Below are 57,671 nucleotides of genomic sequence, written 5' to 3' on the forward strand. Positions count from 1 at the left end.
ATGCCTGTTGGTGGTCTGGTTCCTATCGTCCTCATGCAATTCGGTGAAGTGGTATTTGGTGGTGTCGGTAGTGGCCTGTATGGCATGCTGATTTTCGCAATACTGGCGGTGTTTATTGCCGGTCTGATGATAGGTCGCACTCCAGAATACCTGGGCAAGAAAATCCAGGCGTATGAAATGAAGATGACTTCCATCGCCATCCTGGTGACACCGGTACTGGTATTGGCGGGTACTGCCATTGCCGTCATGGCAGAAGCGGGCAAGGCAGGTATCCTGAACCCGGGGGCGCATGGTTTTTCTGAAGTGCTGTATGCCTTCACCTCGGCTGCCAATAATAACGGCAGTGCTTTTGCCGGCATCAGCGTCAATACACCGTTTTATAACATCTTGCTGGCGATAGCGATGTGGTTTGGCCGTTTTGCCATGATCGTTCCCATCCTGGCGATTGCCGGTTCACTGGCAGGCAAGAAACGCCTGGAAGCGAATGCCGGCACCATGCCCACGCATGGACCGATGTTCATTGCCTTGCTGGTTGGTACAGTCGTCCTGATCAGCGTACTCAACTATGTACCTGCGCTTGCGCTGGGACCAGTTGTAGAACATTTGCAGCTCATTACGAAATAAAGCGGGTGCCTGAATCAGAGCGGCGGCTAACTCCGCATTTTTAGCCGCGCTCTTCAGGCTGATTCGCAGTTTAAGGGGATTTTCATGTCTAGTACCAGTGTACAAAAAACGGTGGACAGTCTTGCTGGCAACAAGCCGCGCCTGTCCTTGTTCGATTCCAGTCTTATATTGCCAGCTGTCATCGACTCATTCAAAAAACTGAGTCCGCGCACGCAATTGCGCAGCCCGGTCATGTTTGTGGTGTATGTCGGCAGCATCATCACCAGCATGTTGTATGTGCAATCCCTGATGGGACAGGGCGAAGCCAGCCCTGGCTTTATTCTCGCCATCTCTGTCTGGTTGTGGTTCACCGTCCTGTTTGCGAATTTTGCCGAAGCTCTGGCAGAAGGCCGCAGCAAGGCACAGGCTGCTTCATTGCGCGCGTTGAAACAAACCGTGATGGCCAAAAAACTGTCAGTCCCAAAACACGGCACGGCCTGGTTGCCAGCTTCTGCCAACGATTTGCGTAAAGGCGACGTGGTGCTGGTCGAGGCCAATGATGTCATCCCTATCGATGGCGAAGTCATCGAAGGCGTGGCCACCGTGGATGAAAGCGCGATTACCGGCGAATCAGCACCAGTGATACGTGAATCCGGCGGTGATTTTTCTGCCGTGACCGGTGGTACCCGCGTACTGTCTGACTGGCTGGTTGTGAAAGTCACCTCGAATCCGGGTGAAGCCTTCATCGACCGCATGATCGCCATGGTGGAAGGTGCAAAACGTCAAAAGACCCCGAATGAAGTTGCCCTGACCATCTTGCTGGTGGCCCTGACCATCATCTTCCTGGCTGTCACCGTGACCTTGCTGCCATTCTCCCTGTTCAGCGTGGATGCTGCCAAGGCTGCCGGCATTGCCTCGTCACCTATTTCCATCACGGTGCTGATCGCTTTGCTGGTTTGCCTGATACCTACAACTATTGGCGGTCTGCTGTCTGCCATTGGTGTTGCCGGTATGAGCCGCATGATGCAGGCAAATGTCATCGCGACTTCTGGCCGTGCGGTGGAAGCTGCGGGTGACGTTGATGTACTGATGCTGGATAAAACCGGTACCATCACCCTGGGTAACCGTCAGGCTTCCGACTTTTTCCCCGCGCCTGGCGTCACTCTGCCGCAACTGGCCGATTCTGCTCAACTGGCATCGCTGGCTGATGAAACACCGGAAGGCCGCAGTATCGTCATTTTTGCCAAGCAGCGCTACAACTTGCGCGAACGCGAAATGGCATCACTGAATGCCACATTTGTGCAGTTCACAGCCCAAACACGCATGAGTGGTGTTGATATTGCCGAACGTGTAATACGCAAGGGTGCGGCGGACTCGGTCAAAAAATATGTGGAATCCATGGGACGCCCATTTCCTGCCGATGTGACACGTGTGGTGGATGATATATCCCGTCGTGGCAGTACACCACTGGTGGTGGTGGATGACGGCAAAGTCATGGGTACGATAGAACTGAAAGATATTGTCAAGGGCGGCATCAAGGAAAGATTTGCCGAACTGCGCCGCATGGGCATCAAAACCATCATGATTACCGGCGACAACAAACTGACTGCTGCAGCGATTGCTGCTGAAGCTGGTGTGGATGACTTTTTGGCAGAAGCTACACCTGAAGACAAGCTTAAACTGATACGCAGTTACCAGTCAGAAGGCCGGCTGGTTGCCATGACCGGTGACGGTACCAATGATGCCCCGGCTTTGGCCCAGGCTGACGTCGCTGTCGCCATGAGTTCCGGCACCCAGGCGGCAAAAGAGGCCGGCAATATGGTGGACCTGGATTCCAATCCCACCAAATTGCTGGAAATTGTGGAAATCGGTAAGCAGATGCTGATGACACGCGGTTCCCTGACCACCTTCTCTATTGCCAACGACATCGCCAAATATTTTGCGATTATCCCGGCTGCTTTTGTCGCCACTTATCCACAGTTGAAGGCGCTGGACATCATGCATCTGACCAGCCCGTCGTCAGCCATCATGTCGGCGGTGATATTCAACGCCCTGATCATCGTGTTTCTGATCCCGCTGGCCTTGAAAGGCGTCAAGTACCGCGCCATCGGTGCGTCGCTGTTATTGCGCCGTAATCTGCTTATTTATGGTTTAGGCGGCATCTTGTTGCCTTTCATCGGTATCAAGCTGATTGACGTCATTCTGGCTTTGTTGCATTTGGCCTGATCTGCGCTCACCATTACACTGAAAAAAGGAAATCATCATGACTAGCAGCATCAGTTCTAACAGCGTCAGTTCAACCCTGCGTCCGGCCCTTACCCTGTTTGCCGGCCTGACCCTGATCGTCGGTGTTATTTATCCGTATGCGATGACCGGCATCGGCAAAGTTGCCTTTAATGACCAGGTAGAAGGCAGCCTGATTGTGCGTGACGGCAAGACCGTAGGTTCTTCCCTGATAGGCCAGGCCTTTTCTTCTCCCCGCTATTTCTGGGGCAGGCCATCAGCAACCAGCCCTATGCCTAATAATCCCCTCGCTTCCGGCGGTTCCAATTTTGGCCCTACCAATCCGGCACAAACCGATGCTGTCAAAGGCCGCATTGATGCACTGAAAGCGGCTGACCCCGGTAACACGGCAAAAATTCCTGTGGACCTGGTGACGGCTTCTGCCAGTGGGCTGGACCCTGACATCAGCCTGGCAGCAGCGTATTATCAGGCTGCGAGGATAGCGCGTGAGCGCAAACTGGATTTGAAGCAGGTCAATGCCCTGATTGAGCAATTCGGCAAACAGCCAGTATTCGGTTTGTTTGGTGAAGCCAGAGTGAATGTGCTGGAATTGAACCTGGCATTGGATAAGAAGGGATAATCCAGTTTTTCAAGAGCTTTCTATTTGAATAATTAGCGATTTTATGGCCAATTACAACGATCAGCGTCCTGACCCCGATGTTCTGCTTGCCCATGTACAGGAGCAGGAAAGGCGAGCCACCCGTGGCCGCCTGAGGATATATTTCGGTGCGTCAGCAGGTGTGGGTAAAACCTATGCCATGCTGACTGCTGCCCGCAAGCTGATCGCAGAAGGCCAGGAAGTACTGGTTGGTGTGATTGAAACCCATGGTCGCGACGAAACTGCGGCCCTGCTGGATGGATTAGATGTCTTGCCACCGCGTGCCATTGCTTATCGTGACAAGACACTCACCGAATTTGATATTGACACGGCGCTGCAGCGTCACCCGGCTCTGATACTGATGGATGAACTGGCGCATTCGAATGCTGCCGGTTCACGCCATCCGAAACGTTGGCAAGACGTGGATGAATTGCTGGCGGCCGGCATCGACGTGTTTACCACAGTGAATGTCCAGCATCTGGAAAGCCTGAATGATGTGGTCGGCGGTATTACTGGCATACGCGTGGCCGAGACTTTGCCCGACAAGGTATTTGACGAAGCCGACGAAGTGGTGTTGGTGGATATTCCTGCCGATGAATTGCTGGCCAGGTTGAAGTCAGGCCGGGTGTACAAGATGCAGCAGGCTGAACGTGCTGCACAAAATTTTTTCCGTAAAGGTAACCTGATTGCCTTGCGTGAACTGGCCTTGCGCCGCACTGCTGATCGTATAGAAGATGATGTGCAGGCGTATCGCGTAGAAAAATCCATAGGCGCCATCTGGAAGACCGATGCCGCCCTGCTGGCCTGCGTCGGGCCACATGCAGAATCTGGTCATCTGATACGCAGTGCCGCTCGCCTGGCCAGTCAGATGAATGCCGAATGGCATGCCGTATATGTGGAAACCCCACACTTGCAGCGACTGCCGTCTGCGCAACGCGAACGTATTCTTAAAAACCTGAAGCTGGCACAAGACCTGGGTGCCAGTACGGCAGTGTTGACAGGTAAGGACATTGCCCAGGTCATTGTTGACTATGCACATAGCCATAATTTTTCACGCATTATCCTGGGGCGAAAACAGCAACACACCTGGCGTTTCCAGTGGCACGGAACTTCCCAATTGCAACGCATCGCCGCCTACGCGCCCGACCTGGATTTGATAGAAGTTGGTCAGGCCGCGAATACAGTCGCCGATTCTGTCGGCAACAAGGAAGTCACCTCATCCCGATCCGGTGAATTTGTCAGTCCTCGTGTGCCGCGACGTTACTGGCGTTATGTGTTTGCCGCCCTGGCGAGTGTGTTGACCGGCCTCATTGCTACGCCCCTGATTGACATGTTCAACCTGGTCAATATCGCGATGTTGTTCCTGTTGACAGTGGTGCTGGTGTCAGTACGCTTTGGACGTGGTCCGTCGGTCGTGGCAACCATTATCGGTATTGGCGTGTTTGATTTCTTTTTTGTGCCACCGCGCTTTTCTTTCGCCGTCAGTGATCTGCAATACCTGATGACTTTTGCCGTGATGCTGGTGGTTGGCCTGATCACCGGGCACCTGACTGCGGATTTACGTTATCAGGCCCGCGTGGCGTCGCACCGTGAATCTCGCGCCCGCGCACTGTATGAATTTGCACGTGATCTGTCCGGCGTGCTGCTGGCAGAGCAAATTTCTGAAACCACACAAGCCATCATACAAAGGGCATTTAGGGCTCAGGCAACTTTGTTGCTGCCGGACGATAGTGGCCGCTTGCAAGCACCGGCCACGCCAGTGCTTGGTCTGGATATTGGTATTGCACAATGGGCCTTTGACAAGGTGGAAGCGGCGGGCATAGGCACAGACACCCTGCCAGCCAGCAATTTCTTTTACCTGCCGCTGGTGGCTCCCATGCGCACACGCGGCTTGCTGGCTATACAACCGGAAAGTCGGCGCTGGATCATGATCCCCGAGCAAAGACAGCAACTGGATACTTTCGCTGCGCTGGCAGCCATTGCGCTGGAACGCGTGCACTATATCGAAGTGGCCCAAAATGCGCTGATTCATATGGAGTCTGAACGCCTGCGTAATTCCCTGCTGGCAGCGTTGTCGCATGATTTGCGCACGCCATTGACTTCACTGGTTGGGATATCGGAATCGCTGGCGATGTCGAAACCGGCGCTGGCGGACACACAATTGAAAATGGCCCAGGCCCTGCGTGATGAAACCCTGCGCATGAGTGCCCTGGTCACCAATCTGCTGGATATGGCGAGAATAGAGAGCGGCGAAGTCAGATTGAATTTGCAGTGGCAACCATTTGAAGAAGTGGTCGGCAGTGCCTTGCGCATCTGCACCTTTCAGTTGCAGAAACATAGTGTTGAAACGCGGCTGCCCCGTGATCTGCCATTGATCAATTTTGACGCAGTATTGATAGAGCGGGTCCTGTGCAATTTGCTGGAAAATGCCACCAAATATACACCGCCAGCTTCGCGCATTACCATCGCTGCCCAGGTCTGCGATGACATGCTGGAAGTCAAGGTGTATGACAATGGTCCGGGCTTGCCGGTTGGCCGTGAAGAAGCCGTATTTGAAAAATTTACCCGGGGCGAACGTGAATCTGCCCTGCCAGGTGTTGGCCTGGGCCTGGCGATTTGCCGCGCCATTGTCAGTGCCCATGGTGGCAACATGGGGGCCAGTCACTCACCCGACGGTGGTGCCTGCATCGTGTTCAGTTTGCCTCTGGGTAATCCGCCAGCCATGCCCGAGTTGGAAGAAGAACAGAAACTGATCGCAGCATCATGACACCATCCCTTGCAAGCACCCCCACCGCCTTGCTGGTGGAAGATGAACCGCAAATCCGCCGTTTTGTCCGCAGCGCCCTGGAAGAGGAAGAATGGCAGGTCTTTGAATCCGCCACCTTGCAGCGTGGACTGGTAGATGCCGGTACGCGCCAGCCTGATTTGATCGTGCTTGATCTGGGTTTGCCAGATGGTGACGGCCTCAACTTTATCCGCGACGTGCGCAAGTGGTCCAGCGTACCAATTATCGTATTGTCTGCCCGCGTCAGTGAACAGGACAAGATCAAGGCTCTCGATGCCGGTGCTGACGATTACCTGAGCAAACCTTTCGGTGTCGGTGAACTGCTGGCACGTGTACGTGCCACATTCAGGCGGCAACGTCAGCCAGGTATCAGCCTCGACGGTGTGCTGCAGTTTGGTGATGTCAAGGTCGACATGAAAGCACGTCTGGTCACCAAGGCCGGGCAAATGGTGAAACTGACACCGACAGAATTCCGGCTGTTGATGGTGTTGGTTACCAATGTTGGACGGGTCGTTACCAACCCACAATTGCTGCGCGAAGTGTGGGGCCCCAGCCATGCCGAGAATGGACATTATCTGCGCATTTATATGGGCCACTTGCGCCATAAACTGGAAGACGACCCAGCGCAACCGCGCTATTTGTTGACGGAGACCGCCATAGGCTATCGGCTCTTTCTGCCAAATTAAAAGCTGACAAGAAATCTGCAGTGACCGGCAATGTTGTTTGCTCGCTGGTGGGATTCTTGCGCGCTGAATTTTGTAAGACATGGATTTTAATGTGCCTGATGTCATCGAGATGCCCACAAGTGGCAGAAGTGACACCAGCACCAACCAGGACGAACCGTCCTTAGAACGTGTTTACGATCTTACTGCGCGATCGTGATCGGGGCTCATGCGCTGCTCAAAATGCTCATGTACTAAAGTACATTCCGCTTTTTGCGCTGCACGTAGTTACCCTGACCCCACTGACGTTCGCTCGCTACAGATCGTCAATACGTTCTTAACAATGAGAGGAAGTAATATGAAGAAATTGATCATGGCAGCCGCCATCAGCAGCGCATTTTTCACCGGTATCGTCGCTGCAGAAGACGCCAAGCCTGACAATGAAGTCAGTTTCAATGCCGCCGTCACATCCGATTATCGTTATCGCGGCATTTCCCAGACCCGCTTGCAACCCGCCTTGCAAGGCGGTGCTGACTACACCCACAATCCCAGCGGTTTTTATGCAGGCACCTGGGCATCCAGCATCAAATGGACCAAAGATGCAGGCGGTGGAGGCGATGTAGAAATCGACCTTTACGCCGGCAAACGCGGCGAAATCAGTAAGGATGTCGCGTATGATGTCGGCGTATTGAGCTATGTCTATCCATCAAACGGCCTGGCAGTCAATGCCAACACCACAGAAATTTATGGACAGTTATCCTATGGCCCTGCCTATGCCAAATATTCGCATTCTGTCACCAATCTGTTCGGTTTTGCCGACAGCAAAAATAGTGGCTATCTGGATCTGGGCGCGAATATTGATATCGGCAACATCAGCAGCGGCCTGACCCTGAATTTGCATGCCGGTCGTCAAGAGGTGAAAAACAATGGTGCCTCCAGTTACACCGACTGGAAACTGGGCCTTACCAAGGATTTTGGTATCGTTACAGGTGCCGTGGCCGTTATCGGTACGAATGCCGGTGAGGTTGCTTATGCATCGCCAGCCAATGGCAAGTTCCTGGGCAAGACAGCACTGGTTGTGACAGTCAGTAAAACTTTCTGATATTTCTGATATGTTGTAACCCTGAAGCCCGGATCACCATGATCCGGGCTTCAGGCTATTCAAGCGGATATTGCAGCGGGAAGAAATATGCTTTTATAGATGCTATCCAGTGTCAGATCGAGAGATGTACTGGCCAACAAGAAACGGACATTGTTCAATTGCCGCGCCAGCTTGTTGAGCAGATCTTGCCCCAGCTTGCTGTCGACATCATCAAGTATGACCAGTATGGGTAACTGAAGTTTGGTTTCACATGCGATGCGTATGCATTGCATCATTCGCGTCTGTCTGTCGCGATTCCACAGTGCAGTCTGGATGTGAAAAACCAGCATCTCGCTTGCACGTAAAAGGTCGGCAGCATCAGCTGATTGTGACTGCTGCAATTCCGTGATGATATCGTAATGGGCGTAGCTGGCGGTCGTGATTTCAGCCGTTAAAGCGTCTGTGTGAAAGCTTCGGATGGCGGCGGCGATTTTCATTTCTCTTGCCTGCCACATCCTGTTTTCAAGATTTCTTTTGTATTGGTTGGGCTGCCTGTCCCGCATGCACTGTGTCAGTAATAAGACGTTCCTGCCTGCGCGGGCGCGACGTTGTGCGATGGCCGTGGCGAGGCCGGGTAGCAAGCTGGCATCATTGGTAGAGATCAGACTTAACAGCATGTTTTATTCCTAATACACCAGCAGGCGGCCACAGCCTGTGACCGCATTTGCCGGAGTGGCCTGAGCTTGCGGTTTGAGTACTATCAGCAAGGCCATAAAGAAAGGAAACATGGACTGGCGAAACAGGTTTCAATGTGTCGCAAACACGGCACCAAATAATTCCTGCATACCCGCAACAGCCAGGTGATCCGCTGGCAGATATTCGCTGATCGACAAGCCATCACGATAGGCTAGTTGTAACGCATAGCCGGAATGAATCACTTTGGAGAATAATTGAGCAGATCTGAATTTTTGTGAAAAATTGCGTACAAGGGCAATTTTTTCAGACGAAGGTTGCATTTGGACCGAAGTCATGACCACCAGAATGCGTAAGCCGGGATTGTAAGCACATGCTTTTTCCACGCGGATCAACAGTTCTTCTTCATGCAACTGATCCAGCTGATCCAGGTCAACTGCAATCACAGCTACATGGGCAGCCAGCAAGGCCGAGCGGCTGCCCATGCAATCGCGGGATGCACTGTCGATGACGATGTCCTGGTAATGGCAGCGTAAGTTCTCCAGTTCAGGTTGCAAGCCCTTGCCGCTGATCTTTCTGGCAGCAATGGGAACAGGATGTCCATTGCTGCGCCTTTCACAACTCCATTTCAACGAGGATAGCTGGGGATCATTGTCCAGCAGAATGACCTTGTGACCAGCAAGTGTTCTCAGGGTTGCAAGGTTATCTGCGAGTATTGATTTGGCCGCGCCACCGGCGCCGTTGGCAATGGTGATAATCATGGTATTTGATGGAAAAATGAAGGTCGAAAAATGCGTATCAGCTCAAAATTCAGCTCAGTAATTTAAGCACTGCCTGGCCGCGATTGTCCTTGACTGCCGGCTGGCGTGGGCAATGCGCGGATACCTGTGCCAGATTGTCAAGTACATCTGCCAGCCTGGTTTTTCCTGCCAGCGACATAGGCGTCATCGGCAGTCGCAGTTCTTCATGTATATAACCTTGTAAGGCCAGTGCCGCCTTGACCGGTGCCGGATTGGATTCTGAAAACAGCAGGCGTATCAAGGGTAGCAATTGTTCGAACAACAGTTTTGCTTCTGCATAACGGGCTGCACGCATGAGTTCATACAAGGCAACAAACAAATCTGGCCGCACATGGGCGGCGGCAGAAATGGCACCGTGCCCACCCAGCCCCAGGGCATCAAACAGCAGGGTATCATCTCCGCACAACACCTTCAGGCTGGTGCAGTTGATCAAACCGGATAATTGCGTGGCAAGCCCAGCTGACTCTTTGATAGCGATGATATTGCTGTGTTTTTGCAAGGTGATGCAGGTACCCAGGTCAATATTTACGCCAGTGCGGGCGGGGATGTTGTACAAGACCAGTGCTTTTTCAGTGGCTGTGGCGAGGGCATCAAAATGCAGGCGTATCCCTTCTTGAGACGGACGTACATAAGCTGGTGCGCTGACCAGAAATCCGGTCAGGCGCGGGTCGTCATGACGGCTGACTTTTTCAACCAGCGTGCGTGTATCGCTGCCACCTATACCCATCAACACCGGGCAGGTATTTTTTGCCACTTCCAGTATGGCGGCCAGCATGTGTGTCTGCTCTTGCTCGCTCAGGCAGGCTGCTTCGCCGGTGGTGCCGCAGACTACCAAGCCATGTACGCCAGCCAATATCAGTTGCTGGGCAAGTTGCTGTGCTGCTTCATAATCGGGTCTGCCTTGCCGGAATGGCGTGACGAGCGGAACCCAGATACCTTCAAATAGGGACATGATGGTTGGAAATTGATAGTTGGAAAATGATAGTTGGAGAGACGATTGATCAAATGGCCCGAACTAGTCTCAGGCAGGCAGCAAAGGTGTAATCTTGCCGAATTCTGCCTTGGGCAAGGCGCGCACGATATGGCTGATGATGGTGTCTACTGATGACTTTCTCAGACACAGCCAGACCTTCATTTTGCTGGCATGATCGACAGGTTTCACTCGCATGAAAAGCACCAGGTCACCACAATTTCTGAGTATCAGATGACGTAGTTCCGTGATAGCAGCGGCATCCACCGTAATACGCATGATGAAATCGTCCTGTTTCAATGCCGGGGTCTTGCGATAACTGATGATGGTCGGCACAAGTTTGCTGCTTTGCCCGCGCTCATCTGCATCTTCGAACAGAAATTTTTCCCGCTTTGATGTTTGCAAGGCATCGGTAAAATCTTCGTCAAGATAATTATAGCGTGTTGACGATGACACCCTGGTATGCTGATTCATGGATAATCTCTGGCTGTTTGACACAGTTCAAGATTAGCAGTTGAGGTATAAAGTTTCTCTAAAAAAACGGGGCTTGCATCGTAAACGTCGCGTAAATTTTTCTGTTCATAATAATGAAAATGAAAAACCCCCGTAGCTGCATGGCAGCACGGGGGCTATGTACGTGGTGCAGTTCTGTTTAATAGAGCCAGAGCTTGTCTGCATCCATTTGCAGGTAGTATTCGCCTTGATCCAGTTTGAACGGTGAATAGGCACGCAAGCCATCTTCGGCGTGGCCGAACAGGCATTCCCAGCGGTCACCCAGGTACATGCAGGTGGTCAGCGGCAATTTGATAGCATTTTCTGTCTGACTGTCAGCAATTTTGACTTTTTCCAGACGAATGATGGCGGTTACTTCTTCCCCCAGATTTTTACCGCGTACGGTAGCTTTCAACTGGGTTCCTTTGGTCTGTATGGTGGCCGTGTCGCCGTCGCGCTGTACGACCTTACCTTTCAATTTGTTATTGCTGCCCATGAATTCGGCAGTGAACAGGGTGTTTGGTGTTTCATACATGCTTTGCGGCGTGCCTTGCTGTTCAATCACACCGTTATTCAGCAATAGAATGCGGTCTGAAATTGCCATCGCTTCACCCTGATCATGTGTCACCATCAACGCCGACAGGTTCAGTGTGACGATCAGTTCACGCAGGAAGGCACGCGCCTCTTCACGCAGTTTGGCATCCAGATTTGACAGTGGTTCATCCAGCAGGATGACCGGCGGGTTGTACACCAACGCCCGGGCGATGGCGACACGTTGTTGCTGGCCGCCGGACAACTGGTGCGGGAAGCGCTCGCCCAGATGGCCCAGGCCCAACTGACCCAGCACATCCTTGACTTTGGCGGCGATATCGGTGGTATTCAATTTGCGCAATTTCAGGCCATAGGCCACATTGTCAAAAACGGTTTTGTGTGGCCATAGCGCATACGACTGGAACACCAGCCCCAGGTTGCGTTGTTCGGCAGGTACTTCCAGCCCTTTGGCACCGTCAAAGATGGCTCGTTCAGCAAGGGTGATGGTACCGGTCTTGGGCGATTCCAGGCCTGCCACAGCACGCAGCAAGGTGGTTTTGCCGCTGCCCGAAGGACCCAGCAGGGCGACCACTTCGCCACGCTGCAAATTCATGGATACCCCTTTCAGGATAGGGTTGGCGGTTGCGCCGGAACCATATTCCAGGGTTAAATTTTGTACGCTCAGTTCAGACATAATGTTCTCTCGTTTTTATAGTGTGTCGTGTTGACGGGTAGCAGAGGGTGAACAACTTAGTGGCTCAGCTTGACGCCAAAGCGCAATGCCAGACCCAGACCGATAGCGACCAGGGTGATATTGATGAAGGACAAAGCCGCCACCAGATCAACCGAACCACCAGCCCACAATGACACGATCAGTGCACCGATCACTTCTGTACCCGGCGACAGCAGATATACGCCGGTTGAATATTCACGTTCAAAAATCAGGAATATCATCAGCCAGGCACCCAGCAAACCGTATTTGACCAGCGGCAGTGTGACATCACGTGTCACCTGGCTGCGGCTGGCACCAACGGCACGGGCTGCTTCTTCCAGTTCTGGTCCGACTTGCAACAGGGCGGTGGAAATCAGGCGCAGGCCATACGCCATCCACACCACGGAATAAGCAATCCAGACCGAGAAGATGGTGGAACGCAAGGCTCGCAATTGTGGAATGACATTCTCGATCAGCCAGATGCAGAAGGCATTGTCAAAATTTTTCAGGCCACCTTCCAGCCAGCTTGGTACAAACAGGAATACCCAGAGGAAGGACAAACCAGCCAGCAAACCAGGAATGGCACGTGGTACCAGCACACTATAGTCCAGCAGGCGGGTAATGCCATCCGGCTTGCGGTGCATGGCCAGGGCAATACCGGCATAACAGATCACGGCCAGTGCACCCCCGATGATACCGATCAGCACGGTATTGAAAATGCCGCGCATCAGTGAAGGCTGTTCCAGGATGTCGCGGAAATGCTGGAGCGTGACCACATCGGCCAGTTTCACGCCCTCACCCCAATACGAAACAAAGGCACGCAAGATGATGCCGGACAGCGGCAAGACGATGGTAAAGATCAGCCATGCTGCCAGTACGGCAAAGGCCAGCCATTTCCATTTACCCAGCGGCAGTGGTTTCTGGCGTGAACCCTTACCCTTGATCGATACATATTTATTGGCCGATTTCAATAGCCAGCGCTGCACCATCACCAGTGGCATGGTGACCGCCACCAGACAGACAGCCGCCGCTGCCATCAGATGATAGGACGGCGTGCCGAGTTTATTGGTCAGCTTGTACAGATAAGTTGCCAATACCAGATGACCTTCCGGATCACCCAGTACCAGTACCAGACCGAAGACTTCAAACCCCAGGAAAAACACCAGCACGGCAGCAAAGGCGAGCGCTGGCATGATCATAGGCAGGGATACATGCAGCGCCACCTGGAAAGGTGAGGCACCAGCTACCCGGGCTGCTTCTTCCACATCCGAACCCAGGCTTTTCAGCGCAGCAGATGAATACAGATAAACGTGCGGCACGTGGGTCAGGCCGGCAATCAGGACGATGCTGAAGAAGGAATAGATATTCCAAGGTTCAACACCGGTCAGTTGTTTCACCCACAAAGTATAGAAACCAACCGGACCCATCGACACTACATAGCCGAAGCCCATCACCATGGGGGAGACAAAAATTGGGACCAGTAGCATGGGTTCTATCCAGCTACGTCCTGGCAAGTCAGTACGTATCATCAGGAAGGCCAGCAAGCCACCCAGCGGGACGGCAATGACAGCCAGGCCAGACGCCAGGATCAGGCCATTCCAGAACGCCTGGCGAAAGTCAGGGTCATCAAAAATGAAACGATAAGAATCCAGGCCCAGTTCTTTTACCGGAGAAAAGAAAGGTGCATTCAAAAAACTCTGGAACAGTATTAATGACAGTGGCGTAAAAATCGCCAGCAGTGTCAGTGTCACAACCAGGCCGCGCGGCCAGTTCAGTTGTGACCATCTGCCACGCGGAGGTAGACTCAGGGTGCTCATGCTTGGCCCAATATCAAGGGTTGAGATTCAGTCGAAATACTAAATAGATTGGGTGGAAAAAAAGGTCCACCTGAAGAGATGATTGGCACAGTGCAACTTAAAGTATGCACTGTGCCCCAGGCTTATTTTTTGCCTGCAGTTTCTTTCCACTGCTTGAGGAAAGCGAGGCGTTTGGCTTGATCCAGGTATTGCAGCAACATCGGGTTGACAGGCAAAGGCTTGAGGCCGATACCGATGAGTTTTGCCAGGTCAGAGTAAGTGGTTTCACCCTTGACATCAGCGCGTATGGCATACAGCCTGGCTTCATTCGCAATCATGGTCTGACCGCGTTTGGACAGCGTGTAATCCAGCCACAGTTTGGCCGCATTTGGATGTTTGGCCGCTTTGCTGATGAACATCACGCGTGACAGCACCAGCGTGTAATCTTTCGGGATCTGTACACCGATGGATGGATCTTTGGCTGCACGTACCAGCGCATAAGAACCAAGGATGTTATAACCCAGCAGGTTCTCGCCGGAAGAAATGCGTTCCAGCATGGTGCCAGTGGAAGACTGTACGCGTACAGCGGCATTACCGAAGGCCTTGGCCAGTTCCCAGAATTCCTTGTTTTCGCGGCTGTCCTGCGTAATGAACATGAAACCTACGCCAGATTTTTCGATGTCATAGGTGGTGACCTTGTTCTTGAATTTATCCAGTTTGCTATTGATGATCTTGGCAAATTCAGCGTGGGTCTTTGGTACTTCGTCAGCACTGACCAGGCGCTTGTTGTAGACAAAAACCGCAGGCTCAAAAGTGGTGCCGTAAGCAGCATTGTTCCAGATTGCCCATTTTGGTATGCCGCTGATTTCTGGTGATGCATACACCATGCCGTAACCGTCAGATACCAGCTTGGTTTGCAAATCCATGGCGGACGACCACATCAGGTCTGCGCTGTTGCCGCCAGCTGCCATTTCAGAAATATAGCGGTTATAGACTTCGGTGGAATTCATGTCATTGTATTCGACCTGTACATCCGGATACATGTTGCGGAAATCTTTGATCAGCGATTCTACGGCCTTGGTATCAGTGGTGCTATAGATGACCAGCTTCCCCTCTTTCTTTGCACCGTCAACGACCTTGCTGTAGTCGGCTGGGTAGCCAGCCGGGACCTGGGCTTGCGCGTTCGCCATCATGATGCCGCCAACAGCGATTGCAGCCATGCTCTTGACGAAATAATTTATTGCTTTCATTTGTCTTCTCCTGTTATTTGTTTGGGTTAGATACTGCCAGATCATTTGTCGTTATGTTGCAAGCATTGTTTTATCGCACCATGCCAAATTCTTTTGCCTGCAGACGGTAATTGTTGACCGCCTTGTTGATGTATTCGGTGAGTTCTTTGCCGGTCATGGCGAAAGGAAACAGGCCGTGGGTTTTTCTTTGTTCATCAAAGGCCGGGGTTTGCATGGCTTGCTGGAAATAGCTGACCCATTTTTGATAGTCCTTGTCGCTGACCTGTGGGCCCATGTAGACACCACGGATAATTGGCCAGGTTACGTCAAAGCCCTGTTCACGTGCAGTTGGCACATTCGCCAGCGCGCCGGGCAGACGGGCATCGGACAATATTGCGAGCACGCGTATTTTGTCATCGCGGGCATGCAGGCTGGCTTCAGAAGCGTCACCGGATACGGCCTGTACATGATCAGCCAGCAGTGCGGTAAATGACTCGCCGCCGCCTTCAAACGCGACCAGGCGCATGGTTTTTGAATCAATACCTACCTGTTTTCCGATTTGTGCCATCTTCAGCCAATCCTGGCTGCCGACTGTGCCACCGGCACCGATGGAAATTTGCGAAGGCTTGCTCTTGATGGCATCCATCAGTTCGCGCAGGTTTTTGTAAGGGGAATCCTTGCGTACGGCGATCATGCCGTAATCAGTACCGATGGCGGCCACCCAGCGCACATTGCTGGCATCAGATTTGCCAAACTTGCCTTCCGCCAGATTCAGCAGCGAGCCGCCAGAATAGGCAATCAGGGTATTTGCTTCGGCTTTTCTTTGCGAAATGATGGTGGTCCAGGCGATGGCACCTACGCCGCCAGGCAGATAATTTATCTGCATCGCCTGGCTGCTAGTGACTGCTTGAGCCAGCTTGCAAGTCAGGTCCATCCCGCCACCGGGTTTTGCCGGGACTATGCATGTGGCCATTTCTGGTTTATCTGTAACCGCGACCGGCTTTGCCGCGACCACAGGCAGGCAGGCAAGCAGACTGCTTAGCAAGAATGTCAAATGTGTACACCGGAGTTGCATGATAAGACCATATGGATGGGTTACATGGATCATACCGAATTGAATCTTTCAGTACGCTTTCACAAATTTCAGAACTCATTTCATCAACAGGACGGAAATGAGTTCTTCGCTTAACGTAATATAACGCCATTTTTACCGACAATAATCAACTCTACAAAATGTGAGCCATCATGGTCTTTGGGATCGTAACTGACATGTACACCTCCCAGATCCACATTGCGCATGCTTTCCAGCGTCTGCAGCAATTTCTTTGAGTCTGGATTACGACCTGCGCGACGCAAGGCTTCGGCCGTTAATTTGGCGGCGACATAACCTTCCAATACAGCATAGGACAAAGGCGGGGGATTTTTACTGGTTTTCAGTGCTTTTTGCAGTTCCTTGACCACTGGTATGCTTATATCACGCGGGTAGGGCATGACTTGCATAACGCCGATACCACGCCCTTCTGACCCCAGGGACTTAAAGAAATCATCAGAATTAACATTTGACAGCATCAGAAATTGCGGTTTTTGCCCCAATTTCTGCATTTGTTTGATGAAGTCGGCGCAAGCAGCCGGGGTGCAAGCCATTAATACCGCTTGCGGTGCAGCCGCAGCAATTGTTGCAACCGCAGTATCAACTTTCATTTCTTTTCTGTCATATTTGGCAATTACAGTGGCGCGCATGTTTTGCTTGCCCAAGTTGCTGACAAAGTCGTTCAAGCCATCTTTACCGAAACTGTCATCCTGGTGCAAGATCGCTACCTTGTTGATTTTCAGGTCGGTCAGCGAGGCTACCATCTTGGATGCCTCATCCTGGTAGCTGGCGCGTAGATTGAACACCTGCGCTTGCAAAGGATGATGCAGGCTTTGTGCACCGGAAAAAGGGGCAATCAAAGGTATTGCATATTTTTGCAGGAGTGGGAATATCGCTTCTATGGTGGGGGTGCTGCGGTATCCGAACAAGGCAATGGCATGGTCTTCATTGATGAGTCTGAGGGTATTTGCTTTGGTCAGTACCGGGTCGCGTTTGTCGTCGTAGCTGATGAATTCTATGGTTTTGCCGTCGATGCCGCCCTGACGGTTCAACGTGTCGAAATATAGCTGTGCACCCTCGCGGTTTTCTTTGCCGGTGGCCTGACCGGATAATTCTACCGATTGACCTATGACGATTTTGCCTTCTGCTCTGGCAAGGCCTGGACAAATAAAACAGACGAACAGAAAGAAACTGAGGCGTATAGGCTTCATGATGGGGAGTCTCCATAATTTTTTTTGTAAGGGAGCATAGAGCCGGATAGCTTTCAGTTTGCCTACAGTATTTGTGCTTATGGAGTTTTTTGCGTTGGAATGCGTGTTCGCCGATCTTTGACTCAGAACGCAAAAGTGATTTCATCAGAACTGATTTACGTCAAGCTGTGATTTTTTCAAATTCCATGAAGTGAGAAATTCTAAAGTACCCAGTGAATATCCTTAGGATCGAAATGTCGTTACAGCTTGAATACGCTGACAGCCTGCACCAGTGTCTGCGATTGTTCCTGTAAGCCTTCCGCCGCTGCAGCGGCTTGTTCTACCAATGCGGCGTTTTGCTGGGTCATTTCATCCATCTGGGTGATCGCATGGTCGATTTGTTCTATACCTGTGCTTTGTTCGACTGTGGCGGTAACTATTTCTGACATGATCTCGGTGATGCGTTTAACGCTGGCAACGATGTCAGTCATGGCTTTACCGGCATGGCCAGCCAGTTCATTACCGGCATTTACTTGCTCTACACTGCTACTGATCAGGGTCTTGATTTCCCTGGCTGCGGTGGCACTGCGCTGTGCCAGGTTTCTGACTTCGGTGGCGACGACGGCGAAGCCACGGCCTTGTTCGCCAGCACGGGCGGCTTCCACTGCGGCATTCAGGGCCAGGATATTGGTTTGGAAGGCAATCCCGTCAATCACGCCGATAATGTCAGAAATTTTGCGGGAACTGTTATTGATGGCTTCCATGGTATGAATAACCCGGTTGACAATATCACCCCCATCGGTTGCGACCTTGCTGGCATCAATGACGAGTTGATTGGCCTGTCTGGCACTGTCGGAATTTTGTTTGACTGTGCCTGTCATCTGTTCCATGGACGAGGCAGTTTCTTCCAGGCTGGAAGCCTGGGTTTCGGTGCGGGCCGACAAATCTACATTGCCCCTGGCAATATCATGCGTACCATTATTGATATTCACTACACTGTCCCTGACGTTGCCGACTATACCTGTCAGACTGACGCGCATGTCTTCCAGAGCCTGTAACAGGCGTCCAGTTTCATTGTGACCATGGGGAGTGGCGGGAAAACGCAGGTCGCCACCAGCAATATGCTGGGCAACCGTGATGGCTTGTTCCAAGGGGATACTGACCGAGTGAGCTATTGCTCTGGCAAACAAACCAGCCATGCAGATCAGCGTCAACATGGCAATGATCACGGTCCACCTGAGTTGATAGAGATTACTGACGCGTCGTTCCAGCATATTGTGCAATTCCTTGCTTGCATCGGCATTTAACTGGAATTGGCTATCTATAGCCCGGGTAGTCACCTGCACATAGTCCACCGATGAAAACTCCATGGCCTCGGCCTTGGCAATTTTTTCACCGGCGAGCGTCATTGCCCCTGTGGCTTGTGCCATGGCTTCCTTCATGACGGCACCGAGCCTTTTCTCGATATCCGGATTGCTTAGCATTGCCTTATTAAAAGAATTATTCATTTGCTGAGTGCGGTCATTGGAACGGGCTATGAGATCAGACACGATCATCTTGTCTTCCAGCGTGGCTTCTTTTTTAGCCAGCAAACCAGCACCCTTGGCGCGCATGCGCCCTAGTTCTTCAGTCAGATAGGGCTGAACGTAGTACATCGCCTGTATCAACTGATAACTGTCTATGTTGGGGTCGAGGCTGAGGCCATAATAGTCGCCTATAAGGTCATTCACCAGAAGTAGTTTGGGTATCAGGGCGCTGTGGGCCTGGTAACTGGCAGGCACAGTGATACTGGCTTTGGAAACTTGCTCACGTAAGGTATTCCAGTCTTGCCCGGCCTTGTTCCATGCATCGATGATGGCTTTGTTGTTGGTATCTTTGACAATAGCGGCCATGACAGAATAAGAAGCATCGGCTTCTTTTTGTTTTGCTTCGCGTTTCTCCTTTTCACTGGACACACCACCCAGCACCAGTGCCGACAAAGCTCTGTGTTGTTGTGTCAATTGTATAGTCTGGAGAATCTGAGCCATGGCTGGCAAGCCCTGTTTTTCAGTCAGCGCAGCGTCAAGACTTTTGGATGACTCCAGATAATACAGAGCGGTTGGAATGGCGGTCAGAATCAGGGCTATTACACTCAATAGTACAAATTTTTGCCAAAGCAGTAACTTTGTTAGTATTGATGTCATTCCAGCCTCCTGTTATTGAATTCTCAAAATTTTTAGAACTCATTTCATTTATTTGAGAGAGATGGCTTTTGAGGAAAATCCCCCGGGAACTGGTGATTTGCGTGTATTCCTGTGTTACACCACATGCAAAGGCTAACGCCTTCGCATGCTGATTTGATCGCTAACAGACCCTGATCAGATAGAAGTTTATAAACTTATCTTAGCTTAGGCATGCCAGGATTGCGATGCGTTTGTTGAAAACCGTGCAGTTTTCTTGTCAGAAATAGTTACAGAAATAGTGACGCCTTGGAATCAGGCTGGTAGCCTAGCGGGAATCAGGAGTGAATAGGCACTGTATGCGCATACTTTTAGTTGAAGATCACATCGAGTTATCCCACTGGCTGGCCAAGGCCTTGCGTGATGCTCATCTGACGGTGGAAACAGCCATGAACGGGGCTGATGCCGATGCCCTGCTGCACACTCAGGAATATGCGCTGGTGATACTTGACCTCAGTCTGCCGAAATTGGATGGGCTGGAAGTATTGAAGCGCATGCGTGCCCGTGGCAGCAATACGCCAGTATTGATTCTGACCGCCCGTGGTGGCTTGAATGACCGTGTGCAGGGTTTGAATTCCGGTGCCGACGATTACTTGCCCAAACCGTTTGAACTGGCTGAACTGGAAGCGCGTGTTAAAGCCTTGTTGCGTCGTTCGCAAGGTAATGAAGCCGTGACCCTGACTTGTGGCTCTCTGAGTTTTGATACCGTGACACGGCAATTTCATTATGACAGCCAGCCGCTGTCGCTGACACCGCGCGAATATGCGGTGCTGGAAGCGTTGATCAGCCGTCCGGGTCAGGCCGTCTCCAAAGACAAGCTGTTTGATGAAGTGTTTGCCCTCGATGACGAGGCGAACCTGGATGCCATAGAAATCTATATCCATCGCCTGCGTAAAAAACTCGATGGCGTCAGTGCCGGTAAAGTGGTGATCGTGACCCTGCGTGGCATAGGCTATTTACTGGAAGCGCACTGATGTCCACGTCAGAACGCCTGGGCAGTCTGCGAGGCCAGTTTTTACGCTGGTTATTAATTCCACTGGTATTGCTGGTCGCCCTGAATGCCTTTTCCGTGTATCGCAATGCACTGGATGCAGCCGATCTGGCGTATGACCGCTCCTTACTGTCTTCGGCCAGGGCGCTGGCAGAAAGAGTGGAGATCGTCAATGGCAAGGTGGTGGCCAACGTACCCTATGTGGCGCTTGACAGTTTTGAAACCGATACCCTGGGGCGTTTGTATTACAAGGTCACGGGCGTCAATGGTGAATTTGTGTCCGGCTATGAAGACCTGCCAGATCTGCCCAAGAATGTGCCGCGCTCAGAAATCTACCCGGCACTGGTGCATTTTTTTCATGCCGATTATCAGGATCAGCCGGTGCGTATCGCAGCCTTGCACCAGCCAGTGTACGATGACCAGATGCGGGGTATCGCCTTGATTGAAGTTGGCGAAACCCTGGACGCCCGCCATGGCCTGTCACGCAAGATATTGATCGACACCCTGCTGCGCCAGGCTGCTCTGGTACTGGCGGTAGCGCTGATGGTGTGGGTTGCCTTGCGTTTTGTGCTGGCCCCTATCATGCAGTTGCGTGCTGATGTTGAAGCGCGTGAGCCCACCGATTTGTCGGATTTTGATCCCAGCGTGGTCCACAAGGAAATCCGTCCCTTGGTGAATGCCATGAATGGTTACATGGCGCGCCTGCAAACACTGATCAATGGGCAGAAGCGGTTTATTGCGGATGCCTCACACCAGTTGCGTACCCCGCTCACAGTCCTGAAAACCCAGGCCGAACTGGCCTTGCGCGAAAACGATCCGGCTGCCATGCGCCAGATCGTGCAAAGCATCGCCCAGACCACGGACGCCACAGTGCATCTGGCAAACCGGCTGTTGACGCTGGCACGCACTGGCCACGGGACAGCTGCTGCCGAAATGGAAGATTTGTCACTCAACCAGTTGGCACGCCAGGTTTGCCTCGAACTGGCCATGCCCGCTGTACGCAAGCAGATCGACTTGGCGCTGGAAGCAGATGATGAAGTCCCTTTCAAGGGGCAAGCCCTGCTGCTGCATGAGATGCTCAGCAACTTGCTCGACAACGCCATCCGTTACACGCCAGAACAGGGACGCATTGTCCTCCGCGTGTCTGCGCAGGATGGACAGGCTATCGTTGAAATTGAAGACAGCGGGCCGGGCATACCCGTATCTGAGCGTGAGAAAGTATTTGAACCCTTTTACCGTGCCGCCACCAGCAGTGTGTTGAACCCGGGAGGTACCGGTCTGGGTTTATGCATTGTGTATGATATTGTCACTCTGCATGGAGGCAACATCGTCCTGGGGGATGCGCACAAAAGCGATAATATGGATTATCAGGTTCATACAGATGAAATTTCTGTTGCTGGCGATGATAAAACTACCCCTGCTGGTCTGCGTGTGCATATCCGTTTTCCGCGTCAAACCTGAATGGTGTTACGATACTCAGTAGAGTATGCAAATCACTGTCATTTCGGGTATCAACTATAGCGAAGGAGCATGATCGTGGCAGATACGCCCCCACTGAAAATAGTTCAGGGTACGGCCTTGAATGATCAGCAAAAGAAAGATTTGTTGCATCGTCTGGCACGTGTTGAAGGCCAGTTGCGGGGCGTGCAAAAACTGATTGCCAAGGCAGCAGTGCCAGAGGATTGCGAAGCGGTGGCCCAGCAAATGTCGGCTGCACGCAAGGCGCTGGACCGTTCATTTGTGACCTTCCTCACCAGTGCCGTGGTCACGCATGCAGAAAAAGCCGAAACCACCGAAGAGGCCATCGCCAGTACCCGTCGCCTGGCTTCACTGCTGGAAAAATTTGCCTGAAGGGTATTGCCTTTGACGAGTGAAGCAAGGCATAGGTGGATGTCGAAATCATCAAGCGGTTTTCAACGATATTACCGCTCTGAGCCCAAGTATTGAGTGCAGCTTTCCTTGTATGGCGAGCTGATGCAGAAACAGAATCTGTTTAAACTTACTGCCAGAACATACGGCACAGTCCATTACAGCTGGGTAACAGACAGCCTGTCAGATCCTATGCGGCCAGATGGCGTGCCTGTCGTTGCGGTAAGGCGCTTGCAACTTCTTTTTTAAGCTGTTTAGCTGGTGTCGATACATCGGTTTTGTTGCCGCCCTGCTTGTGCATGGCCTGCCCTGCATAGTCACTGGAAACAGCTGCCTGCACGACTTCCGCATCGATGCCGCGTACCTCTTGCAACCATTTGCTGACCAGCGCCGCCAGACGGTCGAGCGCGATGCGATGGGTGGCGTCGGTGTTGGCATACAGCCAGTCTGACAGGGCCATGAAATGTTCAAATGGGGCGTCTGCCAGTATTTGTGGCAGGGTATGGGAAAACCGGCCCGAATTGGCGATCATGTCCCAGTAGCGGGCAAAGCGCACCAGTCTTTGCATGTCGGCAAAGGGAATGTTTTTATTCGCCAGGATGGTGTACGGCGGCTGCGGATCAAAGGCCAGTTCAAAAGCTTCGGTGTGGCGGATGATAGGTGTGCCACGCAAACGTTTCAGGATACCGAATTGTATTTCGTGTGGTTCCAGGGCCACCAGCCGGTTAAAGCCCTGGGCAAAGCTTTCCATGCTTTCGCCAGGCAGACCGGCAATCAGGTCCACATGCAAATGTGCATGCGAATGCTGGCACAACCAGCGTATGTTTTCGGCGGCTTTTTCATTATTCTGCTTGCGGCTGATCAGGGCTTGCACTTCAGGGTTGAAACTTTGTATGCCTATCTCGAATTGCAGACTACCTTCGGGGAATTTCTGTATGCCTTCCTTCAATGCATCCGGTAAATGGTCAGGTACCACTTCAAAGTGGGCAAATACCGGGTCATGCGGTGCTGCTTCCAGTTTGTCGAGGAAGAATTGCATGATCTTCAGGCTGGTCTTGATATTCAGGTTGAAGGTGCGGTCAACAAATTTGAACAGGCGTGCGCCGCGCTGATACAGACCTTCCATTTCTTGCAGAAATTGGTCTATATCAAACGGCCAGGCGGTTTTGTCCAGCGCTGACAGACAGAATTCACATTTGAAGGGGCAACCGCGTGATGCTTCGACGTACAGGGTGCGATGGCGAATATCCTGATCACTGTACAGACTGTAAGGCAGTTGTATGTCGGCCATGGGTGGTTGCAGGCCGGCATGCACTTTCATCAGCGGCTTGGGGCCAGCCAGGATTTGCTGACACAGTGAAGGGAAGCTGACATCACCCCATCCGGTGATGACATAATCTGCCAGCCTGACGATTTCCTGTTCAGTGGTTTCATACGACACTTCAGGTCCGCCCAGCACGATCACTACATCTGGGGCGACGCGTTTCAGGACGGCGACGATCTGGGTGGTCTCGACCACGTTCCAGATATACACACCAAAACCGACGATGAATTTTTGACCGGGCTGGCGATGCGCCAGGATTTTTTCGACGACATCCGTGCTGCGTGCACCGATCACAAATTCCTGGATCTGTGTGGCGGGCTGCAAGTCCCCCATGTTGGCGAGCAGATAGCGCAAGCCCAGTGACGCGTGGGCGTAGCGGGCATTCAGGGTGGTGAGCAGGATGGTCATGGTACAGAAGGCGCAGCAACTAAAAGCGCTATTGTACGCTGTAGTACAGCCCGTGCCTCAGGTCACCTCAGCAGCTAGCCTGTGGAGGCAGCATGTGTGGTTAGCCTGACGGGCTATCGATGCAGATATCTGCGATCAGGTTTAAAACAAATAGAACATGTACCGCCGAAGACCGTTTAAGTTCAGCAGAGATCAGTCTGTCAGGGCCGCTGTCAGCATGACGATGGTAGCGATTAATTGGGCAAAGACAATGATGGTTAACATATATATTTCCTTTTTTTGTGAATACAGTGTCATCATAAAAGATCAATACTTGCTAATCCAATCACATGTTTGGATGTCTGTTATATGCTATGTGAATGTCATGTGGATTTCATATTTCTGAATGTGATGATCAATGCTTGGTTCAGTCTTGTCCTGATACAAATGATGGCCGGCTGGGTCACACCCGGTTAAAGCACTTTCTGCATGCGAACCGGTTCCTGATGTCGTCGCCGTTATTTGTCCTTTGCTGTTCAGATACGGGCGAGTTTCCCCTGATTTTTTGCGTGTTGAAAAATACTCTGGAATGCCTTTTATGCACTTCAATCTCCGATTTCTGCATTTCGTCGCATGGGCCTCGCAGATTGACAAGGCAAGCTCTACAGTACACACATCAACCAACCACTGAAGAGGAAAATGAAATGAAAAACACCATCACCAACACAATGAAAAGCGGCTTGATTTTATCTACAGCACTGGTCGCAGGCGTACTGGCAATTGGCTCCGCATTCAGTCAGGGACAAGTACAAGACAGTACTGCCATGCAAAGCGTTACCGTCGTTGCAAAACGCATGAGTGAAGCACAGAAAATCGCTTTTGACACAGCGCAAGACACTACCCAGATCGTACTGATCAGCGCCAAAAAACTGACGGTAGAACAGAAGATGGCAATGGACAGGGAAGACCAGTTTGAACGTTCACAACTGGCTGAAAAAACGCCAACTCATCACCATGTTCACGGTTGAAACGCATGCGTTTCCCAAACGTGAAAGATGTGCTGCATGATGCAGATGAGCTGAACCGGACCTGCGCTGTTTTTCGCTGTTTTTTAATGTAGTGGCCCGTTTTTAAAACAAAGTTCTTTGCCTTTTGTTGACTGAGATTTTTGTTTTGGAAATGGGTTTGCGAAACTCTGCGGCCCTGTCAGGCAGTTCCATCTCGCTGCTGCAATTTTAGCGCGGCAAAACAGCTTTTTATCTTGCCGGCGGATGCCCATTGCAATTCTTTGTCTGGCTGGTTGATGAGACCATTATCAAACAGCAAGCGAATTTTGCTGAGTTCGTTCGCTTGCCTTACCACCAGACCCAGATCTTGTGCCGGATTGTCGGGATTGGTCTGGGCGTGCAGGGCGCTCATGACGGCATCCGGGAAATTCCATTGCTGCGCAATGCGGAAAGATAATAACTGTGCCATATACAAAAAACGCAGTCTGAATTCTGTGGAGAGCGGTATGCGTTGTTGATGCATGCTTTGATCCATGGTGCGGAAGGCGGTGATCAAACCTACATTTTGCAATAGCCCGGCGAGATAGGCATTAAAGGTATCCAGCCCTCTGTCCTGTGCCAGCAGACGGCAGGCGAGGGCGCAGTACTCCGATTGTTGCCAGATGGCAGGTGCTACGTGTTTGGTCAAATGACCAGACTGCAGTTGTATCAAGGGGCGAAAGGCCGAGCGCGCCACCAGCATGCGCAAGCCATTGATGCCAAGCAAGCGTATCGCATTGTCCAGGCTGCTGATTTTGTCTGTGGGGCTGTAATAGGAACTGTTGACTTCGGTGATCAGTTCGGCGACCAGTGACACATCCTTGGAAATATGTCTGGCCAGTTCTTCGCCGGATACATTTTCATCGCGCAGGCTTTTCAGCAATTGCGGCAAGACGCTGGGCACACGGGGGATCAGACTGGAACCGGCAAATTCGGACCGGCTGACTCTCTCCAATGCCATCAGCAAGGGTTTTTCAAGGTCGTGACCCAATTGACTACCGTATTCTCCCAGCAACCAGGGAAAAAAAAGGGAATCGACATCAAAGGCCGGTTTCCAGCCCAGATCATCCAGGGTTTCCTCTATCTTATCAGCACTGTTGGTGGCCATGCTTGTCACACGCTGTCCATCTTGCTGTCCGGCAAAATGATCAGATCCCCTGGCGGAACTGCCAGCCAGTCCAAACAGGCGTTTCACCATGGACAGACCTAGCACAGCACTCCCCTCTTGCTGTGTAGAACAACATGGCGAATTTTTTGATCTGCGCGGCACAGCTTCAGCATGTCTGGAGGTCTCCTGTCTCATGATGCCTGTCTCATCATGCATATCTTACATGTTTCCCAAGGAAAACATTGATGTATATAGAACTCATTTCATAAATAGGGATGAGTACGAGCCAGCTCCCGGAGGGTTTGCCTCATAACGCGTGCTGGACTGCAAGGTGTGAACAATTCGACTCGTTGTCAATAGACCCGTTATTGACTGCCTTGTCCCCTTGCCGGGCGCATGTGCGCTGGTAAGCGCACATCGTACGCAGGCGTGCAGCATGCTGCACGAACCCCCTGCTTTACCCTTGCCAGCCCACTTTATGAGGCAAACGCATCTCACCCCTATTTATGAAATGAGTTCTAGTGTAAACATTTTGTTGCATAACTGGCCGGGACAAATCGGTCTGGATTTCATAAGATTAAGCTTTTCTATCCGTCCATGTCAGCTTAAATGTTCAAGGAGTTCAAAAAATGGCCCTGTCTGTCAAATTTTCCCTTCGCCGCTCTGACATACTGTTTTTGCTGCCTGTTTGCATCAGCCTGGGTATGAGTGTTTTGCCTGTGTCTGTTGCGGCAGCAACCTTGCGTGACAAAATCATGGAGCGGCGGCTCGAGAGACAAGAGCAGAAAAACGGGCAAACCGGATCAGAAGGCAACCAGAGGGAAATGAGTGACGTAGAAACAACAAACATCAGTGCTGATGGATTACCAGCAGGTACCCGTGTCCTGCGCGATATGGCCTATGGCAGTGACAAGCGACAAACCATGGATGTCTACCTGCCTGCTACTGCAGTCACCCGCACCGATATGCCAGTCATACTGATGGTACATGGTGGTGCCTGGAGGATAGGCAACAAGACCGCACGCGGCGTGGTTGAAAACAAGGCGGCTCACTGGTTACCCAAGGGTTATGTATTTATCTCCATCAATTACCGCATGCTGCCAGATACTAAACCACTGGAGCAGGCTGATGATGTTGCCCGTGCTCTTGCTACGGCGCAGGGACGGGCTGCAGAATGGGGTGGCAGCAGTCGCAAATTCATTCTCATGGGGCATTCTGCCGGGGCGCATCTGGTATCGGTGCTGGCAAGTAACCCTGCCATTACCAGCAAAGCGGGTGTCAGTCCCTGGATGGCGACGATTTCTCTCGATAGTGCTGCCTATAACATCAACAAGATCATGGAACAAAAGCATTACCGTTTTTATGACGATGCCTTCGGCAGCGATCCCGCCTATTGGCAAACAGTTTCACCAAGCCTGTTGTTGCAGCAGGCTTCAGCCCCTTTCCTGGCCGTTTGTTCGTCAAAAAGACCCGACAAGCCTTGTTTGCAGGCTGAAGCCTTTATCAGCAAAGCGAAATCCCTGGGCATGCTGGCCCAGACGCTGCCACAAAGTCTGAGCCATGCAGACATCAATAAAAACCTGGGGCTGGAGAATACCTATACGGCAGCGGTGGATAAATTTCTGAAAGAGGTGGATAGTTCCCTGCCATAGGTGTGTGCCGGGGTAGCCTGCACCGATAACTGGCAGGCACAGGCCCCAACATAAGTTTTGCTTAGCCTTTACATCAGCCACGCTACATCCGCCACGCTGAGGGGGATTCAGACAGTACTACCGGCCCCAGGTCACACTGCGTAGCTGAGAAAATTGGAAAGACGTTTTATACCCTCATCCAATCGCTCGTGGCTGCTGGCAAAGCACCATCTTAAATAACCCTCTCCTTCAGGGCCAAAAGCGATACCCGGGGCCAATCCCAGTCCGGCTTCGCTCACCAGCCTTTTGCAAAATTCAAGGCTGTCGTCAACGCCATCGATTTTGAAGAATGAATACATGGCCCCTGCGGATACCGGGGCATTTTGTACCCTTGGTATGCGAGAAAGTCCGGACGCCAGGTGATCACGCGCATTTCTCAATCTGTCTACAGTACGTTTCACGGATTGTTCTCCATTTGTCATGGCATATTCTGCAGCATGTTGCACGAACGCCGGTGTACACGATGTGTTGTACTCGATCAGGTTTCCTATGTCGGGGAGCAAGGTGGCGGGGGCAACAATCCAGCCAACTCGCCAACCTGTCATGAGCCATGTTTTTGAGAATGAATTGCAACTGACTATCCTTTCCCGTGGATCTGCCATGTCCATAAACGATGGTGCACAGGTACCGTCAAAGTAGTAGCGTTCATAGACATCATCGGCAATGATCCAGATGCCGTGTTTGCGGCAATGGGCAAGCACGGCTTGCTGGTCGCTGGCGGGGATCGTCCAACCCGTAGGGTTGTTTGGCGAATTGATCATCAACACCTTGGTGTCAGGGGTGAGCGCGTCGAGGAGTTTATCCAGATCGAGGTGCCAGCCACGCTTGTCAAATTCAAGGCTGACTGTGGTGACTTGAGCACCCAGGATTTTCGGGATTTCTACCAGGTTTGGCCACAACGGCGTTACCGCCACTACCCGGTCTCCATGACCAACCAGCGCCTGTACCGCCAGCATCAGGGCAGACATCCCCGAACTGGTGACGGCAATATTGTCGACCGTGCGTTGCGTGTGAAAACTGCTCACATAGTTGGCAATTGTTTCCCGCAGGTTGGGCAAGCCCAGGGTTTGAACGTAAAAAGTATCTCCTGCGCGAAGACTGTCAATCGCGATGGACCTGACATCTTCTTGCGTCGGTTCATCAGGTTCACCAAACCAAAATGCAAGCACATTGCTGTTGCCCATCCCGGCATTGGCCACTTCGCGAATTTTTGATGCGCGCAAACTGCGTATGGCGGCGCGTGCATAAGCATCCATAGAGGTGTCGTCAGTGTATGTAGTGTCATCGCTCATGGTGCGGTACCTGCGTAGTCAGCCAGCGCATTTCTGGCCCCCCGGGTTAACCAGACAACATCAGAATGCAAGGAGATTAACGAGAAACCGCGATCCCGGTATTGTGCGGCTTCTGCTGCACTTGTTGCGAAAATGCCTGCGGCTTTACCTGCCTGCTTGCATACGGCCAGGATATGTTCAATTGCCTCCAGAACCTGTGGATGATTTGCTTGTCCGAGATGGCCAAGACTGGCAGACAGATCAGCAGGGCCGATAAACAGACAATCTGCCCCATCCAGTGCAGCGATGCCTTCTACATTGTGAAGACCTTTGGCCGTTTCAATCTGTAGAACGGCACATGCATCCTGGTTCGCGTTGTTTGTGTATTCCGGATCAAGTCCGTATCGGCCCGCCCTGACCATTCCCGCAATTCCACGCAGGCCACCGTTTTCTTTGTAGGGAAATCGTGTCGAGGCTATGGCTGCCGCTGCCTCTTCCACGGTTTCGATGGTCGGGAAAAAGATGGTTTGTGCTCCACAATCCATGGCGCGTTTGACCAGAACAGGATCATTGGCGGACACCCGTACAGCGACATCAACGTTTGCCCCATTGGCCCGCGCTGCATCAATCGCACGAAGCTGCGCCGTGATGTCGCTGATGTCATTTGGCGCATGTTCGGCATCAATCAGCAGCCAGTCAAAACCACAGTGGGAAAGCGCCTCGGCTACCGCAGGGCTGGCCAGCGCCAGCCAGCAACCTGCGGATGCTTTGTGGGCGAGGAGGCTTTGTTTAATCCAATTTTGTCGCATGCCATTGCTCCATTGTTGTTTGGCTCAACCAGCCAATACATATATCATAACTAGCCTGAGTAGAAATTATTTGCTATATTCATTGCTAATATTTATATATTTTCGCAATAAATATTTCGTTAAATTGAGAAATATGAAATGAATAATTCAAAAATGAAATTGGATCGCGTCGACAGGAACATCCTTGAGGCTCTGCAGGAAGATGCACGGCTTTCCAGTGCGGATCTGGCGGAGCGCGTGTCACTGACTCCTTCGCCATGCTGGCGCAGAGTGAAGCGACTGGAGGATGAGGGGGTGATTCGCGGATATCACGCCAGACTGGATTCGGAAAAACTCGGTTATCAAGTAACGGCATTTGTTCATATCTCCCTGGATAAAAAAGATACGGAACGCCTGCAAGCGTTTGAACGGGCTGTTTTGGCAATACCCCAGGTGCTCGCATGCCATCGCATATCTGGTCGGTACGACCATCAATTATTGGTCGTTGCTGAAGATCTTGCCGCGTTCGGGGCATTTGCTGAAAAGCATATCAATGGCTTACCGAGCGTGAAGGAAGTTTACACATCGTTTGTTTTGCGCGAGGTCAAGGCGCCAGTTAGTCCGCCTTTGCCCGCAGTTTAAGTTGAATTTGACGCGTTTATCGCTACATTCGTCTCAACAGTTAAAGCCTGCACTGCCGTTGACGGTGCTATGCATGTGACGTTGCCGTGCAGTTCTTTTTCTTTGCGAATACCTGGCCCTCCAACCTCTTGCTTTTTGCATGTCGTAACAGATGTAAAACCGGGTAAATCTCGCTAACTCGGGTTTGCAAAGGGATAGTATTTACATCCAGAGTTTCAGTTCCAGTCCCAGATTATGATCCGCTATTTTGCATGCATTCCTTGGCGTGCGGTGGCTTCATGTTGGCTAACAACACGTACGAAGGAAAAACATGCGCATTCTCCCACCGCTTGCTCGTGCAATGACAACAAAAGATGACGAAAACAATTCTCCTGTCATAGCGTCGCGCCGCAGGCTACTGTGGATGACGCTGGGAGTACTGGCGCCGGCCAAACTGCTGACGGCCTGCGGTGGTGGTTCAGGCAGCAGCGCTGCCACTACTTCAAGCACGTCGACTACCTCAACGACGACTAGTACCACAACCACAGGTACCACAACTGGTACAACGACAGGCACAACAACTTCTGGTACCAGTACTACCGGCTCAACGACAACGTCGAGCACAGCGACTGATCCCTGGAGCTGGCGTACGGCTGGCACCAGCACGACGACAAGCCTGCCTGCCATTGCGGATTTTGTCACGGTGATAGCATCCGGTACCGTCGCCTACAACTTCCATACATCCACCACCAGCTCAACAACAGATCCAGTGACGGGCGTGATGAGTGACACCAGCAGCATTGCCGTACTCAGCCCTTATCTGATGGGAAAATACCTGGTCAGCAATGCCAACTGGAAGGCATTCTGCAATGCACAAGGAAGCAGCTACTATCCCACTACTGCCAAGACAGCAGGTCAATACTGGTATGGTGGCAGCTATCCGGCAGGCAAGGAACAACATCCAGTATTGTTTGTGTCGCTTACGGCTGCCACGGCTTATTGTGCGTGGCTGGAAACCCAGATACCTGGTTATCATTTTTATGTGCCTACCGAGGGCGAGTGGGAATACGCTGCACTGGGTAATAACACGAGCTACAGTTTCCCCTGGGGTGCCAATGCAGGCATTACCTACAACAGCAGTACCGGGGTATTAAATACGGTGTACAACTGCAACGCCGTGTGCAGCCAGTTTGTCTTGAATTCTTCGGCATTTACCACCGTCAGCTATTACAACGATACCGTGGTAACCACACTCAGTGACGGCAGTACCGCATTGACAAATGATACTGCCCTGCTGACTAAAGTCTTGAGCATGAATTCAACTGGCGGTGTGACTGGCTGGCAATATGATTCGTCTTCAAATATGAGCTGGGCAGATTTTGCCAACACGGATCAATTTCGTTCGCTGGTGAATTTGTATGGCGGTTATACGACAGCGGCAGGCACCTATGAAGGTGGCAAAAGCTGGTGCGGTTGTTATGACATGGCTGGCAATGCTTTTGAATGGACCAACACCCTTAACCTCGCATCCAACGGTGCAGAGGCAGGTACCAGTGTCAACGTGGTCAAGGGTGGTTCATGGTATGCGACTTCAAACAGTGGCAAATCCACCGGGCGCGGTGAAGGGCGCAGCGCAGCGGGTGCTTACCACTCTGTCGGGTTTAGGGTTGCTGCCAGGTTGAAATGAATACTGATCGCGCGGAGAGACCGGACAAGGCGATCCGGTCTTCAGACACGTCCGGATTCTTGCTGCTATTGAGAGATATATTTCATTCCACCCTGCAAACTGGCTTCAGGATTCAGCTTCATATATAAACTGCGCAAGAGGCTGCCCTGTTCATCATCTTGTCCAAGGTGCCAGAACATGGCACCGGCCAGCCCATATTTTTTCAGGTAAGTGACTTTGTAGGCAAAAGATTCTTCATTGTCATAACTGATGAAGATTTTCTTTTCGGCGTTATATATCCACGGTACTTTTGTTTCTGTATCGAAGTAACTCTTATATCCCAAATTGGCGGACAACAGCTTCTTGATATCGGCATAAGTTGCTATGCGTGGGTCCTTACGGACGGTGCAGGCATCACAGCCGACCAGCAAGCCAGTGTCGCCGACATACGCATCGCCGGAAGGGGTGGCGTGAGATTGATACAAGCCTTGCTTCTCTGGCCCTGCCTGGAAGAAGGCACGACCATAAAATGGTACGCCCAGCACCAGTTTTGCGGCAGGTACGCCGGCATGCAGATACTGTTGAACAGAGGCGTCCACCGTCAGTGCAAATGGGGAAGGAAAGCGCTGCTCCAGCACGGTCTTGCTCAATGCCGGTTTGAAAGGCAGTGCCCGCAAGGGGTTTTCAAACAGGTGTTCGCCAGCATTGCCATACAGATGGGCATTGTGATTGGTTTGCTGTTCCCACGGGCCATTCAAGTCATAGGTCATGAGATTGATGTAATCGAGTTGGGCTGCAATCTGTGGCAAATACAGGTAGGTGCGCGCCATACTGAAGGTACTGCCAGCTGCGGCAATGGTCAACTGATACGCGGGTTTGCCAGGGTGTTTTTCGTGCGTCAGTTGCTGGCGGATTTCTTTGAGCAATTCCACAAAATTGGCGCTGTCTTCTGCGCGTGGATATTCCCAGTCTATGTCTATGCCGTCAAAACCATATTCTCGCATGAAGGCGACGCAAGACTGTGCCAGTTTTTTCCTGGCATTGCTGCTGGCAGCAGCTGTCCGGTAACGCCCTACCGTTGCGCTGTCATCATTGGTGTAAGACCAGCCACCTATCGAAAACAGGATGCGCAAATCGGAATTGTATTTTTTCAGTCCTTGCAATTCATCAAAGACCTTGCGCGCCATTTGCGGATTCGTACCCTCTTCCAGCGCGCATTGACCATCTTTGCTGATATTCAGGAAAGAATAATTGATGTGCGTGAGCATACGCGCTTTTTCAGGCGTGATGGCCGATACGGGAAATTCCACTTTGCCATCGGCATAGCTGTTGATCTGGTCTTTTTCCAGCAGAAAATAGCCGATGACTACTGGTTTTGCCGCAGGTGTTTTTGCCTCCGCTGCCAGAGCTGGAGTGCACAAAACCAGCACGCCCAGCAGGCCGCGAAGGAAATATGAAGTGAAGGAATGAGTAGTAGTATTCATGGCGACAGCATGCAAGCACAGATGAAATGGGTCAACAGGTTTTTGGTCTGTTGTCTATCTGTGCATACCACTTCCTGTGTTTGCTTGTGCAGCGAGCATACCAGTCCACTATAATACCAGACTGGTATGGCATACTGTCAGCCTACTTTGAAGGAAAGCCGCATCATGACAACCGAAGAAAGATTGATCGACCTGGAAATACGCCTGACACGCCAGGACGATCTGGTAGATACCCTGAATACCCAGGTCTACAGACAGCAAAAGAAAATTGATGAATTGGAGGCGCTGTGTGCCGCAATGGCAGCCCGCATACGTGAGGTGGCCGTGACGGCCAGTCAGCGGACTGCAGTGGTGGATGAGAGGCCACCGCATTATTGAGGGGGCTTGATTTTCTGATGCAAACGTTGTGACAATAACTGGGCCGGGGAATTGCGTCTTGTGCCGCCCCCTCCTGTCAACCCGGTCAGACGCAGACCGCCTGACTACGATGGCTGTCTCTCTGCGTATTTATCTGGACTGGCGCTTAAAAACCACACCTTCAGTAAACGGACCGATATCGAGAATATTGGGTGCGGCGGCGTTGATCCGTTTGCCGCCAACGGTGACGTTGTCCAGCACCACATTGCTCACTTTGCGGTTGGCATCGTAACCATAAATGACGGCAGCGCTGGGTGAACCCTTACCGGAATACTTGATGTTGCGCAGCACGACATTCTCAATACCGCGCCCCGGACTAGTGTTGTACTTGGGTGTATAGGCCACGTGCAGGTTGAACAACTTGCCTTCTTCGATACGTTCGACACGGATATTCTCAAAGGTCACGTCACGCACCAGGTTGTCGTCGCCTGCCATGATACCTATCACGCCTTCATATTCCGGCTCGTCCTCATCATGATCGAGGACATCGATATTGCTGAACCGGATGCGTTCCAGTACTTCAGCCTCAGGGTGTTCAGCGGATGGGGTATTGCCGTGCAGGCCTATCATCACGGCATGTGCCAGGTCGGCCCACAGCGTGCTGTCACTGACCGTGATATCACGCGTATTTCCCCAGATGTCCCAGCGGTGGTTGTACAGCGTGATACAGTCGTCCGACGTGCGGATGAAACTGTCGATGATCTTCACGCGCTCGCACGCAAAGTGTCCAAGTCCGTCCGACCACTGGCCTCCACCTATGGTGCGTATGCTGCGTTCTTCAACATCCTGCGAGGTAATACAGCGCATCGTGCCCTCGGGCTGGTTGATGAAGATGGGACCGTCGATCAGCACGTGTGAGGAATTGCGGATAGTCAGTTTCTCGACACCATCGAACAAACCATCGCTAATCACCTTGACGTTTTCCACTCCGTCGATGATCAGCGGGTTCTTCAGCATGGCCGATCCGTGAATGTACACCGTTGAGTTGGAACGCACGCGAAACTCGCCGCTGTGGAGGCCAGGGCCGAAAAATACCACCGGCTGCGTGAAATCCGGCGCTATGCCCTGGTTGATCTGGTAGCTGTTGAGGTCCGGCGCAACGGCAGGCATATCCTTGCGGATCGCATGGCTAAACAGGTGCAAGTTGTGCAGCCTGTCTTCGTCGAATTCCACGCTCAGATTTTCCGGGCGCCCCAGCTTGAAATACGCGATGCCGTTGCTGATGCGTGCTTTGATACCCCGTGCGTCTGGACGAACCGCCACCTTGGAAAAGCTGCCGTTATTTTTTTGTACTGCAACTTCAACTTCACCATCAAAATTGAAATACACCATCGAGGCTTCCTGCCTGGTATCGAGGTCGACTTTTACCCGGTACTCATACAGATCCTGCCATACACCGCCTGGGGTGCGTACACGCACCGTGAAATCGTCGTTATGATGCGAATAACGCACTGGTTGCGGAAAGGGGAACACCTGTAGCCGGGATTCCCTCGCACCCGCCTGTGACGCCATACAAGCCAGCAGGCACAGCACCCATACCTTGATACTATCCATCATGCCATCTCCAAGTTATTAATCTCTTTGATTATCTGTTATCGATAACAGTTGAAGCATATTATCATGATAGCGATGCGCGCGAAACTGAAAACCATCGGACTGTGATAATTGCATCTTGGGCAAGCGGCAAGGCGACATCGACTACAGGGTAGTTACAGATCACAAACGGACTGGTTATGACCCGGATGTGGCGGCTGTCCTGCGTCGTTTGGTAACGATGAGCTGGGTTGCGGGCCTGACAGTGGATTCGCGTTCGACCAGTGTGTACGGCAATAGTTTGTGTACCGCCTGCTGTGGTTCACCAAGGCGGCGGCGACGTATCTGTTCCACCAGGATGTCGACTGCGGCACGCGCCATGTCGCCGATAGGTTGATGGATCGTCGTCAGTTCAGGCCAAACCGTGGTGGCGACAGGTGTGTCGTCGAAACCACATACGCTCAAGTCCTCTGGCAGATGTAAATGCATGCCATGGGCAACCGCGATCACCGCTGCAGCCATGTCGTCATTGCTGGCAAAAATGGCTGTCGGACGAGTCGCCTGACTCAACAATTGCCGTGCTGCAGCCAGTCCGGAACGGTAAGTGAACAAACCCTCCGCCACGCGTGTTGACGACACGGCCAAGCCAGCCCCCGCCATCCCGTCGAGGAAAGCCTGATAGCGCTGTTGAGCCGGAGTATGCTTGGGATCGCCCTGGATGAAACCGATGTCGGTATGGCCCATAGAGATCAGGTAGCGTACCATGGTCAATGCGCCGTCGTAATCATCTATACGCACGGCCGATACGCCAACTGCTGGCTGGCCGGTGGCCACCGCCACGGTCGGCATGCCAATCTGGTCGAGTTGCTTCATTGCCGATTTGGTATCGCACAGGGGGGGCGGTACCAGAATGCCATCGGCACCGTTGGCGATCAGTCTGCCTATAGCGGCGCGCTGGCTGCGCAGATCGTCACAACGCTCCAGTATCAGCTGCGCGCCTGTCTGGCTGCACTGGTCCATCGCACCAACCAGGAAGGCACTGAGGAATGATTCGCTGGGATTGCTATACAACAGGCCGACACGCAAGGCACCCACCCGCGCGGCACGGGCCGCGAAATTAACCTGGTAGTTGAGTGATTCCACAGCGGCCATCACTTTTTCACGTGTGACGGTTTTCACCTGTGCGCTGCCGTTGACAACCCTGGACACGGTCATTGCCGACACACCGGCAACACGGGCGACATCGTAAATCGTGGCACCGTTGACGGGGCTATCACTCTTATTTTGTTCCATCTTCCCTTGTCCGCTGAAAACTGTGCTTGTGATAAGACCAGCACTATAAACTGGACAGGACTGAATCCCGGGCTTCTGGCTGGTTGCGACCTATTATAGCAAACCAGGAGTCGGAATTTGGCAAGAAGACAGTACCAGAACCAAAGTGGTATCGTTACGCTACATTGCGTTTGCGGACACCCTCGGGTGCCATGGCCGATGATTCGCGGGTGATCAGAGTAAATGGCAATAATTTGTGTTCTACGATGGGCGGTTCGCCTGCACGGCGGCGTTTGATCAACTCAACCAGCAGGTCCACCGCCGCGCACGCCATGTCGCCGATCGGCTGGTGTATCGTGGTCAACTCTGGCCAGATTGTTGTTGCAACAGGCGTATCATCAAAACCGCACACAGTCAGGTCTTCCGGCACCTGCAGATGCAGGCCATGGGCGACCGCGACGGCACCAGCGGCCATATCATCGTTACAGGCAAAGATCGCGGATGGACGTGTCGAGCTGCTCAACAGTTTGCGCGCGGCCTCCAGCCCTGACCGATAGGTGAACAAACCTGGCGCAACACGCTCGGGCTTTACCGTCAGTCCAGCCTCGGCCATTCCGTCGAGGAAGGCCTTATAGCGCAACTGCGCCGGCGTATGCAGCGGATCGCCCTGAATAAAAGCGATGTCGGTATGCCCCTGAGACAACAAGTGGCGCACCATCGCAAGCGCGCCCGCATAGTCATCGATACGAACTGCTGACACGCCGGCTACTGGACGGCCAGTGGCGATGGCGACTGTCGGCATGCCAATTTGGTCGAGTTGCTTTAGCGCTGACCTGGAATCGCACAGCGGTGGTGGCACCAGTATGCCGTCGGCACCATTCGCAATCAGTCGCGCAATAGCACTGCGTTGGCTACGCAGGTCGCTACAGTGTTCCAGCATCAGTTGACAGCCGATGCGGCTGCATTGTGCCATGGCGCCGACCAGAAAAGCACTCAAATAGGACGCGCTGGGATTGCTGTAAAGTAGCCCTATCCCTTGCGTGCCGACGCGTGCGGCCCTGGCGGCAAAGTTGACCTGATAATTCAGAGACTCGATGGCTGCGGTAACCTTTTCACGTGTACCGACCGAAACACCGGTGGAATTATTCATGACGCGGGAAACCGTCATTGCCGATACGCCTGCGACGCGCGCTACATCATAAATTGTCGCCCCGCTTGGACTGCGCGCTGTTTGCCTTGAAGCAGATACCATTTTCCCTTGTCTGTTCGTCGCTGAAGTACAGTTATTTCGGCGGCGCCTGTCATTATTGAAGTGCGAGTATTATATTCGCTTCACCCTTAACTTACACTGGATAAATATATTACGACTGCAATCAAGTATATAAGCTAGCGCGTGAACTTCAGAATCTATTCTCATTCACGCGCTATGGTTCGCCTGTCAGGCGGTAGTCCCAGTTGTCTTACTTTACCGCCATCGGTTCGATGCTGAATTGGAATAAAGCCGGTTGCAGCTTGATGCGGTATTTGACGTGCGGCCGCCCCTCCAGGCTCCAGCCAGTATCACCGCCGACACCTGTCTGAACCAGATCAACCAGCAGCGATCCGTTGCCGTGTGGTGTGATCTCGGAACTCTTCCATGTGCCGCGTGGCCGTAAATACAGGTCCTCATACGGGAACGCCAGTGCATTGACTGATAGTGGTGCGGCACCCACCACCTTCAAGCCGGCACCCGTCTGATCTCGCAGGGAGAGCCAGCGAACATCCGTCTTGTTACCGCTTTCCTGTGGACGCATATAACTATGATATTGGTCCGACACCAGGCCCGAATACAAACCCAGGGCATAACCCGTTTGCCGGTCGCTATAGGATTCCTGAGGACCGCGTCCATACCAGCTTAATTTCTCCAGCCCCGCATCGTGATCGAACCGCAATCCCAACCTGAGCGGATCGGGCAAGTCAGCGCGCAGCGGCAAGAACTTGGCTGCCACCTTCACCACGCCATCGTCCATCAACTGGTAACTGCTTTCCCAATGTGCGGCTCCTGCGCCGAAACTGTAGGTCACTTTGACCTGCCGTTCGTCTACGTCGATGTTGCGTACTTGTCGTTGTTCGGTAAAGGTTTTCCAGATCTGATGGCTTTTATCGACTCCTGTACCTTCGTCATTATCGGTCAGACCGCGCCAGAAATTTGGCGTGCCGCCCTGTAGCAGGGTTTTCCCGTTCACACTGTAGACGATGCGTCCAGAGCCTGCATCGATACGCAACACCACACCGCCCGAGCGCAACGTGATTTCGTCGCCCTTGCGTACTGGTCGCACTGCCTGGGCCTTGCTCGTTACGGGAGCGCCGCGCTCAAGGATAAACTGCGTCCAGCCGACAATGCTACCGGCGGACACGCCTTTGACACTATCGTTGCGCGCTTTGGCACGCAGGGTCAGTACCAGCTCGGTTTGCGGTGCATGCCGGAACTTCGGCAGCTTCAGCGCCAACTGCTGCGTTGTGCCCGCATCAGCATGCACCCCTTCCAGCTTACCCTGGGCTACAGGAACACCATCTGCAGTGGCGATCCAATCGAATTCCAGCGCCGACAGGTCCTTGAAATCGTAGCGGTTGATAACGTTGATTTTTCCGTGCGCGGGATCGCCAGCAAAGACTACGGGGGAATAAACCTTTTGCAGTTCATAATATTCCGGGTCAGGCGTGCGGTCAGAACGGATGACACCATCACCCACCACGCTGTTGTCACCATGCTCAGGATTGAGATCGAAACCGGACGCCCAGTAGCGACGCCCTTTCTCATCGGTCGCGTAGATGCTTTGGTCTACCCAGTCCCAGACAAATCCGCCCTGCAGCTTCTTGTGCGCGCGGATAGTCTGCCAGTAGTCCTCCAGATTGCCCAGCGAATTACCCATGGAGTGGGCATATTCACACTGTATCAACGGTTGCTTGTAGTGAGGGTCGTTCGCGTAATCGATCAGCTTCTCGATACTGTCATACATGGGGGCGTAGATATCGACGTAATCGTTAGGTAAATGGACCTCACCCAAAGTGCCCTGTCCCAGATAGCTGACCAGACGTGTAGGGTCGTTCGCCCTGATCCAATTCGCGGCATTTTCAAAATTCGGACCTGTACCGGCCTCGTTGCCGAGAGACCAGATGATGATGGAGGGATAATTTTTGTCCCGCTGCACCATGCGTGATATACGGTCCAGATGGGCTACTTTCCAACGCTCCTTGTAGCCCAGTTGTATGGCCTTGCGCAGCTCGGGGTCGCCGCTATTGTCACCAGCTTGCATATACTCGTGCGATTCGATATTGGCCTCGTCCCACACATACATCCCATATTCGTCTGCCAGATCGTACCAGCGTGGATCGTTGGGATAGTGAGAGGTACGCACGGCGTTGATATTTGCTTGCTTCATTAACTCCATATCTTTGCGCATGGTCTCCAGTGACACGACCCGATAGGTCACTGGATCATGTTCATGACGATTGATTCCCTTGATCATGATGCGCTTGCCGTTGACCCTGACCTCACCATTGACGACTTCTACCGTCCTGAACCCTATTTTGCGCGACGTCACCGACTGCACGATACCGTGCGCATCCTTGTATTCAATCAACAAGCGATACAGACGTGGCGTTTCGGCCGACCAGGGCTGCACGTGTGAGACTTCGCCACGTATTGGATCGGCCTGCCCTGCACGTATAGCCGTCTTACCGCTTAATACGATTTTCTCACCGTCATACACCGTGGCGGCTATCTCTCCATTGGTTGGCCGTCCTGCCATTTCCACCTGTAAGGTAAACAAGCCGCGGCTGTAGGTCGCCTTGTCGAGTGCTGCAGTCACTGTGTAGTCGCGCAAGCGTGATTTCGGTTCGGCGTATACGTAGACACTGCGCTCGATGCCTGACACGCGCCAGAAGTCCTGGTCCTCGAGATACGAGCCGTCGGCCCAGCGATACAACTCGATCGCTACGCTGTTTTTCCCTGGCTTGACAAATTTGCTTAATTCGAATTCTGCGGGCAATTTTGAATCTTCGGAATATCCTACTTTTTCGCCGTTCACCCACACATAGTAGGCTGCGCCTGCAGCACCGATGTGCAGGAATACATCACGGTCTTTCCAATCACCCGGGACATCGAAGTCACGCCGGTAGGAACCGACTTCGTTCATGTCATGCGGAATATAAGGTTCGTTTCTGGGAAAGGGATATTTGATATTTGTGAATACAGGTTTGCCATATCCCTGGGCCTGCATTATGCCCGGAACTTGTATGGTTTTCCAACTGCTGACGTCATAGTTTGTTTTATAAAAATCGATTGGCCGGGACTCTGGTGTCGGCGAATAGGCAAACGCCCAGGTGCCATCCAGCGAACGATAGTATTTTGATGCGGCCATGTCGCCGTGCACGGCGAGTTCACGGGTTTCGAAATTGAAGAAAGTGGCCTTCATCGGCTCGCGATTGACCGCGACCACTTCGGGCTGTTCCCATTCCGCCAGAGCTTGGTGGGTGGCAGCGTTCAATGCGGGAGCCGTGGTAGCAGCCAGCAGCGCCGTCAAGGCGGCCAGGGTTGTGGATTTCAACATATGTGAGTTACCTCGTTGCGAGTGACAATGTGAAAAGAGACGAAAGGCCAGGCTTCCGTCTCTCTCATTCTTCCGGTCAGACTACATAGACCAGATATCAACTACCGTACTTGTAGCGCAGTGCCAGGCTGAAGGTGCGGCCGTTGGCATAGTGCTGGCGTTCTATGTTGGTTGCATAGACACCCGGCTCGCCTATGAAGCGATTGAGTGCCTTGTCAAGAATGTTGGAGGCGTTGAACGACAGCGTCAGACTCTTGTCGATGTTGTAGTTGATCGAACCATCCAAAATGCCAGTTGCTGCAATACCGCGTGCGTCGATAGGATTGGCTGATGCGCCGAATAGTATCGAATCCGAACGCCACGTGTAGACCAGACGTGCCGACAGCTTGTCGTCTTCGTACATACCGGAAATGCTGTAGCTGTTCTTGGACTGGAATGGTTGGATCGAATCGACGATGCGTGGCGCGGCAGCTGTGCCGAAGTTGACTGGATTGGATGTCTTCACGTAGGTATACGAACCGGCGATGCCAAAATTTTTCAACGGTGCGGCAAAACTGTCGAAGAAGTATTGGCCGGCCACTTCCACGCCACGCGCATAACCCTTCTCGGAGTTCACGGATTTGGTGATCTGGTACTGACCATTGCCGCAACCGTTACTTGCGCTGCCGCTGTAGGGTGCCACACCGTCCACGGTCTGGCATTCGACGATACCGTTGAAGAAGCCATTAATTTCCTTGTCAAAGATAGCGGCCGACATATAATTGGTTTTGCTGAAATAGCGTTCCAGTGACAGATCGAAGCTGTTGGCGATTTGCGGGCGTAGGGCCGCGTTGCCGACGTTACCTGTGCCAGTGGTGGTGTTGACCGAAATACTAGGGTTCAGCTGGTCTAACGGGGCACGGGTCAGACCCTTGGCATAGCCGAAGCGGGCCAGGAAATCCTGCGTGATAAAGCCGGTTACGTTCAGCGATGGCAAGGCGTTGGTATAGTTGGTACTGGAGACAGTTTGTGTGTACACGCCGGGAGTGGTCAGGCTATTCATGGCGACGGTCCGGCCATTAGTACGCACCACGCGTACGCCTATATTGCCGGTGATGCGCTCGTCCAACGCGGCAAATTCACCCATCAAATAGGCTGCCAACGTGTTTTCACTGAAGAAGCGGCGTGAGCCGATGTTTTCCATATAGCCGCCATCCTGCAGAATGCCCGATTTGGGGAACTGGCTGGCTACCTGGTTGCCAAGCAGCGCGTCTGGCGTGTACACCACATAACCACCTGCATAACCGGCATCGCCGTTCATGAAGTTGGTTGGTGATTGTTGCGTCACACCCAGAGTATCGGCTGAAATGCCATTGCTGCGCGCCGCGTTCAGTGGCAGGCCGTCTATGGTCAAAGGTCTGCCGCTGAAGCTGTAGTTGTTGTACTGGCTTTGCTGGTGCGCATAGCGGGTACCAAATTTTATCGTGCGCAGGAAGTCTTCGCCCAGCGTGTACTTGCCGCTCAGGGCGCTGGCGTGTCCACTGTCGTCCCATACCTGATTGGTGCCGTTGGAGTAATCACGGAAGACGAAATTCGCAGGGTCGCTCAAGCTGGGCCCTGAAAAGTTCAACTGGTGTGGGGCGCCGTCGATCAAGCGTGTGGTACTCCAGTACAGGCCGGGCTTGGAATCCATATTGACGGAACGGTTGTCCTGTTTCTTGTCGGCTTTGATATAGTTGAATTCCGCTTTCAGAGACAGTTCAGGCGTTGGACTCCAGTCGGCGCCGCCGGCACCTATCCAGGTGGTGTATGGCGTATGCTCGTCACCACCGACAGTATTGACGGTAGAGTTGAGAAAGGTGCCGCCCAGCAGACGTTGGTTGGTCAACACATCGTTGCTGCCACCGTTGATGTTGCGGTTAGCCAAGCCCTCTGTGAAGGCGAACGGCGTGGTCGTCAGATTTTGTACGTTAGCACCGTCGACCGAGTTCAGACCACGATAATTCTGATGGTACAGGTAGTAGGTGTAGTTGAATTCGGTGAAGAAGCGCAAGGTATTATCATGACGATAGTCGGCAGCCAGATTCAGACCGCGGCGAACGCGCATGATGGTTTCCTGAAAGGCATTGTTGGTCAAGCCGGGTGCCGTCATGATGTTGCCGACTTGATCTGCCGTCAGGCCGGCCAGGTTGGGTGTATTGGCACCCACGATAGAGGATGTTGGCAGCGTCGGTACCCCTGCAAGATAACTGATGTCGCTGCGGCCAATATAGGCGGACATTGGCTGGTTTGGATTATTGGAGGTATTGGCGGTTGCCAGTGCCTTGTATTCTGCGCTGTCGGCACGGATGGCGCGTTTGAAGTTAGCACCACCGTTTGCTGGGTTGTTATCCGAACGGGCAGTACTGGTTTGATACACAGCTGCCGCCATGACGCCTAGTTTGCGGCCACCTTCCAAGGTCCATTTGTTAGCGAACAGGCCAAACAGCTCGGGATCCTTATCCTTGGCCATATCGTTGTAGCGTTCCGAGACACCCAGCGAAACGGTCGGCCCTTTGAAGTCGCTGGGATTGCGGGTACGTATATTGACCAGGCCACCGATGCCGCCTTCAATGTGTTCTGCCGAGGGATTCTTGTATACATCAACCCCGGCAATCATGGCGGGAATCGCACCCTCGATGTTGAATTCTCGACCGCCAGCAGTGAAGTAGGAGCGACCATTCACTTGTGATGCTGTCTGGCCTGACAAGCCGCGGATGGTCAGGCCGGAGCCGACGCCGACCGGCGAGGCACCCTCACCACCATACCGGTAACCTTGCACACCTGGAATACGGGTCAGGGTTTCTGCGACGTTAGGGTCTGGTAATTTGCCGACGTCTTCAGCGGTGATGGAATCGACGATTTCAGTCGAATCTTTTTTGATCGCTACCGAGCCACGGGCGCTGGCGCGTATCCCGGTTACGACCACGGTCGAATTTTGCGATTGTGCCTTTTCTTGTGTCTGCTCTTGTGCCAACGCACATGGCGCGACAAAAAGCCCCATCCCCACCGACAAGGACGTAACCTGCATCGCAATTTTTGCTTGCTTATTCATTTCATGTCTCCGTTATTTATTTTACTCATGCTTGATGCATGGGATTTTTTGATCAGCCATCGTGCTTGATTTGAAACTTTCTGATATCGATAACAGTCGATTCAAATTTTACGACAAATATTTCGCTTTGACGAATATAAATTGTTCTGTGTCTTATTTTGCACAAAAAAACGGCGGCGCCATCGGTGCCACCGGTTAAAAGGACCAGGAATCGCCCTACTGGAGAAAGGTTATCCTTTAGTAGGTCCAAAGAGTGAATTACAGGAAAAACACATGCTGAAAAATTCACCCGGGCAGTAGCTGCCCGCTACTGTCCTGGAGTGTTGCTTACTGATTTGCTACCGATCAGAATGTTATCGATAACTTGATAAATAATAGCATGTGCTTTTCGACGATTAAAGATTTATTTAATTCAGCGTGAAAACGACTCAAAAAAACCACGTGCCGCCCGCACCCGCGCCTATCACACTGCGTTTGGCGATACACGCACATAGTTGATATCGGCAAACGCGGCTCGATTTTCCCGGCCCGATATGCGCTCACTGAAGACCCCGATCTGAGCACCGACCCAGCGCCCCGCCGTCGCCTTGAACGGCGCTCCAGCTGACACAAATGTTATGTTGTCCACGCTGTAATAAAACTGGACCATGCCACCTGAGCCAACCCGCATGCGTAAATACATCGGCTGATGCGACACTGTGCGTAAGGTCTGCACTTGTTCGACACATTGAGGTGCCGGGTCTGCACAGGTGGCTAATACCAACTCCGTATTCTGGTCGGTGCGCCGCAAGCCCAGCCAGATGTACTGTGTTCCCAGGGATAACAGGCCGGCGCGCTGCGGTGCCGCACCGTGCAATTCGATTTGCGTATCGACTGTGAAGGTCTTGGCAGGGAATTTTTGTGTCAGCACCGACGGCAGGTAGCGTAGATTGCTTGTCGCCGCCGCTTGCGAATACAGACGCAAATATCCCGGGCGCGCGCCCAACGAATACCAACTGGTGTGGGGATTGGCATTCCATTGCCATTGCAAGCCCAGCAATGGTGCGGAGAATTCGTCACTGGTCGCTGGTGTGAGGATGCCGCGGTTCCGCCCGGCAGGTTTTTCGTAACTTGGGACGGGCTCTCCCACTCCTGAATGGTCAGCGTCCATGCCGATCACTGGCCAGTCATCCATCCATCGCATTGGTTGCAGGTGCAGGACCCGGCCGTAGGCAAGGCGGTCCTGGAAATGGAAGAACCAGTCGCCCCCATCTGTGTCGCTGACCCAAGCGCCCTGATGTGGTCCGTTGACGGACGAGGTACCTTGCTCCATCACTATCCGCTCCTCATACGGCCCTTCTATATGGCGGGCTCGGAACACGGATTGCCAACCGTGTTCCACACTGCCTGCCGGCGCGAACACATAATAGTAGCCCCTGGCCTTGTACAGCTTGGGGCCTTCCAGAGTATGGTAACCAGGAAGCTGGTCGCCATTGATGATGTCCTTGCCGTACCCATCATAGAGTGACATGGCATCGGGTGCCATGCTGCGCAGCGTCAGGATGTTGTTGATACCTGAGCGGCTCTTGGCCCAGCCGTGCAGCAACCATGCCTTGCCATCATCATCCCACAGTGGCGTCGGATCGATAATGCCTTTGCCTGCCAACAACAGATGAGGCTTGCTCCAGGGGCCGGTGAAATTTTTGGCTGTAACAACATAGATGCCGAAGTCGGGGTCGGGATAGAAGATCCAGAATTTGCCGTCGTGATAACGCAGGCATGGCGCCCACACGCCTTTGCCTGGCTGGGGGGTGTTGTACAAGTTGGCCGGCGTCAGTGCTGTTAGTGCATGGCCGACCAGTTGCCAATTGACCATGTCGGAGGATGTCAGCAAAGGCAGCCCAGGCAGATTGCTAAAGCTCGACGCTGTCATATAGTACATATCGCCGACCCGTATCACATCGGGGTCCGAATAATCAGCGTGCAAAATCGGGTTTTGGTAATGACCATTGCCCAAATCAGCTACCCAGGGCGAATCCGTTTTTCCCTGGCTTACGGTAGTGATCAGTGGCGAATCATGGCCGACATCCGGCACGGGTCGCAAAGTCTTTGCCCCGACGAGCAGGGGCAATAGTGCCAAACTCAAACAACATGTAATTGTCTTCAATGCACACTCCTGAAATTGGTCCGATAGCGGCGCTGGAACGCTCTTACGCTACAGATGAAATGAGTTCTATATAGATGTTGAATTTCTACGCAACATCGCGTGATCAAAAAACTTGTCGCCCTCAAAATGATAAACATACAAGCCATGTTTATATTGTTTTCTGCTCATACATTGTATTATAATTGTTATCGATAACAATATATAATGAATTTTTAACTGGAAAAGACTAGCCACAGGTGTCACAGTGCCACCCGGGATGAGTCATCAGGAGACCCGACCATGTACGAGAAAATTTTCCACGCCACCCATCCAGATATGATGGCAGGTGTCAGCAATGAGCATTTGCGCGAACGCTACCTGATCAGCCAGCTGTTCGCCGGCGGTCAGATCAAACTCAATTACTGCCACCACGAACGTTTTGTCATTGGTGGCGTTGCTCCACGGGATCAACTTATCGCATTGCCCCATCAAACGGTGCCAGTGTCAGCGGTCGGTCAACCCTTCCTGTCGCGTCGTGAACTTGGCGTCATTAATGTGTCTGGTGGCACAGGTGTTGTTACAGTGGATGGCGAGTGTTTTGAATTGGCACCGCTAGACGGCCTTTATATACCGATGGGTTGCGCTGATGTCAGTTTCGCATCTGTCGATACGGCGAATCCGGCTCGTTTCTACCTGGCGTCTACACCGGCACACGTCCGTTTCGAGCTCAAAAAAATCACCCATACCGAAGCCGTGCCGCTGGAGCGCGGTAGCGCAGCAACTTCAAACGCACGCACCATCTATCAATATGTGATTCCAGGGGTGTGCCAGTCGGCGCAGCTGCTATTGGGATTGACCATTCTGCAGACTGGCAGTGTCTGGAACACCATGCCACCGCATTTGCATGACCGTCGCTCCGAAGTGTATTTTTACTTCAACCTCAGCGATTCTGAGCGTATCTTCCACTTCATGGGCGAACCAGATGCTGCACGGCACATCGTCGTTGCCAACGAAGAGGCCGTCGTGTCACCGCCGTGGTCCATACACATGGGTTCCGGCACGACCAACTACTCCTTCATCTGGGCCATGGGTGGCGAGAATCTTGATTACACTGATATGAATGTACTCGATATCTGTCAACTCAAGTAGGAGGCGCTATGACGGATCTGTTTAACCTGGCCGGTCAAACCGCGTTGGTAACCGGCGCGAACACAGGACTGGGACAAGCAATCGCTGTGGCGTTGGCGCGGGCGGGAGCTGACATTGTCGCGGCTGGCCGTAGCGACGCAACCGAAACTGCTGCATTGGTCATGGCGGCAGGGCGACGGTTTCTGTTTGTCCGGGCGGACCTGTCATCTACCGAACCATTGCAGCGCGTGATGGACGCGGCCTTGAGTCTGAACGGGCGCTTGGATATCCTGGTGAATAACGCCGGTACCATATGCCGTGCCGACAGCCTTAACGTGACGGAAGCGGATTGGGACATGGTGGTGAATACCAATCTGCGTTCGGTATTTTTCCTGTCACAGGCTGCCGCGCGTCACATGATGGGGCATGGTGGTGGAAAGATCATCAATATTGCATCCATGCTGTCCTTCCAGGGGGGCATACGCGTACCTGCCTATACCTCAAGCAAGAGCGCTCTCGCGGGTCTGACCCGTGCCCTGGCCAATGAATGGTCAGAACACGGTATCAACGTCAATGCGCTGGCACCAGGTTACATAGAAACCAACAACACGAGTGCGCTGCGCGAGGACGCCACACGCTCGGCGGCCATTCTGGCACGCATACCGGCTGGCCGCTGGGGCCGACCCGATGATCTGGCTGGTGCGGCGGTATTCTTGGCCAGCCACGCCAGTGACTATGTGCACGGCATTGTGCTGCCGGTTGATGGCGGGTGGCTGGCACGATGACATCCGCATCACACTCTTCATACACGCTGCCAGAGGGCCACGTAGTCTGCTTCGGCGAATTGCTGTTGCGTCTTTCGGCACCTCGTGGCGAGTTGCTGTTGCAATCTCCGCAGCTGGATGTCTGTGTTGGTGGCGCCGAAGCTAATGTCGCCGTGTCGCTGGCCTGTTTCGGCCACGACGTCGCGATGGTCAGCGCCCTGCCCGACAACAAGCTTGGCAAGGAAGCACGCGACCGCTTGCGTGGTTACGGTGTTGACACAACGGCTATACAGTTCCAGGACGGCCGCATGGGCCTGTATTTCCTGACGCATGGTGCCGTCATGCGACCATCCGGGATTATCTACGACCGCGACGATTCAGTGTTCGCCCGGATGGACCCCAGTGCCTACGACTGGGCTACCTTACTGGAGGGAGCGACCTGGCTGCACGTCTCCGGTGTCACCCCCGCTGTGGGGCCCCGTGCCGCACAGGCGGTGCTGGATGCGGTGTGCACGGCGCGGCGTCTTGGTGTACGGGTAGCCTTCGATGGAAATTATCGGCTGTCGTTATGGGCGCGTCAGGGCAAGGATGGTGCCGCTGTATTGCATGAATTGATGAGCAATGTCGACCTGGCGTTTGCTGACCAGCGTGACATCGCCCTCGTGCTTGGCCGTCCCGAACTGGCAGCAATAGAGTGTCGGCCTGCAGCCATCACAGCAGCGTTTGCGGCTTTTCCGCATCTGTCGGCTCTGGCGGCCACTCAGCGCGTGCAACACAGCGTTGAACGCCATGCATTGTCGGCGACCATGCATACCCGGGACGAAGCGACAACCACTCTCACTATCGAATTGAGCGGCATAGTCGATCGTATTGGCACGGGCGATGCATTCGCAGCAGGCGTGCTGCATGGCATGCTGCGCGGCTGGAGCAGAGCCACTGCGTTGGAATTCGGTGTCGCCGCAGCAGCGCTTAAACACAGCATTGCTGGCGACTTCAACCTGGTCGACGAGGCGCAAGTTCAGGCTGTCTGGAATGGCGGGCTGGATGTGCGTCGCTGACAGCATGAGTGTCACCATGCGTCTGTTTGATCGTAGCTACATCGCGTCGCGGCCCGGCCGCGACAATTAACTTCAACTTAGGAAAATCGTACCATGCTTCCCGACTTTCGCTCTCGCGACATGCTGCTGGCACACATCGCTGACACTTTGCGTTTCTATCATCCGCGCTGCATTGACACCAGCGGCGGGTTTTATCATTTTTTTGAGGACGATGGCACCGTTTACGACCACAGCACGCGTCACCTGGTCAGCAGCACCCGCTTTGTGTTCACCTACGCGATGGCTTACCGCGAATTTGGGGATCCCGCTTACCTTGCCGCGACCCGCCATGGTGTGGAATTTCTGCGCAAAGCCCATCGCCGTCCCGAGACTGGCGGCTACGCCTGGCAACTGTCCTGGCAGGAAGGCGTAAAACAGACGATCGAAGACGATAATCATTGCTATGGTCTGGCCTTTGTGCTGCTGGCCTACTCTCACGCACTGGCAGCTGGAATAGGTGAGGCCCGTGCCTATATCGAAGAGACAGTCGAGTTGTTGGAACGGCGTTTTTGGCAGGCACAGTATGGTCTGTATGCCGACCAGGCCAGTGCAGACTGGTCGGTATTGGACCCGTATCGCGGCCAAAACGCAAATATGCATGTTTGTGAGGCATTGCTGGCCGCGTTTGATGTGACTGGAGAAGTTCGTTATCTGCAGCGCGCAGAGATCCTGGCCCACAATGTGACAATGCGCCAGGCGGGGCTGGTCGGGGGCCTGATCTGGGAACACTACCACGCCGACTGGTCGGTGGATTGGGATTACAACCGCAACGACATGAGTAATATCTTCCGTCCTTGGGGATACCAGCCTGGCCATATGACCGAGTGGGCCAAGCTGCTGCTCTTGCTGGAACGCCGGTCCGATGCCCTGGCAGGCTCCCCGGCCTGGCTCGCTCCTCGTGCGGTGCAGCTGTTTGACACCGCGCTGGAACGCGCCTGGGATGCAAAGCATGGTGGCATCCACTATGGTTTCGGGATCAATGGTGAGATCTGCGATGGCGACAAATATCACTGGGTGCAGTCAGAGACTTTGGCCACTGCCGCCATGCTGGCCGAACGCACTGGCCAGCAGGTCTACTGGGACTGGTATGACAAGCTCTGGGCCTATAGCTGGGAACATTTTGTCGACCATGAGTATGGTGCTTGGTACCGTATTCTCAGCCCGTCGAACGAAAAACTCAGCAAGCACAAAAGCCCGGCTGGCAAGGTCGACTATCACACCATGGGCGCTTGCTACGAAGTGTTGAATGTAATGAGACGCGCCGGATGACTATACCCCTGCCTGAATTCGTCGCGGTCGGCGAGGCGCTTACGGACATGCTGACCAACGGTGGCTCTCACTGGGTCAGCCAAGTTGGCGGATCAACCTGGAATGTGGCACGGGTCATGGCCCGTCTGAATGTTTCTTGTGCATTTGCTGGTGCCGTCAGCGCAGACATCTTCGGCAGTGCGTTGTTCGCTGCCAGCATGGAAGCAGGCCTGGACACCCGCTTTCTGCAACAAGTTGACCGTGCACCGCTGTTGGCCATTGTCCATCAACTCAATCCGCCTCAATATTTCTTTATCGGCAACGACAGTGCCGACCTGCATTTCGATGCGGGCTTGCTCCCGCCTGGTTGGCAGGCTGCAGTGTCTTGGGTACATTTTGGCGGCATCAGCCTGGCCCGCGAGCCTTTGGCCAGCAAGCTGCTGACCCTGGCGACCAGCTTGAAGGCCAAGGGCGTATCGATTAGCTACGATCCCAATTTTCGCGCCTTGATGGATGAACGTTACGATTCCGTATTACACGAAATGGTTTCGTTGGCTGATGTGATCAAAGTCTCCGACGAAGATCTGTGCGGTCTGTTCCGCAGTGACGATTTCACAGCCGGGCTCGCACTGCTATGTGAGATGAATCCACGGGCAACCTATTTGTACACGCGCGGTGCGCAAGGGGCGCATTTGCTGGCTGGCGATAGTGCCTGGCATGCAGCCCCTCCACCGATCTCTGTCGTCGATACCGTTGGCGCCGGCGATGCCAGCATTGCCGGATTTCTTTACAGCCTGATGCGGCGGCCTGCTGTCGAACTTTGTCAGCATCTGCGTTTTGCGGTAGCGGCTGGCGCGGCAGCATGTCTCGCGCCGGGTGCCGCACCTCCATCACTGTCACTGATAGAACAACTGCAGTCCAGTGTGATGGTTTCGGCGGGTTGAAAATAATCAAGAACAGACGAGACAAAAAATGAAAATACTGAAATTGCTGCTGGCATGTGTACTGGCTGCGTGCACGGTACCTGGTTTTGCCGACGAGCAGCAGCGACTGACAAGCCTGTATTCACCAGACAAGAACATTCGTTTTATTGTTTACCAACACCAGTTGCAAAATGGTAAGCGGGAATTATCTTACCGTGTCAGTTACAAGCACAAACCCGTCATACTCGATTCAGTACTTGATTTGCAACTGGACAATCATTTGTCTGAAAGCGCCATGGCATTGAAGATAGATCGCCATGAAAAATGGTTCGAAAACCTGGCAATCGTTGGCACGACACAGACTTCGCACGACACGAAGTGGTATCCGCTTTACGGCGAACACGCGGAAATCAGTGACAACTACAATTTGTTGACGCTCAAGTTGATCAAGGATGACAATCCATCTTACCCACTGGCGCTGGAAGTGCGTGCGTATAACGAAGGCGTGGCATTCCGCTTTGTGTTCCCGGAAAACGACAAGGGCAGTTATTACAGGATCACGCAGGAGAACACCGAATTCACCATGCCAGTCGGCACCAGAGCCTGGTTCCACGGCTGGGCACAGGCACCCTACAAACTAAGCGAACTGGCAAGCTGGCCGGATGAATCGGAACGGCCGTTGACACTGGAACTGCTGGGCGGTATCCATGTTGCTCTGCTGGAAGCGCAGATGGTGGATTATTCACGCACCAAGTTCAAACTGAGCAAAGACAAACTCAATACCATCGTCACCTCCATGCACGACCCGGCGGACCTGATTTCACCATTTTCTACGCCGTGGCGCGGTGTCATGATCGCGGACAACGCAGCCGCCCTGGCAAACAACAGTGCCTTCATCCTCAACCTGAATCCACCTTCACTGATAGACCATGCGGACTGGATACAGCCCGGCAAAATCATGCGGGTGATGACGCTGACCACGGCCAGCGCCAGGGCGAACATTGATTTCGCTGTCCGCCATCGTTTGCAATACGTGCTGTTTGACTGGAAATGGTATGGGCCAGCGTTTTCATTCGATTCGGATGCCACCAGGGTGGCCATACCCGATTTCGACCTGCCAGCCATTATCCGGTACGGTAAAGAAAAAGGCATAGGTGTCTGGCTTTATGTGAACCAGCAGGCGCTGTTGAATCAATCCGACACCTTGTTCAAAACCTATAACGACTGGGGTGTCAAAGGCGTCAAATTCGGCTTCGTCCAGGTTGGCTCACACCGCTGGTCGACCTGGATCAACAAGGCAATACGGCAGGCAGCCGATGCCCACATCATGCTCAACATCCATGACGACTGGCGTCCCACTGGTGAGCAACGCACCTGGCCCAATTTGATGACGGCGGAGGGTGTGCGCGGCAACGAAGAAATGCCGGATGCCACTCACAATACAGTGTTGCCTTTCACCCGTTATCTGGCTGGCGCAGCCGATTACACGATCTGCTATTTTGATCCCCGTATCAAAACGACGCATGCGCACCAGCTGGCTTTGGCCGCGATATACTACAGTCCGCTGCAGACCTTGTATTGGTATGACAAACCGGAACTGGCCAGCGACGTGCCCGAGCTTGAATTCTGGGACAGGATACCGACCAGCTGGGACGATAGCAAAGTGTTGCAAGGCGCGCCGGGGCAATTCGTTGTCACCGCACGAAAAAAAGAAATGGACTGGTTTATCGGCGCCATCAGCAACGTCGATGGCCGGACATTGAGTATTGCATTGGATTTTCTGGACAAGGGCAAGAAATACGAAGCCAGTATTTATACCGATGACGTGACCGTTCAGACCAGGACGCATGTGCGTGTGACGAAGAAGGTAGTCGATGCTGGCAGCATGCTTGAAGCCAGCCTGCTCCCGTCCGGCGGCTATGCGGTCTGGCTGCACCCACTCGCGGTGCCTGGCACATAAGCGTGCCTCATAAAATTGTTGATGCCGCTTCGCTGTACGGGGTGGCCAAGGATGTTGACATGACCAGCAAACAATCGCATTTCCGCTTTCTCTGCATTTTTGTGTTCGTTTTTTTCTTTGCTCAGGCGATGAGCGTTTCCTTGCTCGCGTTGTGGTTGCGTTCTACACTCAAGCTGTCGGGGGCAGAGGCCGGCATTGTATTTTCCGCCAATTTCATTGCCGCCATGTGTTCCCAGCCTATCTATGGCTATGTTTCGGACAAGGTAGGCACGCGCAAGCACATCTTGTGGACGGTAAGTACCTTATGTGCATTGTGCGGCGCATTCTTCGTATTTATATATGCGCCCCTGTTGCGCGCCAACATTGTGCTGGGGGCTGTGACAGGCGGCCTCTATCTGGGTGTGACATTCATCGCGGGCAGTTATGCGATTGAATCCTATGTGGACCGTATAGGACGCAAGTATGGCTTTGAATACAGCCGGGTGCGTTTGTGTGGGTCACTGGGTTTCGCCAGTGCGGCCATGCTGACAGGGCGGATTTACAACATCGACCCAACCATTAATTTTTGCATTGCCTCGGCTGCCGGTGCCGTCATGCTGGCCATGTTGCTACTGTGGCGCACCCGTGCCGACCACAGTGACGTTACTGCCGCCAAGAGCGTGCGCCTGGGTGAGGCACTCGCGCTGTTGCGCGACCCAAAATTTTGGCGCTTCATGGTGTTCATCCTGGGAGTGACCAATCTGTATCTGGTCTTTGACCAGCAGTTCCCTAGTTATTTTACCTCGCTGTTTCCCGATCCTAAAACCGGCACGGCCATGTTTGGTTATTTGAATTCGGCGCAGATCTTCATCGAGGCAGTCGGTCTGTTTTTGTCGCCACTGCTGGTCAGGCGTATAGGTGCCAAACGTGGCTTATTGCTGGCTGGCAGCATCATGCTGGTGCGTATCGCTGGTTCGGGGCTCGCGGTCGGACCTGTTTCCATCTCCCTGCTAAAAATGCTGCACTCGTTTGAACTGCCTATCCTGGTGGTGTCTGTGTTCCGCTATATCGCCTGCCATTTCGACAACCGGTTGGCATCGACGCTGTATATGGTGGGCGTCAGCTTCGGACATTCCCTGGGCCTGGCCATCCTGTCGCCACTGGCCGGCAAGAGCTACGACCTGATTGGCTTCCCCGCCACTTACCTCGCGCTGGCAGGTATGGGGCTGGTGTTTCTGTGCCTGTCGGCGTGGACACTGGAAGCTACGGCACCAGAAATATCACGCGGCACCATCCCGGCCCACGATCAAGAACAGCCCACACCTCGGGGTGCGGCTGGCCGTGGAAATTAATTCAACCCAGGAGTCTTACGCATGTCCTCCCCCCTCAACCAGGCAGCGATGGAAGCACTGGCCGTTCACCGTTTGCCATCGGCATGGAACGGCGAGCCAGACACAGCCAAACTTACACGGGCCATCGAGCTGACACTCGCATCGATAGACCGCAATCTGGTGCATTTTGGCGATGCGTTTCCAGCGCCCTCCAGCAAGCAATTAATCTACCCCGCGATTGACAATATCGAATGGACCAATGGCTTCTGGACCGGCATGTTGTGGCTTGCTTATGAAGTCACTGGTGCTCAACGCTACCGCGACACGGCGGAGAGTCATGTGCGCAGTTTTCACGCCAGGCAACTGGAACGTCGCAATACTGATCATCACGACCTTGGCTTCCTCTATAGTTTATCCTGCGTATCGGCCCACAAGCTGACGGGCTGCGATGTCGCAGCGCAGGCTGCCATGGGCGCAGCCAGGCTGCTGCTGGAACGCTATCAAACGCGGGCTGGCATTATCCAGGCGTGGGGTGATCTCAACGACCCGGAACAAAGCGGCCGGATGATCATCGATTGCAATCTGAACCTTCCCCTGCTGTACTGGGCCAGCGATTATAGTGGCGACCATACTTACCGGCAGGCGGCTGACCGTCACATCGAACAGGCCGCACGCCATATCGTGCGCAACGATGGCTCAACTTTCCACACCTTCTTTTTTGATGCTGTCAGTGGTTTGCCCAAACAGGGGAAAACCCACCAGGGTTTTGCGGATGACTCATGTTGGGCGCGTGGACAGGCATGGGGCATTTCGGGTTTTCCTCTGGTGTACAGGCACAACGGCGACACCCGGCTGATTGAGTTGTCAAAAGTCCTTGCGAATTATTTCCTGAATCGTTTGCCTGAAGATGGCATTTGCTATTGGGATTTGATATTCACCTCGGGCGAGCAGGAGCGCGATAGTTCCGCTGCAGCGATCGCCGCATGTGGCCTGCTGGAGTTGGCCAGGCATCTGCCGCTGCTGGATCCCATGCGGGAACAATATCAGCGCGCTGCGCTGGGCATGGTGCAGGAGTTGTCGGAGAATTATCTGAACATGGACAACGCACCAGGCAGTGCTTTGCTCAAGCACGGTGTCTATCACATGCCTAAGCGCATTGGCGTCGACGAAGCTTGTATCTGGGGCGACTATTTCTACTTTGAGTCGTTGGTGCGGCTCACCCGGACCTGGGAGACTTACTGGTGAAACTACAACATCAATTACTGGCCATCGACGAGGGCCGGCAGCGCTTGTCGCTGATTGACACGAATGATCGCCAGCGCGGCTGGACCATGGATCTGTCAGATTTTCCGCTGGCCAGGGACATGCAGCGGCTGGGGCCGGACCATGCCTTGATAGGTTTTGAGCGTGGATTTCTGGAACTATCCATCCAGTCCGGCAAGGTTCTTGCGGTATGCGATCGCTGGCAAAACGTGACATCAGCATGCCGCCTGCTGGGTGGCACGACGCTGGTGACCGGTGCCGACTTGTCCGGCCCCGGCGAAATCAACGTGTTGACGCTGGATGCCGAATTCAGTGAAATTGGCAGCGCACGCCGCCCTGGCGACTATGTGCGCCTGATGCGTTGTACAGAGAACGGCTATCTGCTGTGCATGAACGACCATATCCTGGAAACAGACAGGGGGTTGCAGGCGGTGCGTGCCCTGCGGGCGGATGGCTTCCTCCACGCATGGAAGGCGCAAGCGATGCCGGACGGCTCTACCCTGGTGTCTGCTGGTTACGGCGCATTCATGGCGCGCTTCGACCCGCAAGGCCAATTGATGGGGAAATTTGGCACTGCCGACCAGGTGCCGCCCGAGGTGGCACCGTTCTTCTACGCCAGCTTCCAGGTGCTGGACGACAGCCGCATTGTGGTTGCCAACTGGCAGGGCCATGGTCCGGACAATGGCGGCAAGGGACGTCAACTACTGGAGTTTAGCCCGGGCGGCGAGCTGCTGGGCAGCTGGTCTGATCAGGACAAGATATCCTCGCTGCAAGGCATCCTGATACTATAGCAGCGCAACACTGTTGAAGCGTTCCCGGAGAAAAGCAGAGTTACTGTCGCAGGTATCGTGTTTTTGAGTGAACAGCTTAACGTCACCGGTATCTTTGCTGCTGTACCCATCCTGTCCGGGGTAGTGACGATGAAAATGGTGCCATTGGGCTAGAGCATTTATTTGCAAATGGAATTGAGATCCAGTGCTGGTTCA

General features: G+C 53.1%; 45 protein-coding genes (2 of these 45 running past the window's edge). 23 read left to right on the forward strand and 22 right to left on the reverse strand.

The genetic code is table 11. The features are described from left to right. The 6 genes from kdpA to AC1RVX_RS02775 all read left to right on the forward strand — a co-directional run. Window positions 1-624, forward strand: partial view of a potassium-transporting ATPase subunit KdpA gene (gene kdpA / locus AC1RVX_RS02750; protein ID WP_493215035.1) — the 3' end only. 1,197 nt of this gene lie to the left of the window's left edge; only the last 624 of its 1,821 coding nucleotides appear in the window; its start codon lies off the left edge, out of view; the stop codon is at window positions 622-624. 84 nt (window positions 625-708) lie between these two features. Then, window positions 709-2,829 (forward strand): potassium-transporting ATPase subunit KdpB, encoded by a 2,121-nt coding sequence (gene kdpB, locus AC1RVX_RS02755; protein ID WP_493215036.1) that lies wholly within the window; start codon window positions 709-711, stop codon window positions 2,827-2,829. A 37-nt stretch (window positions 2,830-2,866) separates the two neighbouring features. Then, complete coding sequence (kdpC, locus tag AC1RVX_RS02760; RefSeq protein ID WP_493215037.1) at window positions 2,867-3,466, forward strand: potassium-transporting ATPase subunit KdpC; 600 nt, start codon at window positions 2,867-2,869, stop codon at window positions 3,464-3,466. A gap of 43 nt (window positions 3,467-3,509) precedes the next feature. Further along, window positions 3,510-6,251 (forward strand): two-component system sensor histidine kinase KdpD, encoded by a 2,742-nt coding sequence (kdpD, locus tag AC1RVX_RS02765; RefSeq protein WP_493215038.1) that lies wholly within the window; start codon window positions 3,510-3,512, stop codon window positions 6,249-6,251. After that, window positions 6,248-6,955, forward strand: a complete 708-nt coding sequence (kdpE, locus tag AC1RVX_RS02770) for a two-component system response regulator KdpE (RefSeq protein WP_493215039.1) — start codon at window positions 6,248-6,250, stop codon at window positions 6,953-6,955. Before kdpD ends, kdpE begins: the two co-directional genes overlap by 4 nt. A 334-nt stretch (window positions 6,956-7,289) precedes the next feature. Further along, window positions 7,290-8,033: a TorF family putative porin gene (locus AC1RVX_RS02775; RefSeq protein ID WP_493215040.1), complete on the forward strand. Its 744-nt coding sequence runs from the start codon at window positions 7,290-7,292 to the stop codon at window positions 8,031-8,033. 59 nt (window positions 8,034-8,092) lie between these two features. Here the strand turns inward: AC1RVX_RS02775 and AC1RVX_RS02780 are convergent, their stop codons facing one another. The 10 genes from AC1RVX_RS02780 to AC1RVX_RS02825 form a co-directional block, all read right to left on the reverse strand. Continuing rightward, window positions 8,093-8,689, reverse strand: coding sequence for a hypothetical protein (locus AC1RVX_RS02780; RefSeq protein WP_493215041.1), 597 nt, complete (start codon window positions 8,687-8,689; stop codon window positions 8,093-8,095). Window positions 8,690-8,818: 129 nt separating this feature from the next. Beyond that, the gene (locus AC1RVX_RS02785; RefSeq protein WP_493215042.1) at window positions 8,819-9,466 is read right to left on the reverse strand and encodes a nucleotide-binding protein; all 648 of its coding nucleotides are present in this window, start codon (window positions 9,464-9,466) and stop codon (window positions 8,819-8,821) included. Between the two features lie 49 nt (window positions 9,467-9,515). Beyond that, entirely contained in the window at window positions 9,516-10,457 is a 942-nt protein-coding gene (gene dapA, locus AC1RVX_RS02790; RefSeq protein WP_493215043.1) for a 4-hydroxy-tetrahydrodipicolinate synthase, read from the reverse strand. Window positions 10,458-10,526: 69 nt separating this feature from the next. Next, window positions 10,527-10,949, reverse strand: a complete 423-nt coding sequence (locus AC1RVX_RS02795) for a hypothetical protein (protein ID WP_493215044.1) — start codon at window positions 10,947-10,949, stop codon at window positions 10,527-10,529. A gap of 178 nt (window positions 10,950-11,127) precedes the next feature. Continuing rightward, a complete protein-coding gene (locus AC1RVX_RS02800; RefSeq protein WP_493215045.1) occupies window positions 11,128-12,192 on the reverse strand; it encodes an ABC transporter ATP-binding protein in 1,065 nt (354 codons plus the stop codon). Window positions 12,193-12,248: 56 nt separating this feature from the next. Further along, complete coding sequence (locus AC1RVX_RS02805) at window positions 12,249-14,027, reverse strand: ABC transporter permease (protein ID WP_493215046.1); 1,779 nt, start codon at window positions 14,025-14,027, stop codon at window positions 12,249-12,251. Between the two features lie 122 nt (window positions 14,028-14,149). Next, complete coding sequence (locus AC1RVX_RS02810) at window positions 14,150-15,226, reverse strand: ABC transporter substrate-binding protein (RefSeq protein WP_493215156.1); 1,077 nt, start codon at window positions 15,224-15,226, stop codon at window positions 14,150-14,152. A gap of 100 nt (window positions 15,227-15,326) precedes the next feature. Next, on the reverse strand, window positions 15,327-16,289 hold the full coding sequence (locus AC1RVX_RS02815) for a Bug family tripartite tricarboxylate transporter substrate binding protein (protein ID WP_493215047.1): 963 nt from the start codon (window positions 16,287-16,289) through the stop codon (window positions 15,327-15,329). A 131-nt stretch (window positions 16,290-16,420) separates the two neighbouring features. Next, on the reverse strand, window positions 16,421-17,536 hold the full coding sequence (locus tag AC1RVX_RS02820) for an ABC transporter substrate-binding protein (protein WP_493215048.1): 1,116 nt from the start codon (window positions 17,534-17,536) through the stop codon (window positions 16,421-16,423). Window positions 17,537-17,775: 239 nt separating this feature from the next. Beyond that, window positions 17,776-19,698, reverse strand: a complete 1,923-nt coding sequence (locus AC1RVX_RS02825; protein WP_493215049.1) for a methyl-accepting chemotaxis protein — start codon at window positions 19,696-19,698, stop codon at window positions 17,776-17,778. Window positions 19,699-20,033: 335 nt separating this feature from the next. Here AC1RVX_RS02825 and AC1RVX_RS02830 point away from each other — a divergent pair, with 335 nt between their 5' ends. From AC1RVX_RS02830 to AC1RVX_RS02840, 3 genes are all read left to right on the forward strand, one after another. Next, window positions 20,034-20,708 carry a response regulator gene (locus AC1RVX_RS02830; RefSeq protein WP_493215050.1) on the forward strand — a complete coding sequence of 225 codons (675 nt, stop codon included), beginning with the start codon at window positions 20,034-20,036 and terminating at the stop codon, window positions 20,706-20,708. Further along, window positions 20,708-22,186 carry a sensor histidine kinase gene (locus AC1RVX_RS02835; protein WP_493215051.1) on the forward strand — a complete coding sequence of 493 codons (1,479 nt, stop codon included), beginning with the start codon at window positions 20,708-20,710 and terminating at the stop codon, window positions 22,184-22,186. Before AC1RVX_RS02830 ends, AC1RVX_RS02835 begins: the two co-directional genes overlap by 1 nt. 69 nt (window positions 22,187-22,255) lie before the next feature. Then, on the forward strand, window positions 22,256-22,576 hold the full coding sequence (locus AC1RVX_RS02840; RefSeq protein ID WP_493215052.1) for a metal-sensing transcriptional repressor: 321 nt from the start codon (window positions 22,256-22,258) through the stop codon (window positions 22,574-22,576). 208 nt (window positions 22,577-22,784) lie between these two features. On the opposite strand, the gene AC1RVX_RS02845 is transcribed toward AC1RVX_RS02840, so the two are convergent. After that, window positions 22,785-24,326, reverse strand: a complete 1,542-nt coding sequence (locus AC1RVX_RS02845) for a B12-binding domain-containing radical SAM protein (RefSeq protein ID WP_493215053.1) — start codon at window positions 24,324-24,326, stop codon at window positions 22,785-22,787. A gap of 683 nt (window positions 24,327-25,009) precedes the next feature. Between AC1RVX_RS02845 and AC1RVX_RS02850 the strand changes: the two genes are divergently transcribed. Then, window positions 25,010-25,333, forward strand: a complete 324-nt coding sequence (locus tag AC1RVX_RS02850; protein WP_493215054.1) for a hypothetical protein — start codon at window positions 25,010-25,012, stop codon at window positions 25,331-25,333. A gap of 178 nt (window positions 25,334-25,511) precedes the next feature. Here the strand turns inward: AC1RVX_RS02850 and AC1RVX_RS02855 are convergent, their stop codons facing one another. Further along, window positions 25,512-26,654, reverse strand: coding sequence for an HDOD domain-containing protein (locus AC1RVX_RS02855; RefSeq protein WP_493215055.1), 1,143 nt, complete (start codon window positions 26,652-26,654; stop codon window positions 25,512-25,514). 434 nt (window positions 26,655-27,088) lie between these two features. Between AC1RVX_RS02855 and AC1RVX_RS02860 the strand changes: the two genes are divergently transcribed. Then, the gene (locus AC1RVX_RS02860; RefSeq protein WP_493215056.1) at window positions 27,089-28,111 is read left to right on the forward strand and encodes an alpha/beta hydrolase fold domain-containing protein; all 1,023 of its coding nucleotides are present in this window, start codon (window positions 27,089-27,091) and stop codon (window positions 28,109-28,111) included. Between the two features lie 131 nt (window positions 28,112-28,242). On the opposite strand, the gene AC1RVX_RS02865 is transcribed toward AC1RVX_RS02860, so the two are convergent. Together AC1RVX_RS02865 and AC1RVX_RS02870 are read right to left on the reverse strand one after the other, a co-directional pair. Beyond that, window positions 28,243-29,442, reverse strand: a complete 1,200-nt coding sequence (locus tag AC1RVX_RS02865) for a pyridoxal phosphate-dependent aminotransferase (RefSeq protein ID WP_493215057.1) — start codon at window positions 29,440-29,442, stop codon at window positions 28,243-28,245. Beyond that, entirely contained in the window at window positions 29,439-30,230 is a 792-nt protein-coding gene (locus AC1RVX_RS02870; RefSeq protein WP_493215058.1) for an HpcH/HpaI aldolase family protein, read from the reverse strand. The genes AC1RVX_RS02865 and AC1RVX_RS02870 overlap by 4 nt, the downstream gene beginning before the upstream one ends. A 138-nt stretch (window positions 30,231-30,368) precedes the next feature. Here AC1RVX_RS02870 and AC1RVX_RS02875 point away from each other — a divergent pair, with 138 nt between their 5' ends. Further along, window positions 30,369-30,851: an Lrp/AsnC family transcriptional regulator gene (locus tag AC1RVX_RS02875; protein ID WP_493215059.1), complete on the forward strand. Its 483-nt coding sequence runs from the start codon at window positions 30,369-30,371 to the stop codon at window positions 30,849-30,851. Window positions 30,852-31,161: 310 nt separating this feature from the next. After that, window positions 31,162-32,517: a formylglycine-generating enzyme family protein gene (locus AC1RVX_RS02880; protein ID WP_493215060.1), complete on the forward strand. Its 1,356-nt coding sequence runs from the start codon at window positions 31,162-31,164 to the stop codon at window positions 32,515-32,517. A gap of 65 nt (window positions 32,518-32,582) precedes the next feature. On the opposite strand, the gene AC1RVX_RS02885 is transcribed toward AC1RVX_RS02880, so the two are convergent. After that, a complete protein-coding gene (locus AC1RVX_RS02885; RefSeq protein WP_493215061.1) occupies window positions 32,583-33,980 on the reverse strand; it encodes a glycoside hydrolase family 18 protein in 1,398 nt (465 codons plus the stop codon). 165 nt (window positions 33,981-34,145) lie between these two features. Between AC1RVX_RS02885 and AC1RVX_RS02890 the strand changes: the two genes are divergently transcribed. Then, window positions 34,146-34,358 (forward strand): SlyX family protein, encoded by a 213-nt coding sequence (locus AC1RVX_RS02890; RefSeq protein ID WP_493215062.1) that lies wholly within the window; start codon window positions 34,146-34,148, stop codon window positions 34,356-34,358. Window positions 34,359-34,487: 129 nt separating this feature from the next. On the opposite strand, the gene AC1RVX_RS02895 is transcribed toward AC1RVX_RS02890, so the two are convergent. The 6 genes from AC1RVX_RS02895 to AC1RVX_RS02920 all read right to left on the reverse strand — a co-directional run bounded on the left by AC1RVX_RS02895 (window position 34,488) and on the right by AC1RVX_RS02920 (window position 47,013). Further along, a complete protein-coding gene (locus AC1RVX_RS02895) occupies window positions 34,488-35,954 on the reverse strand; it encodes a glycoside hydrolase family protein (protein ID WP_493215063.1) in 1,467 nt (488 codons plus the stop codon). A 174-nt stretch (window positions 35,955-36,128) separates the two neighbouring features. Beyond that, the gene (locus tag AC1RVX_RS02900) at window positions 36,129-37,223 is read right to left on the reverse strand and encodes a LacI family DNA-binding transcriptional regulator (protein ID WP_493215064.1); all 1,095 of its coding nucleotides are present in this window, start codon (window positions 37,221-37,223) and stop codon (window positions 36,129-36,131) included. Between the two features lie 154 nt (window positions 37,224-37,377). Next, on the reverse strand, window positions 37,378-38,370 hold the full coding sequence (locus AC1RVX_RS02905; RefSeq protein ID WP_493215065.1) for a LacI family DNA-binding transcriptional regulator: 993 nt from the start codon (window positions 38,368-38,370) through the stop codon (window positions 37,378-37,380). 292 nt (window positions 38,371-38,662) lie between these two features. Beyond that, a complete protein-coding gene (locus tag AC1RVX_RS02910; RefSeq protein WP_493215066.1) occupies window positions 38,663-41,794 on the reverse strand; it encodes a glycoside hydrolase family 2 TIM barrel-domain containing protein in 3,132 nt (1,043 codons plus the stop codon). A 97-nt stretch (window positions 41,795-41,891) separates the two neighbouring features. Beyond that, entirely contained in the window at window positions 41,892-44,867 is a 2,976-nt protein-coding gene (locus tag AC1RVX_RS02915) for a TonB-dependent receptor (protein WP_493215067.1), read from the reverse strand. A gap of 463 nt (window positions 44,868-45,330) precedes the next feature. Beyond that, the gene (locus AC1RVX_RS02920) at window positions 45,331-47,013 is read right to left on the reverse strand and encodes a glycoside hydrolase family 43 protein (protein WP_493215068.1); all 1,683 of its coding nucleotides are present in this window, start codon (window positions 47,011-47,013) and stop codon (window positions 45,331-45,333) included. Window positions 47,014-47,292: 279 nt separating this feature from the next. Here AC1RVX_RS02920 and kduI point away from each other — a divergent pair, with 279 nt between their 5' ends. From kduI to AC1RVX_RS02965, 9 genes are all read left to right on the forward strand, one after another. After that, entirely contained in the window at window positions 47,293-48,141 is an 849-nt protein-coding gene (gene kduI / locus AC1RVX_RS02925; RefSeq protein ID WP_493215069.1) for a 5-dehydro-4-deoxy-D-glucuronate isomerase, read from the forward strand. A gap of 8 nt (window positions 48,142-48,149) precedes the next feature. Continuing rightward, window positions 48,150-48,905, forward strand: coding sequence for a 2-dehydro-3-deoxy-D-gluconate 5-dehydrogenase KduD (gene kduD / locus AC1RVX_RS02930; protein ID WP_493215070.1), 756 nt, complete (start codon window positions 48,150-48,152; stop codon window positions 48,903-48,905). Next, a complete protein-coding gene (locus AC1RVX_RS02935) occupies window positions 48,902-49,942 on the forward strand; it encodes a sugar kinase (RefSeq protein ID WP_493215071.1) in 1,041 nt (346 codons plus the stop codon). The genes kduD and AC1RVX_RS02935 overlap by 4 nt, the downstream gene beginning before the upstream one ends. 93 nt (window positions 49,943-50,035) lie before the next feature. Further along, a complete protein-coding gene (locus AC1RVX_RS02940) occupies window positions 50,036-51,250 on the forward strand; it encodes an AGE family epimerase/isomerase (RefSeq protein WP_493215072.1) in 1,215 nt (404 codons plus the stop codon). Then, the gene (locus AC1RVX_RS02945) at window positions 51,247-52,173 is read left to right on the forward strand and encodes a carbohydrate kinase family protein (RefSeq protein WP_493215073.1); all 927 of its coding nucleotides are present in this window, start codon (window positions 51,247-51,249) and stop codon (window positions 52,171-52,173) included. The genes AC1RVX_RS02940 and AC1RVX_RS02945 overlap by 4 nt, the downstream gene beginning before the upstream one ends. A gap of 28 nt (window positions 52,174-52,201) precedes the next feature. Beyond that, on the forward strand, window positions 52,202-54,112 hold the full coding sequence (locus tag AC1RVX_RS02950) for a glycoside hydrolase family 97 protein (protein ID WP_493215074.1): 1,911 nt from the start codon (window positions 52,202-52,204) through the stop codon (window positions 54,110-54,112). A gap of 2 nt (window positions 54,113-54,114) precedes the next feature. Further along, complete coding sequence (locus AC1RVX_RS02955) at window positions 54,115-55,443, forward strand: oligosaccharide MFS transporter (protein WP_493215075.1); 1,329 nt, start codon at window positions 54,115-54,117, stop codon at window positions 55,441-55,443. Window positions 55,444-55,464: 21 nt separating this feature from the next. After that, on the forward strand, window positions 55,465-56,667 hold the full coding sequence (locus tag AC1RVX_RS02960; protein WP_493215076.1) for a glycoside hydrolase family 88 protein: 1,203 nt from the start codon (window positions 55,465-55,467) through the stop codon (window positions 56,665-56,667). Further along, complete coding sequence (locus tag AC1RVX_RS02965) at window positions 56,664-57,476, forward strand: hypothetical protein (protein ID WP_493215077.1); 813 nt, start codon at window positions 56,664-56,666, stop codon at window positions 57,474-57,476. The genes AC1RVX_RS02960 and AC1RVX_RS02965 overlap by 4 nt, the downstream gene beginning before the upstream one ends. Before the next feature lie 158 nt (window positions 57,477-57,634). On the opposite strand, the gene AC1RVX_RS02970 is transcribed toward AC1RVX_RS02965, so the two are convergent. Then, window positions 57,635-57,671, reverse strand: the final stretch of a protein-coding gene (locus AC1RVX_RS02970; RefSeq protein WP_493215078.1) for a polysaccharide deacetylase family protein. The gene runs 860 nt beyond the window's last position; only the last 37 of its 897 coding nucleotides appear in the window; its start codon lies beyond the right edge, outside the window — the gene reads right to left on this strand; it ends in the stop codon at window positions 57,635-57,637.

The organism is Undibacterium sp. GW821-FHT11B02 (genome assembly GCF_058808955.1).

Coding starts and splice junctions, on each gene's coding strand:
- AC1RVX_RS02865 (WP_493215057.1), bottom strand. CDS start 29,442: ATGAGCGATGACACTACATACACTGACGACACCTCTATGGATGCTTAT.
- AC1RVX_RS02895 (WP_493215063.1), bottom strand. CDS start 35,954: ATGATGGATAGTATCAAGGTATGGGTGCTGTGCCTGCTGGCTTGTATG.
- AC1RVX_RS02835 (WP_493215051.1), top strand. CDS start 20,708: ATGTCCACGTCAGAACGCCTGGGCAGTCTGCGAGGCCAGTTTTTACGC.
- AC1RVX_RS02795 (WP_493215044.1), bottom strand. CDS start 10,949: ATGAATCAGCATACCAGGGTGTCATCGTCAACACGCTATAATTATCTT.
- AC1RVX_RS02910 (WP_493215066.1), bottom strand. CDS start 41,794: ATGTTGAAATCCACAACCCTGGCCGCCTTGACGGCGCTGCTGGCTGCT.
- kdpB (WP_493215036.1), top strand. CDS start 709: ATGTCTAGTACCAGTGTACAAAAAACGGTGGACAGTCTTGCTGGCAAC.
- AC1RVX_RS02900 (WP_493215064.1), bottom strand. CDS start 37,223: ATGGAACAAAATAAGAGTGATAGCCCCGTCAACGGTGCCACGATTTAC.
- AC1RVX_RS02810 (WP_493215156.1), bottom strand. CDS start 15,226: ATGGCTGCAATCGCTGTTGGCGGCATCATGATGGCGAACGCGCAAGCC.
- AC1RVX_RS02805 (WP_493215046.1), bottom strand. CDS start 14,027: ATGAGCACCCTGAGTCTACCTCCGCGTGGCAGATGGTCACAACTGAAC.
- kdpE (WP_493215039.1), top strand. CDS start 6,248: ATGACACCATCCCTTGCAAGCACCCCCACCGCCTTGCTGGTGGAAGAT.
- AC1RVX_RS02845 (WP_493215053.1), bottom strand. CDS start 24,326: ATGACCATCCTGCTCACCACCCTGAATGCCCGCTACGCCCACGCGTCA.
- AC1RVX_RS02940 (WP_493215072.1), top strand. CDS start 50,036: ATGCTTCCCGACTTTCGCTCTCGCGACATGCTGCTGGCACACATCGCT.
- AC1RVX_RS02850 (WP_493215054.1), top strand. CDS start 25,010: ATGAAAAACACCATCACCAACACAATGAAAAGCGGCTTGATTTTATCT.
- AC1RVX_RS02915 (WP_493215067.1), bottom strand. CDS start 44,867: ATGAATAAGCAAGCAAAAATTGCGATGCAGGTTACGTCCTTGTCGGTG.
- AC1RVX_RS02960 (WP_493215076.1), top strand. CDS start 55,465: ATGTCCTCCCCCCTCAACCAGGCAGCGATGGAAGCACTGGCCGTTCAC.
- AC1RVX_RS02800 (WP_493215045.1), bottom strand. CDS start 12,192: ATGTCTGAACTGAGCGTACAAAATTTAACCCTGGAATATGGTTCCGGC.
- AC1RVX_RS02875 (WP_493215059.1), top strand. CDS start 30,369: ATGAATAATTCAAAAATGAAATTGGATCGCGTCGACAGGAACATCCTT.
- AC1RVX_RS02860 (WP_493215056.1), top strand. CDS start 27,089: ATGGCCCTGTCTGTCAAATTTTCCCTTCGCCGCTCTGACATACTGTTT.
- AC1RVX_RS02775 (WP_493215040.1), top strand. CDS start 7,290: ATGAAGAAATTGATCATGGCAGCCGCCATCAGCAGCGCATTTTTCACC.
- AC1RVX_RS02905 (WP_493215065.1), bottom strand. CDS start 38,370: ATGACGGTTTCCCGCGTCATGAATAATTCCACCGGTGTTTCGGTCGGT.
- dapA (WP_493215043.1), bottom strand. CDS start 10,457: ATGTCCCTATTTGAAGGTATCTGGGTTCCGCTCGTCACGCCATTCCGG.
- AC1RVX_RS02780 (WP_493215041.1), bottom strand. CDS start 8,689: ATGCTGTTAAGTCTGATCTCTACCAATGATGCCAGCTTGCTACCCGGC.
- kdpC (WP_493215037.1), top strand. CDS start 2,867: ATGACTAGCAGCATCAGTTCTAACAGCGTCAGTTCAACCCTGCGTCCG.
- AC1RVX_RS02880 (WP_493215060.1), top strand. CDS start 31,162: ATGCGCATTCTCCCACCGCTTGCTCGTGCAATGACAACAAAAGATGAC.
- AC1RVX_RS02950 (WP_493215074.1), top strand. CDS start 52,202: ATGAAAATACTGAAATTGCTGCTGGCATGTGTACTGGCTGCGTGCACG.
- kduD (WP_493215070.1), top strand. CDS start 48,150: ATGACGGATCTGTTTAACCTGGCCGGTCAAACCGCGTTGGTAACCGGC.
- AC1RVX_RS02855 (WP_493215055.1), bottom strand. CDS start 26,654: ATGAGACAGGAGACCTCCAGACATGCTGAAGCTGTGCCGCGCAGATCA.
- AC1RVX_RS02870 (WP_493215058.1), bottom strand. CDS start 30,230: ATGCGACAAAATTGGATTAAACAAAGCCTCCTCGCCCACAAAGCATCC.
- AC1RVX_RS02830 (WP_493215050.1), top strand. CDS start 20,034: ATGCGCATACTTTTAGTTGAAGATCACATCGAGTTATCCCACTGGCTG.
- AC1RVX_RS02890 (WP_493215062.1), top strand. CDS start 34,146: ATGACAACCGAAGAAAGATTGATCGACCTGGAAATACGCCTGACACGC.
- AC1RVX_RS02840 (WP_493215052.1), top strand. CDS start 22,256: ATGATCGTGGCAGATACGCCCCCACTGAAAATAGTTCAGGGTACGGCC.
- AC1RVX_RS02935 (WP_493215071.1), top strand. CDS start 48,902: ATGACATCCGCATCACACTCTTCATACACGCTGCCAGAGGGCCACGTA.
- kduI (WP_493215069.1), top strand. CDS start 47,293: ATGTACGAGAAAATTTTCCACGCCACCCATCCAGATATGATGGCAGGT.
- AC1RVX_RS02945 (WP_493215073.1), top strand. CDS start 51,247: ATGACTATACCCCTGCCTGAATTCGTCGCGGTCGGCGAGGCGCTTACG.
- AC1RVX_RS02820 (WP_493215048.1), bottom strand. CDS start 17,536: ATGAAGCCTATACGCCTCAGTTTCTTTCTGTTCGTCTGTTTTATTTGT.
- AC1RVX_RS02825 (WP_493215049.1), bottom strand. CDS start 19,698: ATGACATCAATACTAACAAAGTTACTGCTTTGGCAAAAATTTGTACTA.
- kdpD (WP_493215038.1), top strand. CDS start 3,510: ATGGCCAATTACAACGATCAGCGTCCTGACCCCGATGTTCTGCTTGCC.
- AC1RVX_RS02785 (WP_493215042.1), bottom strand. CDS start 9,466: ATGATTATCACCATTGCCAACGGCGCCGGTGGCGCGGCCAAATCAATA.
- AC1RVX_RS02885 (WP_493215061.1), bottom strand. CDS start 33,980: ATGAATACTACTACTCATTCCTTCACTTCATATTTCCTTCGCGGCCTG.